We start from the raw sequence: 53,228 nt of genomic DNA, 5'->3' as shown, positions 1-53,228 counted from the left end.
CAATGCGCCAAACCGACCCGGACTTTCGGGCTGAGGGCGGGTATTACCACGGAAATAAAACTGCCTTGGCGCCTTTCCATCATCCCCTCCGCGGCCTTCGTTCCGCTCCATTCGCAAACCCATGCCTTCCAGATGTTCCAGGTTTCCGGCTCCTTGCGTTGGGAATATTGAAACGGGAAACGATTTCGCTGAAAAAAGACGCGTAATCGCCGCGGCATTCGTCTAAAATGGGAAGGCCTACCCGCTAGCGCTTTCCGTGCCTATACCCGCCAATCGGCGATAACCAGGAGACCCGATGATCTTCACCAGGACAAACGCATTCTCCCTCGCGGCCATGGCCGCCGCCGCGGCCTTATTCGCGGCTTGCGACAGTTCCCCCACCTCGCCGCAGGCGGGAACTTCCGCCGAAGCCCGCGCGGACTTGCAGGCCATGGCGGCCAAGGTGAAATACTTCGCCCCGCAACAACCGGGTAGCGGCCAGGCGAACGGGGCCGGCAAAGCCGGGGTCGCCAAACGCGGAGCCGGAAAAACCGGCGCGAACAAGACCTTGGTTGACGGTTGCGACCTGGATGCCACCGAATACGAAACCTGGAATACGGATACCACCATCGCCGGCGGCGTAACCGTCCAGTACGACACTACGGTTTCCTACACTTCCGCGGATCAACTTATTTGCAGCTTCGACGACGTGACTGCGTATCAGCTCGCTGCTACCCGCTCCCAGAACGCCATGCTGGAGACGCATATCCATACCCGCACTGATCTACCCGCGGACTTCTTGGCAGGCGAATTCAAGATGACCGGCAGCGGCACGGTCAACTACACCGACGGTTACCTCATCACCATCACCTCGGTGAACATCGTGATCGACTTAGGGCAAGGGATCATGAAAACCTACGTGATGAATTTGGCCCTGGAGAAGGGCTATACCGTGGTCCTGCAAGTGGCGCCAGGGGCAAATCTGATGAGCGACAGCAAGCCCGGCGCGAATGACGTCGAGGTCAGCGGCCCGATCTCCAAAGACGGCGCCGTGGTTGGCTACTTCGAAGTCATGGGGGATGATCGGGTCGTCATCCGCGATGCCGATAAGGCCGTCATCGAATCCCACGGCTGAGCCCGCCACTCTCTTAGGCGCCCGGCTTGATCACGACGTCGGTGGTGATCGAGCCGTAGGTGTCGTAGTTGCGCAGCTTCACCACGCCGTATTCCGGCACGAACCATTCTTCCTTCGTCAGCACCTGGTAACCATCCTCGTTGAGCATTCCCATCTTGACGGCATTCTTGGTTTGCTTTTCGAGCATGGCCTTCTCCTTGATCACCAGGTCGGCAGCCAAGCCTTTCTTATTGGCGTAATCGTGCGCGACGTCGAGGGTGGTATTCGAGGCGCCCTTCGACCAGGATTGCGACTCGATCACGTATGCGGTATAAGGCTTGCCGTTGACCGTGATCGGCTCCGTGCGGCTGACGATGGCTTTCACGTTGTTCAAGGTATGGCTGGAGACGGTAACCGTCTTGCGTACGTTCACATCCCAAATTTCGTAGAAGCTGCCCATGTCGCGCGCCAGGATGTCGGCATTTCGCGCGCCAACGGCCTCGGCACGCTTGCCCGGGCTCGCCTTAAGGAATTTCAGGTCGGCAATCAGCGGGTTGGGATAGGTGAGTACGTCGATGGATATCGTCATGCCGTCGTGGATCTGGAGCTTTTCGTTTTGGCAGAACGCGTTCGCGGCTATAAGAGCAACCGCGAAAGCGGGCAAGGCATGCTTGATCATCTTCCGTATTCCCCGGGTGAAAGGTGGCATGGCGAAGTATTGGCCAGCAGCCTTGGATAAAGGCCCGGCGCTGATTGCTATTATGCCATCCGTAGCCACGCATACATCGGAAAGAGGTCGGCGATGACGGAAAAAACGGTTGGACTGCAAACCATCCTAGGAGCGAATGGAACCATCGGCGCGCCCCTGGCTAAAGAGCTCCGCGCATATACGGATCGCATCCGCCTGGTCAGCCGCAATCCGAAGCGGGTGAATGCGAGCGACGAACTCTTCCCGGCCGACCTTTCCGATCCGGTTCAGGTGGAGAAGGCCATCGCGGGCTCTTCTATCGTCTATCTCATGGTGGGATTCGATTACAACCTCAAGGTTTGGCAGGACCGTTGGCCCAAGCTGATGCGGAGCGCCATCGATGCCTGCATCAAGCATAAGGCCAAGCTGGTCTTCTTCGACAACGTCTACATGTACGATCGGGACGGCTTGTCCCATATGACGGAAGCGACGGCCATCCGGCCGCCGAGCAAGAAGGGGGAGGTCCGCAAGGAAATCGCCGAGATGCTTTTGCAGGCCGCCCGGGCCGGGAAGCTACAAGCCTTGATCGCCCGATCCGCCGACTTTTACGGGCCCGGAAACGAGAAGAGCTTTCTGCTGGAAGTCGTGTATAAGAATCTCAAGAAGGGGAAGAAAGCAAATTGGTTCATCAACGCGGATAAGAAGCATTCTTTCACCTTCACGCCCGACGCAGCCAAGGCTACGGCTCTCCTCGGCAATACCGAAGACGCTTACGGCCAAGTCTGGCATTTGCCCACCGATCCGGAAACGCTGACAGCCAGGGAGATTGTCGATCTATTCGTCCGCGAGATGGGCGGTCCCGCCGGCGTTTCCATCCTGCCTATGTGGCTGCTCAAGCTGCTCGGCATCTTCATGCCCATCATGAGGGAGATGCCCGAGATGATGTATCAGTACGATCGCGATTATGTTTTCGACTCGGGGAAATTCACGTCCCGATTCGGGATGCGCGCCACGCCCTATGCGCAAGGGGTTAAGGTGACGGTTTCGCCTTTGGCGGGGCTTTGATCGCGTAAGCCTTCCTTCCGCGAAGATCATAAATACCCGCCAAATTTCCGGTCCCTGGGTCCAAGGGATTCCCGACAGCGTACCTGCGTTTCCGTGGGGGGGACATCCTGACCTGGGAGACGGGGGCGGAGGGTTTATACAGGTAGACGGAAAGCGGGCTTGTGCCATGATCCACGTAAAGGATCACGCCGTAATCCGAAATGGGGACCTGGAACTGATTGTTCCCGCTTCCATTGCAACTCGTCCCGAATTCGGGTTTGCCCGCCTGCCCGGCGATTTGCGCCCAAGTGTCGGTCATGATATCGAATGTCCACCAGGTGTTATTGGCGAGATTGGTAACGATATAAAGGCCACTAAGCGGATCGCAACTATGCAACGCGCATGCGTTGCCTTCAAGACTGAACGGCGCAGCGGCGAGCCTGGTGAGGGTGAGGTCGGCGGAAAGCCGGTAGGCCCCGCTGCCGTTACCCAACCAAACGACTTTATCCACCGGATTGTACTCGGAAAAATTGTCGTATCCAGTAGTCTGGACCCCGGTGATGGAGGTCCATTGCGAGCCATTATACCAGGCTAATTTACCCTCGTCTCCCATGAACAAAAGCCCGCCCGCGCCCGAATTGAGTTCCGGGAACCAGGTGAGGCTTGGCGTGGTCAGAGCGGAAACAGGGGCGGCCGGCAACAGGGAAAAGGAGGCGCCGTCCCATACGCGGACTTGCGGCTCATCCTTTTGGCCGAAGTAATGCAAACCGGTGGCGGGATTGATGGCATTGCCGTCATAACCATGGCCGGACCCCGTGTATGGCGTGGGAGTGATGGCCCATGTATCCGTTGCCTCGTCGTAGGTAATCATTTTGAAAGTCGGTAAGCTTGAGCAACACGTGCCCGGGCCGCCTATCCAGCGGACCTGCTTTTTCACGGGGTCCCAGACGCCGGAGTTGGTCCAGTACAGGATGCTGCTTTCCAGGTCGAGTGCGTTCAGGCTGGCATTTCCGGTGATTTTCACAAAAGCGTTCTTCGGAAGCGCCATTGCCATATCTCCCAGCTTGGACGCGGTTCCCCTGCTTGTATTGATTAGTAGGATCGAAAATAACATGAGGGTTCTGCGCATAGAAGCCTTCCCTTATTCTGGAAATCCAATCATACTATGAACATGCCTGAGGCTTCGACGCCCCGTACCGTTAAAGGATATCAATCCGCCGGACCTGGCGTTTTATCCAAGCCACGGCCCCACGCTAAAAGTGGGCCTCTCCCTGGTCCGGTTCGCCAAGCGGAGGGAATGAAGATATGTTCTAGCCCCATGCCCCAAGCCTTCCGCCGCCTCATGCCCGATCCCGATCGGACCAACCCCATATGCTGATCGAAACCCTGACGTCCGAAGAAGCCCGCGTGCTCGGCACCCTGATCGAAAAGAGCCTGGCTACGCCCGACTATTACCCCATGACCCTCAACGCCCTGCGCACGGCTTGCAACCAGAAGAGCAGCCGCGAGCCGGTGACGGAGTACGACGAGGACACCGTGGAGTTGGCCCTGGCCGGGCTGAAACGGAAATGCCTGGTGGTGTTCATTCCATATGGGTCGTCGGGCGCCTACAAGTACCGCCATTTCCTGGAGGACGTGCGTTTCAATGCGGACAAGCCGGCCTTGGCCGTAGTGGCGGTTCTGCTCCTGCGCGGGGGGCAAACCCTGAACGAGATCAGGACGCGGGCCTCCAGCTTGCATCCCTTCGCTTCGCCGGAGGCCGCCGAAGCCGTGTTGCAAGGCTTGGCCCGGCGCTCCGAGCCCTGGGCCGAACTCCTGCCGAAACGCCCCGGTTGGAAAGAGGCGCGGTGGCGGGACGTCCTGCAAGCCCATAACGAAGAGGCCTCCGCGCCAGCGGACGAGGCCCATGCGGGCGCCACGACCGTCGCCCCGTCGAAATGGGAAGCCTTCGAAGAACTAAGGCGCGAGGTGGCGGAATTGAAAGAGGCCTATGCGGCGCTCAAGTCCGAGGTCGCCAAGATCCGCTCCGAACTGGGCGGTTGATTCCAGTCGAACCAGACCCCTCCATCCCCTAGGGCGTCTCGGCCCGAAAATAGGATGAAAGCGACTCCATGATGAGCCGCTCTGGCAAATTCATGCGCCTATGGGCATGCCGGAATATTTTGCCTGGCATTCCGGCGCCGGAACCGGTTCGAAATGCTCCGGTACCATCCAAAATAGTGCTTTCGCTCCTATTTTTCCGGAGTTACTTTGAGGCAAGGAACCGATGCAAGTGTCTGGGGGGGCATTGCACTGGTTCCAGTTTTGGTTCAGCTATCCATTTGGCTTTCCTCTTCGTCTTACCTCAGGGTAGTCGGTCCACTTCCGAGAGTATTCAACTGGAGTGAAGGAAATGTCCGCGCCCAGTACCCATCCGAAGGAGAGGTCCATGCCTCCGATAACGACTCAAGATTCTTTGCCCATATCCCAGACAGCGGAGCCCGGGCCGAAATCCGCTCCCCTGGTTCGCCGGATGGGTGGCCATTTTCTCCTGGCTCCCCGGATCGACCTGCGTGTTTCCGATCTCAAGGTTTCCGAATGGACGTCTTTGGGCACCCGCTTGCGCAGCCTGTCCTGGAAACGCCTCCGCCAGGTGGCGAGTTTCATCCCTTGCATTCCGGGATATCTTCGTTTGCGGCGCATCCTCCGGGATACCCGCATGGATCAAGCGGTGCGTATCCAACCGGTGATGGCTTTCAAATTCCTGGGCGGCTATCTCGCCTTGTCCTTCAAAACGGGAGAGCGCCTCCGCATCCTCATCTATCATTACCTCCGGTTGGGCGCGATGATGCCGGGTCTGGCTCATCGGGGGTTTCCCGCGCGCAAGGCGATGCTCTGGTCGCACCGGTGCGAAATGGATTGCCTATCGGTCTCCTTGGCCTTGCCGGGGGCGCACTTCCTGGAGGGCGATCTGTCCTTGGTGGCGTCATGGAACGAACGTAAGCTATACAAGCTTACCTTCAGCTTTATTCCCGGGGAACTGGTCGGCAATGACTTCACGAAAGCCATTCTGATCGGCGGGTCCCAGGGATTTCCGGGAACAGGACCATTATTTCGCCAGGCAGCGAAATCGGCGGGGGAGATCTGCCCTGCCACTTTACTTCTGCTTTCCGTACAGGCCTTGGCCGTTTCCCTAGGCATCCCCTTACTCTTGGCGGTGCCTTCGGCCGAGAATTCGAATGATGCCGTACGGGAGATGCCGGAGCAGGCCCTCGCGCGGTATGATCGATTCTGGGAGACCAACGGCGGCGAGCGGTACGGAAAGTTCTATCGCCTGCCGTTGGACGTAGCCTGGAAACCGATGCACCTGGTGCCGGGGCATCGTTCCCGTACCCGCCGCAAACGGGAATTGAAGCAACGAATCCTCGCTCAGATGCACGCGAACATCGAGGACCTCCTTTTCGTCAGCCGTTGATCCGCACGCGAAGGGCGCCGCATGAATCCGATCCGGGCTCTTCCCTTGGCTCTTTCGGCGGCATTGGCCGCGGCCTATTCCCAGTCCGTCACTTCCGTCACGACGGTCGCCACATTCAATAACATAGGGATCGAAATTGGGCTCTCAGGAGCTTCCGATACCGCCGCCGCGGTTTCCGTCGCCTGGAATCCCGCGGTCTCGCAGCAAGCTCCGCATCCGGGCCATGGCCTTTCCCGCGTGGCAGCCAATCGATTCGCCGGAAGCGTTTTCGGCTTGAGGCCCAACACGGCCTATATGATCCGCCTGCTGGGTAAATCGTTCCCCCTGGATACCCTCTTCCAGGTCACCACCCGCTCCGATTCCTTCCCCGCGCCCAAGGGCGCGACCTACCATGTCGCCGTGAACGGCAGCGATAGCCACGATGGTTCCAGCCTGTCCCAGGCCTTCGCCACCCTGGCGCATGCCGTTTCCTTGGCCAATCCCGGCGCCACCATCCTCTTGCATGTGGGACGCTACTGCGAGTCCGTCACCTTGCCCCGTTCGGGTACGGCGCAGGCGCCGATATGCATCCGCAATGCCCCCGGGGAAGCGGCGGCCTTGGACGGCCGGGACACTTCCTTTCATCCTACCTGGAGTTCCTACGATGCCGGCGCCGGCGTGTACCGCTCCGCTTGCACGGCCCAGCCGGGTCTGGCGTACCGCAACGGCAAGCATCTGTTCGCGCATCCGAGCCTGAAGGATTTGGTGGGCAATACCTGGGGCATGGAGGAAGGGTTTTTCGCCGACGGCGCCTATCTCTACGTCCGCTTTCCGGCGGGGCGCGCGCCCACCGCGGCGGATACCGTGCAAATACCTCGCTTCACCACCGCCCTCACCTTTTCGGGACGGGACTACATCCAAGTGCGCGGATTGGAAATCGCCTACTACGGGCTGGACTCTTATCCGCGCGGAATCTACTGCGACGGCGCGTCCTATAATCTGGTGGACTCCTGCTTCTTCCACCACAGCGTGGTAGGCGTGGCCTTGAAACGGGGTTGCCGCTTCAATACCGTGCAACGTTGCGAATTCACGGAGACGCCCATCGACACCTGGAACTGGAGCGCCGTCAAGGAAGGCACGGACTACTACGAGGCCGGCGGCGTGGTGGTTTACGGCAGCCCGACCGCCAATATCGGGAACGTGATCCGCAACAACCATTTTTCCCATCTCTTCGACGGATCGCATCTGTATTCGGACGATGCTTCGGGCCCGACCAGCAACCTGGATTTCCACGGCAACCTTCTCGAGTTCCTCAACGACGACGGCATCGAAACGGACGGGGCCGGGACCAACGTCCGGATTTACGGCAACGTCTTCCGGAAATTCCTGACGGGCATCTCGGTGGCGCCGGCGCAGGGCGGGCCGACCTATATCATGCGCAACTTGCTGACCGGCTGGGAAACGCATAGCGGCTATGTCGGGTATCCCGTCAAGTTCAACGTGGACGGCTCCATGACCACGGATTGGGTGTACCTCTACCATAATACCTGCCAGACATCGGTGGCCGGCCAGCCGGGCTTTTGGTTCAAGCAATACAGCGCCTGGAACCATATCGTTTCCCGCAATAACGTTTACGCCGGAACCGATTATGCCTTGCAAAGCGGCTCCAGCCAAAACCCGGTGGATTTCGATTCCGATGACTTGTTCACGACGGCAACGGGCAAGGTGGCGCAATGGTCCGGATCCAACTTCGCGAGCCTTTCCGCCTTTTCCAAAGCCACGGGACAGGAAGCGCACGGGTTGAATGCCGATCCGGAATTCGCCGCCGTCGGCACGGATTATCGCCTGGCCGCGGGCAGCCCGCTGATCGATGGCGGAGCCATCATTCCCGGCGTGAATGATGATTTCATCGGAAAAGCGCCCGATATCGGGGCCTATGAATACGATGCCCAAGCGGAGATCCGCCGGGGCCGCAAGACCGCGGCCGGGCCCGAACGGATGCCGGTCATCACCATAACACGCTCGTTACCCGGAGGCGCTACTTTAAGATTCGACTGCGGCGCCCTCGCGGATCCCAAAGCAACCTTGAGTCTGTATGCCTTTTCGGGAAGGAGATTGGGCCTTTACCGATTGCGCGCGGGTATAAACCGGATCCCGGTGCGAATCGGGCCCGGAAACGCTGGTTTGGGATTGGCGGTCTTGGAGCGGGACGGAAAACGCTTCACAAGCCCTATTCTCCCCCTGCCATAATCCATACGCCGGGTTCTATTTAAAACATCAGACACGGGGAGCCCTCTCCCGGGAGGTATCGACGGTACAAACGAAAACCGGGGTAAAGAAAGCCATAGTCGGCATTGCCTTGCAGGCGTGCGTAGCGCTCCTTTCCCGAAGCCCCCTGGCGCAACCGTTGAACGGATGGAAACTCGTCTGGTCGGACGAATTCAACGGCGCCGGCTTGGATGCGAGCAAATGGGCGCTGGAACTCAATGAGGGCGATCCCGGGGCGGCTACCTATACCAATCGCTCCCAGAACCTGTCCGTCTCCGACGGAAACCTGACGCTACAGGCCCAGAAGGAGAATTACGGCGGCAAGCAATTCACCGCCACGCAGATTTCGACGCGGAACAAGGGCGTATGGAAATACTGCCGCATCGACGTCCGCGCCAAGCTGCCGTACGGGCAAGGCATGTGGCCGGCGATTTGGATGATGCCGAATGCGCCCGTGGCGTACGGCAGTTGGCCGCGTAGCGGGGAAATCGATATCATGGAAAACCTGGGGAACAATACGCGCTTGACCTATACGACACTGCACTACGGGGCCGGCAACCAGTCCATCCAGGGAACCTATACCGCCCCCGCCAACCAAACCCTATCGGATACCTTCCACGTCTATACCATGATCTGGGACTCGACATCCTTCAGTTTCACCCTGGACACTACGCATACCTATTACAGCCCCAATAAATGGTCGCCCGATAACCTGGCGTTCCCCAAGCCTTTCGATCAACCGTTTTTCCTGATCCTCGATCTGGCCGTCGGCGGAAGTTGGGCCGGGCCTCCCGACAGCGCCACGGTATTCCCGCAAAAAATGCTGGTCGACTGGGTGCGCGTTTACCAGCGGGACGGCTCGGCATCCGTCCGATCCTCCGGAGCGCAAGCCAAAATCACCGCCAATCCGTCCCTGCCCTACGGACCCGTCTCCCGGCGGACATGGGCTGGGGATGCCGTGGGCCTGCCCGGGTTTTTCGACGGCCTGGGCAGGAAATCATCTTCGGATTTATCCAGCCCTCCCTGAAGCCGCCCCTCCCCGCACCCGCGCCACCACCCCGGCGATGGCCAGGAACAGGATGAAGGCCGCCACGATGGTCGGCCCGGCCGACCAGTCCAGGCGCAGCGAGGCCTCCAGCCCGGCCAGGCAGCCTACTGTTCCGAAACCCCAACCGAACGCCACCCGCTTCCAGGCCCCGACCGCGGCTTTCCCGGGGAACGCCAGCAGCGAGGCCAACGATGGCACGATGAGGAAGGCGAACACCAGTAACACCCCCGCTACCCGTACCGAGAAGGTTACGACCAAGCCGAAGGCGGTATAGAACACGAAGTCCCAGAACCACAGCTTATAGCCGCGGGCCCGGGCCTCCTCGGGGGCCTCGGTGATGGCGAAAAGGGGCTTCCGGGCCAGGAACAGGATCACCCCCACCACCGCGAAGATGGCGGCGGCCAGCCCCAAGGTCCGGGGCGAAACCGTGAGGATGGATCCGACCAGCATTTCCTTCAGCTCTTCCGATCCCGTGGCGGACTTCTCGAGCACGATCAGGGACAGGGCCATGGCCCCCGCGTAGGTCACCCCGATCAGGGCTTCGATGGGCAGCGCCTTGCGCCCGCGGAACCAAGAGAAGAGCCATGCCCCCATGAAGGTGAAGCCCAAGGACAATAGGAAGGTGGCGAGCGGGCGGGTTTCGCCCCAGCCGATCAGGAAGCCCACGCAGGCGCCGAGGGACGCCACCTGGGCCAGGGCCAGATCGACGAAGATGACTCCGCGCCGCACCACGTGGTATCCGAAGAAGCTGAGCACGCCCGTCAGCAGCAGGCAAAGCCCCAGGGCCGAAAGCGCGAATGGATATTGCAGCAGCAGCACGTCAGCCCCCCGCCCCGGCCAGGCCGGCCACGATGACGTCGAAGTGCTTCAGGTAATCGTCCGCCCCGACGCCATCGCAGGAAGGCGTAAAGCGATAGACCTTGATGCCGGTCTGGCGCGCCAGGAAATCCGGATCGGAATCGCCGTAGTACGGCTCCTGGATCAGGATCTTCGCCTTCTCGGATTTGATCTTTTCGATCAACTCTTGCAAGTGCTTGGCCGTAGGCGGGATGCCCGGGAACGGTTCCACGTAACCGGCGATGCGCAGATCGAAGGCCTTGGCGAAATAGACCCAGGAGGAATGGTAGGTGATGATGGCGGTTCCCTTCAGGCCGGCGAGGCGGGCATGCCAATCCTGGTTACGCTTGGCGCATTCCTCGTCGAACTTCTTCTCGTTCGCCGCGTAAAGGTCGGCATGCTTAGGATCGGCCTTGGACAGCGCCGCGCGCACGTGCGAAGCGATGACCGGACCGTTGGCGGGATCGAGCCAGTAGTGCGGATTCCCTTGCGGATGCACGTCGCCCTGGGACGCGTCCACCTTGCCCGTGGGCTTCTCCAGCACTTCGACGCCGCCGGAGCAATCCTCCACGATCAGGTCGGTATTGCGCGAGCCCTCGATGATGGCGTCGGCCCATTGGTCTAGGGCCAAGCCCACCTTCAGGAAGACGGCCACCCGCGAAACCTTGATCATGTAGGAAGGCAGAACCTCCACGAAGTGCGGGTTGGAATTGGCCTTGGCCAGGGAGAAGACTTCCACCTCGCCCCCGCCTACATAGGAAGCGATGGAGGCCAGGTCGGGCACCGAAGCCGCGACCTTGACCTTGGCGGACACCGTCGCCGCAGAGCCGATGAGGGCCAGCGTGGCCAAGAAATATTTCCGGATCGTATTCATTTTTCCCATCCTCCTAGAATTGGTGGGCCTTATGGGGCCCCATGCTGAAGAGTAGCTGTAAAGTTACGGTATCATACGCGTTTCCCCCGTCCGGAAGGAAGCGCTCGTAGGCGAGGCGGAGCAGGGTGCTTTCCTCCAGCACGGCGTAGCCCAGGAAGGCCCGCGCCGCCCGATCGTTCCTGTCGGTATCCCCTTCCCGCTGCCATTGCTCCAGCAAAAATCCCCCGTTCCATCGCGTATGGTAGCGGTAATCCCCGAAGGCGTAGATGCCGGCCCTATCCTCCGCCTGCCCGCCCGCGTGCGAATGCTTAAAGATGCCTTCCGCCTGCAAGGTCAACTGTGACGCGCCTTCCAGGTAGAACTTCGCCTTCACGTCCGCGCCCGCGAGCCAGGTCCGCGAATCCGGACCCAGGCTGTCGACGCCGGTCGCGCCGGAAATCCCCGTCTCCAACGCGCCTTTCTCGCCCAACAGGAAATCGTTGGCCCAGCGTCCCAGACCGCCCAGGCGCGTGCCCGCTTGCCCCTCATGGAAGGACTTCCCTTCGATGACGTCGGCGGTCAGGGTGGAAGCCCAATCGCCGGGCGTGGGCAACAGATCGGAAACCTCCACCGCGGTCTCATTGAAGCCTTCCTCCCCGAAGAGCAGGGATTGGACGCTGCGCGGCGGATCGATGAAGGGCAAGGCATGCGGATGGGTGGGATTGATTTTCCCGAAGGGAAGCCGGTATTTGCCCGCCTTCATGGCCAAACCCCAAGGCATGCCCCGGAAAACCGAGGCGTAAGCCTCTTCGATGCCGATGCCATCGGGCCCGCCCGATAGGGTGAACCACCCTTTGATGTACGGGTTGAGGGCCGCGTCGAGTACGATCTCGGCCTCGCCCAGCTTCAAGGTGGGATCCTCCTTATCGGGTGAGGCGGGATCGTTCGTCCAGCCGCCCAGGACTTGGCCTAAGGCGGAAAGATCGGGATTGGTGACGCCGGCCATGGCGGGCCGGAACAGGCAGGCGGCGCACAGGGCGGCGCCCGCGTAAAGCCAAGATCGCATAGGACCTCCGGAATTGGATTTTTACCTGAATGGCAGAGGGATAAGGGTAACACTAGCGTTACCATGCGCAACGTGTTCGTCCGCATAGTGCGGAGACGAAGGCGCTCAGAACCGGAGTGGAATCAGGCGGAGGGCGGGGCCCGGGAGGCGAAGGGCGGGTGGCGGGAGGCGAGGATGGGCGCCCATACGGCCTCGATGAGGGCGATATGGAGGTCCATATGCGCGAGGCAAACGGAGGCCTCGGGCGCCAGGTAGGCTTGGTGGCTGACCTGGCAGAGCTGGCAGGAGGAATGCGATTCCGCCTCCCGGCTCCCGTCCGCATGGCGATGGGAGGTACTCAGATAGCCGAGTACGCCGAAGAGATACAGCAGGAAGGCGCCCAAGAGGGCTCTCCGCGTGTTCCTGGAAATCGGCAAGGCCCGGCGCATACCTGGCCGAGAATATAAACCTAACTTTGCTCCTTGACCATGCCACGGAAACCCAAAGGTCCCTCCATATTCTCCGGTAAGACGGGGGGAAAAGGGGGGAGCGGCAAGGGGAAACGCCCGTGGTACCTGGTTCCCCTGCGCTGGCTGCGGTATAGCGTACTCCTTTTCGCGGCGGCTTCGGTCGCCAGCGTCCTTTTGTTCCGTTTCGTTCCCGTTCCCTTCACGCCCTTGATGTTGATCCGCCTCGCCGAGCAGAAGTCCGAAGGCAAACCCATGCGTCTGGAGAAATCCTGGCGCTCTCTCGATAAGATGTCGCCGCGGCTGCCGGAAGCGGTGGTGGCCTCCGAGGACCAACGCTTTTTCCTGCACCGCGGGTTCGATTGGGACGCCATCGGATCGGCCTTCACCGCCAACGGCCGCGGCCGGCGTAAGCTGGGAGCCAGCACCATCAGCCAGCAGACGGCCAAGAACGTGTTTCTATGGCCCGATCGCACCTGGCTGCGCAAAGGACTGGAGGCGTATTTCACCGTCCTTATCGAAACCCTGTGGCCCAAGCGGCGCATCCTCGAGGTCTACCTGAACGTCATCGAAACGGGCGATGGCGTTTACGGGGCCGAAGCCGCCGCGCGCCGCTACTTCCAGGCTCCCGCCTCCGACTTGAACGGCCCCCAAGCGGCCCTCATCGCCGCGGCGCTTCCCAATCCCCGGGTCTGGTCCCCGGCGCGCCCTTCCGGATACCTGTTGCGCCGCCGCTCTTGGATCCTTAGGCAAGTGGATCACCTGCCTCCCCTTCCCTGGGCCGCTGGCGCCCCGCGCCCCGTTCCCCAAGCGTCTTCCCGGCCCCGGGGTAGCGCGCGCGATACCTCCGGCCCGCAGGGGATCCCGGCCCGGCCGCCGAATGCGCCCGCGCCTGGTGCGCCCGCACCGGGTGCGCCCGCGACCGATTCGCCGGCCTCCCAGGAAACGCCCGCGGAATCGACGGGAGGTCCCGCGCTTTACGATCCCGAGCCTTTGCCGGATGACCCGGAACCGGGAGCGCCGGTTCCGCCCGACGCGAATCCGCATTAAGAATGCCGCGAAAACCCAAAATCCCGACCTGCCTGCAAACGATCCCGGCCCGGTCCGACACTAAGCGGGAGTACAGCGAATCAGGAGTCAAAATGGGGTATGGTAGGGGGTGTCGCTCTTTCCGGGCGACGTTGATTCGAACGGGCATCTTTTGCGTCGGGCTGGCGGGCGCGTCCGCGCACCGAACGGCGGCGGCCTCCATGCCGGTTTCCCCGGATATCCGCGTCAATCAAATCGGTTTCCATCCCCAAGATCCCAAGAAGGGAGTGGTCGTCAACGCGGGCGCCGCGACGCGTTTCTTCGTGGCCACGCCCAATCTTTCCGACACCGTTTTCCAGGGCGATCTCGGCCCGGAGAAGACTTGGGCGCCATCGGCGGAGGCCGTGCGCTTGGCCGACTTTTCCGCCGTGTCCAAACCGGGAGAATACGTTCTGGGCGTGAACGGGAAGGGCGTCTCTTACCCTTTCGTTATCGATCCCCATGCCCACGTCGAGACCGTCCGCGGAGCCATCCGCGGCTTCTATTACCAACGCGCCTCCTGCACGCTGGCTTCCGCCAACGCGGGGAAATGGGCCCGCAATCCGGGCCATCCCGACAACCGCGTCGCCGTACATGGCTCGGCGGCCAGCGACGCCAGGCCGGAAGGAACCATCATCTCGGCGGGCAAAGGCTGGTACGATGCCGGGGACTATAACAAGTACGTCGTGAACAGCGGCATCTCCACCTATACCCTATTGGCGCTGTACGCGCACTATCCCGCCTTCTTCGATACCCTGAAATTGAACATCCCCGAAAGCGGCAACGCCATTCCCGATTTGCTCGACGAAGCCTTGTGGAACCTGCGCTTCATGCTGGCCATGCAGGATCCCAACGATGGCGGCGTTTATCACAAGCTGACTACGGCCGAATTCTCCGCCTTCATCATGCCGGAAAACGACGTCGCCAAGCGCTTCGTGGTGAAGAAATCGGTGACCGCGACCCTGGATTTGGCCGCGACGGCCGCCTATGCCTCGCGCCTGTTCCGCAAGTTCGACGGGCCCCTGCCCGGTTTCGCCGACAGCGCCCTGGCGATAGCGCGTAAAGCCTGGGATTGGGCCCGCCTCCATCCCGGCCAATACTATCGCCAATCCGATATCAACAAGAACTTCACGCCAGCCATCAACACCGGGGAATACGGCGACAACAGCGCGGTGGATGAATTCTTCTGGGCCGGCGCGGAACTCTATCTCGCCACCCGCGAGGATTCGTTCTACGTGGCCGCGGCCCCGGGCGCGCTTCCCGCCACCTTTTCCGCCCCCAGCTGGTCCAACGTGTTGGCGCTCGGGATCTATAGCCTGGCGGACGCCAAGGATGATGGCTACGCCAAGATCAACGCCGACACGCTTAAGAAGATGCTCGCGACCGCCGCCGGGCCCATGCGCGCGCGCGCGGATACCAACGCATACGCCGTCCCCATGGGCAGTAACGATTTCTATTGGGGCAGCAATTCCGGGGACGCTAACCAAGGCATGCTTTTGCTGCAAGCCTTCCGGCATACGGGCGATTCCACCTACCTATGGGCCGCGGTCAGCGCGCTGGATTACCTGTTGGGACGCAATGCGACCGGCTATTCCTTCGTGACCGGCTACGGGTCCAATACCCCCATGTTCCCCCATCACCGGCCTTCCGCCGCCGACGGCGTCCGCGAACCGGTACCAGGACTTTTGGTCGGCGGATCCAATCCGGGCCAGGAAGACAAAACCCCCGGTTATCCATCCATCATCCCCGCCCTCTCCTACCTGGACGACCAGAATGCCTACGCTTCCAATGAGATCGCCATCAACTGGAACGCGCCTTACGCATACCTTTCGGGGGCCTTGGAAGCCATCCTGGGCTCGGGCGTAACGGCCATCGGCATCCATCCCCATTCCTCTCCGGCCCGGGCCGAAGCCTTTTTGCACTGGGAGAACGGCCGCCTCGCCCTGGAGTTGCCCGTGGGCTGGACCGGTAAGGTGGACTTGTTCGATCTCCGGGGCGCCAAGGCCAATCCCAAGGCGGCGGACACGGCGGGTGGATTGCGGCTGTACCGCCTGATAGCCCGCGATCGCGCGGGGCGAATGGTCCAGCGGAGCGGGACGATTTCCCTTTTCTCGACCGCGCGGGTGGCGCTGGCGCGCTAGCGTCCGCCTTCGGCACGGGTCCAGGTACGGGCCTGGACCGTAACGACGCTTCCCGGGAATTTTGGGGCGATGGGACGTCCGGGCCCTCCCTATCGCGCGGCGCGTCATGCGCGCGCGGGGATTCCGCCTTAAACTAGGGTCCGTGGCCCATCCGAAGCGGAAACCCTCCTTATGAAATTCATGGAAGCGATCAGGAACTCCCTGATGGCGATGGCGGCCTGCGCCGGCCTCTCCCTTGCCGCCGCCCTCCCCTATTCGGTTTTCCCCGCCGACGGCTCCACCGTACCCGCGGATGCCCCCATCCGCATTACCTTCCCTTCCGCCTCGCATGCGGGTACCGCGGGAGTCTTCCGGTTGCGAGCCGCCGATAGCCATATCGTTTACTCCCTGGACATCGGCCGCACCGCGTCCGGCACCCTGAAGGCCAAGGTGGGAGGGGATTCCCTGGATATCCACCCGGTAATCGTGTCCGGCACGGAAGCCTATCTCTTCGTAGCCGCCGGCAGCCTCGCTTATGGAACGACCTACACGGCGGAAATGGACGCGGGGGCCTTCAGCGGGGCGAACGGGGCCTACCCCGCCGCGTCCTGGACCTTTACCACCGCGGCCCGCCCCGCTTCGGGCCGTTCCGCTTATACCGTAGCCGCCGACGGCAGCGGGGACTTCTGCACGGTCCAAGGGGCCCTGGATTTCCTGGCCCAGGGTACCGCGCAAGTTACGGTAACCATCAAACCCGGCACCTACCGGGAAATCCTCCGCTCGGTGGGCCGCAACTCGCTTTCCCTGGCCGGGACCAATCGGGATAGCTGCGTCATCCGCGCCGTCAACAACGACAAGCAAAACGCGGGGACCTCGGCCCGGGCCCTAGTGCGCCTGTTCGGGGACGATTTGTCCTTGCGCGATCTCACCTTCCTCAACGACACCCCCGACGGCGGCTCCCAGGCCGAAACCCTGTTCTTGCGGGGCCAGCGTTGCGCCATCCGCAATTGCGTGTTCCACAGCTTCCAGGACACCATGCAGTTGGAAGGCCGCGTCTACCTGGCCGATTGCCGCATCGAAGGCGCGGTGGACTACATCTGGGGCAGGGGCATCGCCTTCTTCCGGAATTGCGCGCTGTACTCCAACGCCGACGGGTACATCGTCCAGTCGCGCAATGCCAAGGGCCAGCGCGGATACGTATTCGTGGGATGCGCCTTGACCGCGGCTTCGGGCGTGAAATCGAGCTATCTGGCCCGCGATGGCAACGGGGACTACCCGGACGGCGACGTGCGCTACATCGATTGCACCATGGGGACGCACGTGCCCAAGGCCGGCTGGCTGGTGCAGACCGTGGCGGGCGCGACGCCCAACTTCGCCGAATACGGGAGCAAGGACGCGCAGGGGAAAGCCCTCGACATGTCCGGACGCGCGGCCTATTCGCGGGTGATGACCGCCTCCGAGGCCGACGGCCTGCGCAAGGCGGTGAACGTGGTGGGCGGAACCGATGGCTGGGATCCGGAAAAGGCGACGGGGCTGGTCCCGCCGCGACCGCGCGAGGCGGCCGCAGGGCTCCGCGGCGGGCTCCGCTTCGGGCCGGAAACCGGTTTCGACGCCCGGGGCCGGCATCTGCCGCGACGGGGATTGGCCTCCCCGCATCCGTTCGGGATCTAAAAGGCAATCAACGGTAAAACCTCGGGGCCAGGTTTTGACCCTGGTCCTCATCCCCGCTAAGTTATTATTCCGGATGGCCGTCCGCGAAGGATGGCCCCACCATTTGAATGTCGGCCCAACTATTCTTCAGCAATTCCCCCGCGCTCCTGCTCGCGCGCCTCTCCGATAACCTGGATTTTTCGGATCCCTTCCGATCCCCCCGCATCGCCACGCCCACCCCGGCCATGAAGCGCTGGGTGCAATTGCGCCTGGCCGAAAAGCGCGGCATCCTGGCCAACGTGGAATTCCTGCAATTGGAACGCATGCTCTGGAAGCGCCTGGAAGAGCTCGATCTGGAGCATGTGGCGGAAGGGCGCAAGCCCGCGCGCCTGTTGGATGAGCAAGGGATCCAGCTTTTGATCCTGGCCTTGCTCCGCGCCGATCCGCCCGCCGAGGCGCGGTCGTACCTGGACGCGGACGTCCGGGCGGACCTGCGGGCCCGGGGCGAGACGGATTTATACATCCAGCGTTTGTGCCAATTGTCGCGCAAGTTGGCGGGTTACTTCCGCGAGTACGAATATGGCCGCGTGCGGGAGCATGGCCACGAAGGCTTGGCGGCGCTGTGGATGCAAGGGAAGGATTGCTTCCAGGGCTACCTGGGGGCGGGCGTTCCCGCCGCCGAACGCGCGCGGGTAACCGCGATGGAACGCTGGCAAAAGCGCATCTACTTCGATCTATTCCGCCCGGGAGGCCTGCGGGACCGGCTCGGGGAAAGCACGGGCCAATACCGCTACACCTTGCCCCAGTACGCCGAAATGGTACTGTCGCAGGCGCGCCAGGCCGCCGAGCCGGGGCGCATCGCGCCGGCCTACCATCTTTTCGGGTTGTCCCAGATCTCCCCCTTCCACCGTTCCCTGATCCAGCGCCTGGCAGATGAAGAATCCTTGGGGGGCCGCCACGCGCGCTTCCACATCTACTCCCTCAACCCCTGCGCCGAATACTGGGAGGACGTGCTGACCCCGGGCGAGCGCATGCGCCAGCAGGGGAACCTTTTCCATCGCAAGAAGTTCGTGGGTTGGCGCGATCTGGAAGAAGCCGAAAAGGCCAAGCTGCGCCTGCCGGAAAAAGCCATCCAGGCCGAAGAGCTCCATCTCGAGGAAAACGAAAACCCCCTCCTTTCCCGCTGGGGCAAGCCGGGCCGCGAGAATATCCAGTTGTGGTGCCAGGTCACCCAATACGCCTTTTCGGAATGCTTCCGGGAATCCGGCGCGCCGACCATGCTGGGCGCCGTACAGGACGCGGTCCTGAATCGGCGCGGGCGCCTGCCCGACGAGGAACGCGTATCCCAGGACGATTCCATCCAGATCCTCGCTTGCCCCGAAATCCATCGCGAAGCGGAGACGGTGCAACAGGGCATCCTGGAGGCCTTGCGGCGGGATCCCGATCTCCGCCCCGACGACATCGCCGTGCTTGTCCCGGACATGGAGAAATACCGTTACGTCCTTTCCGCCGTCTTCGGCCGCACCGCCGAGGGCGATCCCGGCCACGTGCCCTTCAACCTGGCGGACACTTCGGCGGCCTCGGAGAGCGACTATGCCCGCGCCGTCCGGCAAATGTTCGACCTGGCCCTGGGCCGCTTCAGCCGCAAGGAAATGTTCGCCCTGGCGGCCAATCCCTGCTTCAAGGATGGCCCGGGTTCGGACGCGGCTGCCTTGCAGGCCTGGAGCGCATGGACTTCGCGCCTCAACATCTTCCATGCCTACGACGGGGAGGACAAACGCCAGCGCGGCTACTCCTCGGATCCGCTGCATACGTGGGCCCATGGCCTCGATCGCCTCGTGCTGGGCACCATCATGGAGTCGCCCGCCGAAGACGATCCCCGCCACTTCGAATCCATCGTCCCCTTCGCCGACGGCAATAGCCCCGACCGCGAATTGCTGTCCCGTTTCCTGGCCATGGTGCAAGGCTTGCACCGCGACCTCTCCCCCTTCCGCGATCCCGCCCAGCGCCCCTGGTCCATCTGGATCGATCTCTGCGAAAGCGTGTTCGACCGCTACCTGCAAGCGCCGGAGGACGAACCGCTGGAAGCCTACGTGCGTACCGAACTGCGGCGGACCTTGACCGAATTGCGCGCCTTCGACCAGGCGGATGCGCTGGCGGCGGACGCCCCGGAAGGGCCGGGGGTCGCCTTCCAGGCTCCCCGGGAATTGATCCTCGCGCGCCTGGAAGGGCTCAAGGCCGGGCGCGAACCGCATCTGGCCGGAGGGGTGAACGTCGCCGCGCTCGGATCATTGCGTTCGCTACCATTTAAATTGGTCTACGTGTTGGGGCTGGGCGAAGGCGAATTCCCCGATGAAGAGGGTTCCTCGACCTTGGACTTGCGCCGCTCGCGGCGCGTCATCGGGGACGTAGATCCCGCGGGCCGTAACCGCTATCTCTTTCTGGAGACCTTGCTCTGCGCCATGGGCAGGCTGCGCCTCTGCTACGTTTGCCGGGACGCGCAGCAAGGCCGGACCTATCAGATGTGTTCCGTCTTGCACGAGTTGGCCGATTACCTGGAAGAGTGCGTGCTCGCCGGGGAACCGGATGGATCCGCGGCCCGCTTCCGCCCGGTCCAGGTTCCCTTGCTCTCGCGCGAACCGTCCTTGTTCGCCGAGGGCGCGCGCGCGCCTTGGGATCCTCCCCCCAATCCTTTCCGCGAGGACAGGGTGCTGGCTTGGCTGGAGCGTCGCCGCGAAGAAATACCGGATCTGCCGCGCTGGTTCGCCTCCGCCCAGGGCGCGCCGGCCCGCGATCTGCGGCCCGCGCCACCGCCTCCCCCCCGGGAATCGGATCCGGGCCCGGCCGCGCTGCCTCTCGATGATTTCCGCCTCTTCCTGGAAAACCCCGCGCGTTACGCCTTGCGCCGCCGCCTTCTGATCCGCGACGACAGCGACGAGGATCCCATGGAGCAAGAAGACGAGCCGTTCTTCTGCCCGCCGCCGGCGGATACCGACCTGATCCGGCGCGTGGCCTACCGCCGCCTGATCTCGCCGGACGGCTCGCGTGCGGCTTGCCGTGCCTGGTTCCTCCAGGCCTATGCCAACCTGGGGCTGCGCGGCCTGATGCCCGCCGGGCCTTACCGTGAGTTGGATCAGGAGCGCCTTTGGCAAGCGGCGGAAACGGCCCTGGACGGCATCGACGCCTTCTTCGCCGAACTGGAAAAGGACGGGAAAATCCTCCAGCGCCTGCCCAACCTGGTTTTGGGGGACGGCTCCGCGCGCGGCATCCTGCATCGCATGCGGGACGTGCCGATGCAGCGCCTCCCGCCCGCGCGCCTGCGGGCGGCGGGCTTGGACCTGGAACTGCACGGGGAATTGCCCGGCTTCTACCGTAACGAGTCGGATGGGGCCTGTTCCGCCTTGGTGTTCTTGCCCTGGGACTTTAAGCCAAGGCATTTGCTGCCGGCCGCGCTGGGCTATGCCGCCGCGCTCCTGACCGATAGCGAAGCCGCCGGTTGGTTGGCCGCCGCGCCTTTCACCATCCGCTATATCTTCAAAGACAAGAAGCGCTATGGCTGGGGCAATTGGGCCCCCTTCCGCATGGATCGGGAACAGGCGGAAGCCTGGCTGGGCGGATTGGCCGAAGCCATGCTGACCGGCGCCGGTTTCGACTCGCTCCACTTCGACGCGGTTAAAAAGGTACTGGCTCCCCAGAACCGCTTGCTGGACGGGATCGATTACGCCGCCGCCTTGCGGGAGGAGTTGGAAGACGAGGACGAGCCCGAGTGGGGCGCGTCGGTCCCGCCCGATAGCGAGGTCCTATTGGCTCCGCAGGTGCCGGACGACGCGGAAGCCAAGGTCCGCGCGCGCCTAGGTCCTTTCTTCAACTTCAAGCCCGCCCCTGGCGGGCCGCACGCCACAGGCGGGCCGCACGCCACAGGCGGGCCGCAAACCACAAGCGGGCCGCACGCCGAAGGCGGACCGCCCGCGGGGAGCGCCGATGCCTGAAGCGCATCTCCCGCCCACCGTGGCCGCAGCCGGTTGTCCCGAAGTGATCTCCGCTCTCGATCTCTCTAAACCGGGATTGCTGGAGGCTTCCGCGGGGACGGGCAAGACCTACGCCATCGAACATCTCGTCTTGCGCCTGCTGTTGGAGACGCCGGATTTAGAATTACCATCTATCCTGGTCCTAACCTTCACGGAGAAGGCCGCCGGCGAGCTGAAGGACAAGATCCGCGCCCGCCTGGCCGCGCGCTTGGCCCAAGGCGGCCTACCGCCCGGGGCCCGGGAACGCCTGCGCCGCGCCCACCTGGAATTCGATCGCGCGTCCATCCATACCATCCACGGGTTCTGCCAGCGGGTCCTCCGCAAGTACGCCTTCGAGACGCGCGGCTTGTTCCGGCAGGAATTGCTCAAGAACGTGCCCCAGGCCCTGGAGCTCGTGCTTTTCGAAGAGATGCGCTCGACCTGGCTGGCGGGATGGGGCGACGATGGCATGGATGCCTTCCGCCGCAAAGCCGAGGCCTTGGGGCTGGGCGGGCGCGGGCCTTGGGTGGCGCGCATCACCGGCATCGCGAAGGAATTCAATCCGGAACGGGGAGACGTCATTTTGCCGGAGTATTCGCCGGAACGGATCGCCAGTCTACGGGCCGAGATGGGCGAGGCCTTGGCGGAAGCGGCCCGCGAGGTATCCGAATTGCGGCCCGGGAGCGAAGAAGGGCATCCTTTCCTCGCGCGCTTCGCCGCCATCCGCTTCCGCAGCGATACCACCCGCAAGAAAGGCGCGCGCATCCTGCTGGCGGCATTGCGGGCGGCGGCCCGGGCGGACGGGATGGTCGGGACGGCCGGGACCGGAGGCGTTACGCGCCAGGCATTGGCGGAAGGGTTGCTGGCCGAAGTCGAGGAAATAGGCTTGACGGGGATAAAGAAGGAAGGCTTCCGCTTCCTGGCGCCGACTTCCGAAGTAGCGCCCGAGCCTTGGCCCGAGTTGACCGCGTTCCTGGCCTGCCTCGATCGGATCCGCGCCTCCGCCGCCAAGGCGCTCGCGGAAGAAGGCGCGCTGGCCTTCGCGCCCCGGCGCGAGGTGATCCTGGATCTGCGCGCCAGGCTCCGCGCTTGGCTCCAGGAGAACGGCAGCATCACCTACGACAGCATGATCGAGAACGTATGCCTGGCCTTACGCGAAGGGCCGGAGCGGGTGGCCTTGCTGCGGCGCGAATACCGCTATTGCCTAGTCGACGAATTCCAGGATACCGATCCGCTGCAATGGGAGATTTTCCGCCGCGCCTTCCTCGATAGCGGCGGCGCCAATCCCCTTTACCTCATCGGGGATCCCAAGCAAGCCATCTACCGTTTCCGCGGCGGCGACGTTTACACTTATATGGAGGCCCGCAAGGCCATGTTCGCCTTGAGCCGGAAGGGCATGGCCCAGGGCCGCGGGCTGGACACCAATTTCCGGTCCAGCGCCGCCATGGTGGCGGCCTGCAACGCTACCTTCCTGCATGCGGGCTGGTTCCAGGCGCATTCGGTCGATCCCGCCGACGCCGCCTGGCGCCTGGCCTCCGAGCCCGATCCCCTCGGATACCTCCCGGTCCGCAGCGGGAATTTGGCCGTGCAACGGGCCGAGGACGGTCTGCATGAAGGCAAGCCGATCATCCTCAAGGACTTCTCCGTGGACGCCCCGGGCCGGAGCGAAATCCGCCGGCGCCTGGGGCAATGGATCGCCTCCGAGATCCTGGAGATGATGGCCGATCCGGATCGACTGCGCATCCCTGACAAGGCTACCGGCGTTCTACGCCCGGTGGGCTGGGGCGATATCTGCGTGCTGGTACGGAAGGCGCGCGAAAAGGAATATCTGGAGCGGACGCTGGCGGCGGCGGGCATCCCCGCGCAATCCGCGCGGCGCGCGGGCCTCTACCAGAGCGATGCGGCGCTGCAATACCTGGCGGTGCTGGAATCCCTGGAAGACCCGAGCGATGCGGGCAAGCATGCGCGCGCCCTCTTGACCCGCTTCCTCCGCGCCGAAGGCGATCCGCCCCCCGCGCGTCCGCCGGCGTCCCCCCATCCGCTGTTCGAAGAATGGCAACGCTTGGCCGCGCGCCGGCGTTGGCAACGGCTTTTCCATTCCCTGCTGTACAAGAGCGGCATCCTCTATCGCGAATGCTTCCGGGCGGACGCCGATCGCGGCATCATGGACTTGACCCATATCGGGCAGAACCTGGTGCAGGAAGCCATCCGCGAGAACCTGGGGCTGCCCGGCCTGGTCCAGCGCCTGAGGGATCTGCGCGCGGCGCCGGCGGGGGCCGAAGAAGAGGCGGACATGCGGCGGGAGTCCTCGGAGGGTGGGAAGGTCACCTTGATGACCATGCACGTGAGCAAGGGACTGGAATTCCCCGTGGTGTTCCTCGCCTCCTGGTCGGGCAATCCCCCGCCCACCTTTCTGAAATACCGATCGGGGCTGAACACCGTCTACCATCTCGACAAGGATGATCCCGAGGCGCGCAAGGCCTGGAAAGAGGAATCCGAAGGCGAGGACCGGCGCTTGTTTTACGTGGCCCTGACGCGGGCCCGGTATAAGTTGTTCGCCCCCCTGTTGCCCGCGGGCACGGGACGTTCCGATGCCGGCCCCCTGGGCGGATTCGTCGCGGCGGCCCTGCGGACCGCCGCGGTGGCGCGCCCCGAGCTGTTCCACCGGCTCCCGGACGAGGATTATTCCCGGCCTCCGCTCGCCCGGCCCGTGGTCGCCCGACCCTCGGTCGCCCGGCCCGTCGCCGCCGGCCGCCAGGGTAACATAGATGTTACCCAAGATCCCGCCGGCCTTTTCCCCGGATACCCATCGGAAGATCCCCTGGCCCGGGAGGATTTCGCGCGCCGCCGCCGGCGTCTCGCGTCCTACTCCCTCCTGATCCGCAATAGCCATGGCTTCGCGGCCGAAAACGTCGAAGGCCGCTTCGATAAGGACGAAGCCCCGGCGGGCCTGGAAGACACCGGCCCCGAGGAGGCGGCAGCTTCGACGGCCGCGGCGGAGATGCCCGGGGAAGTTCTCCCCCGCGGCAAGGAAATCGGCAACTTGCTGCATGAAATCCTGGAAGCGATCGATTTCGCGGCCGTAGGCGCGGCGCCTTCCGCATCCGCCCTGCTTGCTCCCGGCGCCGTTCGGGATCTTTTCGAAGAGCGTATGCTGGAGCATCGCCTGGATCCGCGCTGGCTTCCCGAGGTCGCCGCCTTGATCTGGAACGCCTTGAACGCGCGCCTGCCGGATCCGGCCGGAGGCGAGGCTTTCCGCCTGGCCGACGTCGGCGAGCGGCGGCCCGAAATGGAATTCCTCTTCCCCTATCCCGCCCGATCCGGATCGGCCGGGCCCGACGGATACCTGTGGGGATTCATCGATCTGGTCTTCCGCCACCGCGGGAGGTACTACGTTTTGGATTGGAAATCCAACTACCTGGCCGGCTACGGCCAACCGGAACTCTCCCGCAGCATGTCCGAAGCCCGCTACGACGTGCAGTATAAGCTCTACGCGCTCGCCGTGGATCGATGGCTCTCCGGCCTGGTCCCCGGATATGCCTTCGAGACGCACTTCGGCGGCGTCTTCTATCTCTACTTGCGCGGCATGGGTCCGGAGGCCCCCGGCCAAGGCGTCTTCGGCCTGCGGCCGGCCGCAACCGAGACGCGCGTCGAGTACCCCCGGGTATTGGCCGGACTCCTATCGGAGATAGGCCGTGGCGGACGCATCGACGCCGCCGCGCTTTTCCCGGAGCCCGCATGAACGGCGGATCGTGGCAAAAGCTGCAGGCCTACGCCCTGGAGCACGGGGCCTTGGATGAAATCGATCGCATCCTGATCGGCACCCTGGCGGCCAAGGCCCGCCGCGAGGAGGATTTCGCCTTCCACATCGTGCTGGCGTGCCTGGTCGCGGCGGTGCGTTCGGGAGGCCTGCGCATCCCCATCTCCGGCCGCGGTTTGGAACTGCGCCTGGATGAATGGCTACGCGCGCTGTATTCGGCCGCCGCGCGGGCGGAAGGCGCCGCTCCCGATCCCGCATCCTTCCCGGAACCCCGCGGGCTGGCCCTGCGCATGGCGGAAGACTTCACCGCCTCGCGCCTGGAAGGAAGGTACGATGCCGTGCTGGGCCGCATCGATCCGGCCACCGGGCGCGCGCCGCCCTTCCTGCCCTTGATCCATTCGGGGGATGGCTTGTATTTCCAACGGCATCATGCCGCCGAAGCGCTGGCCGGAGCGCGCCTGAGACGCCTTCTGGACGCGCCCGATCTTCCCTTCACCCCCGCCGAAACGGAACGGACCTTGGAGACGGTGCTGGAGCGGCGGCCCTTACGATCGGGGCCTGCGGCCGATGCGGCGCCCATGGCTTTCGTGGGCGCTCAGCGCGCCGCCATGGTTATGGCCTTGCATAAGCGCTTCACCGTGATCTCGGGCGGACCCGGAACCGGCAAGACTTCGCTGGCCGCCAATCTGCTGCGGGCCTGGGTCCGGCTTTGGGACGTACGCACTCCGCGGCCCCCGCGCATCCGACTCGCCGCTCCCACCGGCCGCGCCGCCCAGCGCCTGTCCGAATCGATCAAGCGGAGCCTCGGCACCCTTCTAGGGCCGGCGGAGGGACCGGAGGCGGAGGCCGACGATTTCGTCGGGCGGCTTCCTTGCTCGACCCTGCATGCCTTGCTGCGATATCAACCGGCCACGGGCGATTACTTCCATCATGCCCATCGTCCCTTGCCCGCGGATCTGGTGCTGGTGGACGAAGTTTCCATGGTGGATATCTTCCTGCTGGCGCGGCTGTTGGATGCCCTCGAAGAGGGCGCCTGCCTGGTCCTGATGGGGGATATGGATCAATTGCCCTCGGTGGAAGCCGGATCGGTCCTCGCCGATCTGGCGCCCGCCGGCGCGGCCGGGAATCCGCTGCGGGATCACCTGGCCATCCTGGACCGCAGTCATCGCTCCGATGCGAGCATCCTGGCGGCTGCCCGGGGAATCAACGCCATGGATGCGGAGGCCGCATTGGCTACGATGCCCCCGCCGCTCCCGATCCCGAACTCGCCATCGTCCTCGCCCTCCTCTGCGTCTTCGTCGTCGCCTTGGCCGGTCGCATTCCGCGAAGCGGGGAAAACCCTTTGCCAAGGGGGAGGTTGCCGATTCGTGATCCCTCCGGCCCCCTTACGCGGGGGCAACGACCCCTGGCGCGGAGGCCTGGATGCTCTTCTTGAATCCTGGATCGGATTCCATTACCTCGCGCACCCCCTTTGATCCGGCGCGCCATCCCGGGCGGGAATTGGCAACCCCGCGCCGCGCCGCCTACGCCGATGCCATCGCCTCGCTCTGCGCGCTTCCCGATGTCGCGGACGCCCGCTTGCAGCCACTATTGGGGGAGGCCTTCGCCTACGTGGATCAGGCGCGTATCCTCACTTTCACCCGCGTCGGATGGCATGGTTCCGTCGCGCTCAACCGGAAAATCGGGGAGATGTTACGGCGCCGATGGGAAGAACTGGGAGACGGCCCGCCTAGGGGCGGTGGCCCGCCGGGTGGCGCGAGCCCTAAATCCGGCGGCGCTCCGGGCCGCGGAAGCTCGTCCAGTAGCCCTAGCGCTCCCGGCGAAACGTTCCCGGGCGCGCCATTGCTGATCACCGAGAATGATCCGGCACGCGGACTATTCAATGGCGATGTGGGTCTGCATTTGCGCATGGCAGGTCGCGATTTGGCCTGGTTCCGCCGCGGCGAGGGATTCCAATTCCATCCCGTCGCCTTCCTGCCGCGGCACGAGCTCGCATTCGCCATGACCATCCATAAATCCCAGGGTTCGGAATACGATCAGATCCTATTGGTGCTACCGGAAAGCGGCAACCGCCTTCTTTTCAAGGAAACCCTTTATACCGCGATAACCCGCGCGCGCCATTTCGCGGGGATATACGGGCCCGTCGAGGTTTTCCGCGAAGCCATCGCACGCAAGGTCATCCGCGAATCCGGACTGGCCGAATACCTCGTCCCCGCGCCACGACCCAGCTAATTGTTATTTTTGCGGGTCTAGCGGTCCAACGAAGGCGGAGGCGCCCGTATCCGGGATACTCCCCTTGTCCTGACCGGGCCCTCATGGTTTAATAGGAGTCGGAAAGGCTGGCCGAAGTACCGATGCCCTACATCGAGATCATCAGCAGTCCCGCCAACCTCGCAAGCAATCGCTTTCTTCTGAAAGAGGGCAGCAACGTCTTGGGCCGCGAGAAAGGTTGCGATATCGAGATCGCCGACCCGCGCATATCCTCCAAGCACGCGATCATCCTGGTGCAGGGCCAGGAGGCGGAAATCATCGATCAGAACTCCACCAACGGCATCTACCTGGACGACCAGCGGGTGCGCAAGGCCAAGTGGCGGGACGGCGCGACCCTATTCATTGGTAACACCGAATTGCGCCTGAAGGCCGGCGCCGCGGTGGACAATACCATGAAGACGGGCACTTCGCTTTGGGGCGTGCAGGAGACCGCTCCCGGCGCGCGCCCCCTGGAAGGGCGGCCCAAGTCCCTCAACAATTCCAGCTTCGACTTCAACATCGTGGAGGAAAAGAAAATCGGCGGGACCGCGGCCGATCCCTCCCAGGACAGCTTCGCAAAGCGCATGGCGGTCATCAACAAGATGATCAAATCCCTCGGGTTGGTTCACAGCGTAGCCGACCTTTTGGATCGCACCATGACTTTGCTCTTCGAGGCAGTGAATTGCGATACCGGCTACATACTGGTGACCGATCCGGCCAACCACGACGCCATCAGCGAGCACTTGGCGTACGAGCGGGGCGTGCGCAAGCAGAACCTGGAGGAGAAGCTATACAGCCGCACCCTGGTCTCCACGGTGATCCAGAAGAAGTCGGGCTTCATCTTCGACAGCGACGAGAGCGGCGAGCAGGATCAGAGTCTCTCCATATTCCAGTTGCGCATCAAGACGGCCTTATGCTGCCCCATCCATTCCGAAGGGCAGGTGTATGGCGTCCTGTACCTCGACAACAAGAAGCGCGGCGCCAAGTTCAACGGCGACGACCTCGATCTGGCCATGAACATCGCCGGCATCTCGGGCGTGGCCATCGAAAACCTGCAGCTCTCGAAGAAGCTGGAAACGGAATCGCTGATCCGCGATCACTTGAAGCGCTTCTGTTCGCCCAACATCGCCGATAAAATCATCGCCGAGCGCGGCAGCAGCGATTTCCACCTGCAATCGCAAAAGACCACGGTCACCGTGCTCTTCGCCGACATCCGCGGCTTCACCCCGCTCTCCGAATCCCTGGCGCCGCTCGAAGTCGCGCAATTGCTCAACAACTACTTCTCCGAAATGTGCGGCATCGTATTCGCGAACGGCGGCACGCTGGACAAGTTCATCGGCGATTGCATGATGGTGCTCTTCAACGCCCCCGTGCCGGTGGCCGACCACGAGTATTTCGCGGTGAAGACGGCCCTGCAAATGCGCAACCGCCTGCAGCAGAAGCTGCCCGAATGGAAAGCCGCGGGCATTCCCGAATTCCAGGTCGGCATCGGCGTGAACACCGGGGATGTGGTGGTGGGCAGCATCGGCACCAGCACCCGCATGGAATACACCGCCATCGGCGACACCGTGAACATCTCCTCGCGCGTATGCGGCATCGCCCGGCCCAACCAGGTCCTCATCACCGACAGCATGCTGGAGAAGGTGAAAGGCCGCTTCCGTACCGTAAGCCTGGGGGCCGTCCAGCTCAAAGGCAAATCGCGCCAGGTTTTCGTCCACGAAGTGGTGGACGATCTGGTGATGCCCAAGCGTTAACGCGGTTCCGTCTCCGGCATAGGCTTCAACTTCGCCAGCATTGCCAATCCCTTCGGGGGATGCGCCATGCGGCCGCACTTCTCCTTCGCCATCCGGATCAGATCGTTGCGGCAGCGGATGTGCCTTCGCACCAGGGTCGATTTCCGCAATATTTCGGAGGCTATCGACCCGGATCTGCAGTGGATCCTTCCTTCTCGCCAGCAAAACTGGTGCTTCGAATGGGGCCGGCAACGGCGCTCCGATTCTTTCGCGTTCTTGCATTGCACGGAAACCGTGGTCTGGTCAACCAGCCCGCGCATGCCGAAGCCGATTTGCTGGACGCCAACTTCGAACAGGGAGACCGCCGGCAACGGGGATGCCAGCGTGACCGTATCCACGGCCTCATCCCCCACGACCACGCGGTAGGCATCCTTGGAAACCAGCAGGTCGAGGGTGAAAGTGACACTGGGGGCGGAGCCGAGGGAACTTTCCTCGAACTGGTCGAAATCCAGCCCGCCGCTGGAGCCGAAGATCTCCACGAAGATTTTCCCGGGCTGGCCCGTAAAACCCATGTTCAGGAAGGCATAGTTGGCGAAGCTCTCGTCCGCATCGGCGTTGATCAGGAAGAGCGCCCCGCTTTCCGTGAAATCATTGGCGACCGGATCCAGTAATCGCATCCGATTGGAAAAGCGGATGACCGTATTGGTGTCCAGGGCCAAAGGGCACTTGGGGATCCAGTCCGCCGCCGCCGACCCCGATCCATCGCGGGCTTGGAATAAGCCATCCTCCGCGACCGCATCTTCATCCGCCCGCCATAGGGCGGTATCGATGGCGTTCCAGGGTTCGTTCAAGAGCGTGCGTTGGACCACGCACGCGGGCCTTTCGGCATCGCGCGGTTCTTGGGCGGATACGGTCGGCGGCGCCTCGTCGAACATCGACAAGGGATCGGCGCAGACCGCTTCCGCATCCAACACGCGAACCCGCACCTGCGGCAATTCCCCGCCGGAGCGGCGCGCCTTGTCGTCGACGGAAAGGATCAGGAAGGCGGCTTTACCCAGATAGTCCCCGCGGAGATCCCCGAGCGGCGGCGCGTAGGACATACGTACATCCCCATCAAGCACCAAGGCGCAGACCGATCGGCCCTCCAACCGCGCCAGACCGGTGGCGCGCAAGGGGACCAGGCCCGATACCCTATCAAGCAAGGTTTCCTTCTTTCCGGACTTGTCGGGGGAGCCCAAGCCCGCCCCGGCATCCAGGTAATTGCGCAATCCGTCCTCGTGATCCGGGCCGGCCGACTTCCAAGCGATCCGCACGGAGGAAAAGGCGAACCACCCTTCGTTACCGACCTCTCCGGCAGTAAGCGTCACCTCCTGGCCGATATTGCGGCTAAACCAATCGATGGTCGCCCGGTTGCCCACGCGTTTCCTGGAACAGCTGAGATCGGCTTCGGAAAAGCGGTTGCGCCCCGGGGACAACGCGTCCCGGTCCAGAACCATGAGCAAAGTCTGGTCGATGCAATCGGGACGGCTAGGCGGAGCAGAACCAACGCGCGCCGTTTGGATGGGGGCGGAAGAGTTGTTTGGGTTCGTGTCCAGGCATCCAAAGACGGTTAAGCAGAGCAGGCTGGTTGCCAGGTTCCTGCAAAATGACATGACGGATCCATTCGTTCGACCTATCCCGCATGCGGGTACGGAACAGGCCGAGCCAACTATGACGCGGAATGCCGATGAATTCAATACCCGAAAAACGACCGTTTCCGGGGTTTCCTCCAAACTCCTAAAGCCTGGGCGATGCGAATCGGCGATCGGGCCCTTGTTCGCTGATGCCCGGTTAGCGATTCTCGGGGAATCCGCTGCTTTAAAAGATGCAGGCCGGTCCCGCCTGTTCGTACAATGGCAAAGGTTGGCTCGGGATCGAAAGTCAAGGATGTGTTAGGTACGATGGTCAAGGATGTATCAGATAACCCTATGACGATTAAAGCGAATAGCCTGTTTCCTGGTTCCGCGGGATATACCGTCATGCAAGTGGTCATGACGGTATGCGTCATCCTGATCCTAAGCGCCATTACCGCCAAGCCGCTAAGCGGTCTCGTTCGCCGCATTCGCGTCCAGAATGCCGCCGACGGCATGAAGCACTTTTTATTGAACGCCCGCATGCGCGCCGTCGCTAGCCCTGATCGCCATTGCGGGGTCGTTTTTAAATTCCATGCCGCCGGAAGCCTTCTCGACGATAGCGTTTTCGCCTACCTGGATGCCAACCCCCCGGATAACCATTTCGTAGCGGGAACGGACCAGCTTTACCTTTCCGCCTTCGTGATTCCGCGCAAGCAGAGCATCACCATCGCGGTTCCCGCGGGATTACCCACCGAGGTGGTGTTTAGAGGCGATGGATCGGCAACCGTTAGCGCCAAGGTGACGCTGACGTTAAAGGGATTCAAGGATACCCTGGACGTCCTGGCCAGCACGGGCCGGGTGAAAGTGACCAAACATTGAGCGCGCAAACGGAATCACGTAGATCGCAACGCCAAGGCGGATGGACCTTGATCGAGGTCCTGGCGGCCGTCGTAGTCGTGGGCATCGGGCTGCTGTTCTTTTCCCGCGTGCAGCATTCCTCTAGCCGCGGCAGCGGCGAGAACTCCCGCATCCTGGTCGCAGGCAAGATGCTGGAGAAATTCCTGGAGGACACCCGCATCACCATCGCCCGGGACACCACCCACAATTGGCCTCCCGTCACCCGTACCGTGGCGGCCGTGGCTCCCGATTACATCACCATCCGCAGCACGGTCTCCCCCGCCTATTCGCCCGTGGACAACGCCGTGGTCAACAACGTCATGAAGATGGACCTGGTCGCGGCCTGGACCCGGCCCTATCCCGACTCCCTAACGGTCACCACCTATGTATCGAAACGGTTCTGAAACCGCCCGGGAACGGGCGCGCTGCGGGGATCCGGTCCGGGGGGCGCCCGGATTCACCCTCATCGAAACGCTGATCGCGATGGTGGCCAGCGTGATCATCGGCATGGGCATCGTGCGATTCTATCGCGACTCATATCACGCGTACAGCATGCAGGATCAAATGCAGGAACGCGATCAGAACGCCCATTTCGTGGTGACCCGCTTTACCGAGATCCTGCAGCAATCGGGATCGGGGCTTCCCGATACCGGGTGGACGGTGATTAGCCAGACAGCCGGCATAACCACGGTGGCCGTGAATCCGCGCAACGCGATCCAGTTCGTCGGGACGGATTCCCCGAATTCCCAATCTATCCCTATCAGCGACGCCACCCAATGGCAGAGCACCGGGAACGTCCTGCTCAACGTCGCCAACGTCCTGATCGACTTCGCCGATCCCGCCAAAACCATCGTCAAACGGGTCATCGATACGGGCTATAACGCTAACGGATACGTGAAAGGGATCAAGGACATGCCGGCCGGCATGGATACCCTCCGGATCACGGCCACGGTGGATCTTTCCGTAGGGGATCGCGTATACGGATACCGGGAGGACCAATACCTGCTCGGCGGCGCTTCGGGAACCGATTTGATCTTGCGTCCGGACGGCAATACGGGGGCGCAAATGGTGTTGGCCGAGAGCATCGATTCCCTCGCCTTCGTCTTCAAGGACGCGGCCGGCGCCACGACGACCTTCTGGAAGTCCATGCGCTCCGCCCAGATTACCGTGCGGGCGCGTACCGCCATGTCCGACCCCAGGCTGGCAGGCGGCTATCGCAGGATTACCCTGCCCATGAACGTAATCCTCAGGAACCGCTTATGAAGGGACCGCGCGGAAACGGTTTCGTATTGCCCCTGACCATCCTTCTCGTGCTGGGGGTCACCGCCATTTCCGTAGGCATCCTTTTCAACGGGCGCATGGGGCGGATGTCGACCATCAATTACAAGAACAAGATCCGTACCTTCATGGCCGTCGATGGCATGGTAACCTTGCTGGCCCAGGAGCTCATCAACGGGAACTCCTATAAATACGTGGACTCCACGCGCACCGGCCGCATCCAGGGCCATATCTGGTCGGGGATGGGCGGGAACAGCGTGGCGAATTTCATGGCCGCGATCCCCTCCACCCCGTTCACCGACACCCTTTCCTCCCCCTATCTCGGATCGAATCTGAATCAGTCGAATTACGGCTTGAAATGGACCGGATGGCTCATGCCTCCGATTACGGGCGCCTACACCTTCATCACCCGCTCGGACGACGAGTCCCGCTTCTACCTCAGCACCGACGCGGAACAGGGCCATCTTTCCGCCAGCCCTATTTGCAGCATCGAACCGGGCTGGGTGGTCAGCTGGCCCACAACCGGGCAAGCGGTTTCCGGCCCCATCGGATTGGTCGCTGGGACTCGGTATTATTTCGAATACTACCACAAGCAAGGCGGCGGCTGGGACGTGGGCCAGTTGGGCTGGAGCGGCCCGGAATATTTCGCCGAGCGCCCCATATCCGGGCAATACCTCAGCCAATACAAGACCGATCCCGAGTACAATGGTTTGGTCCAATTGGGCGGGGTTCCCGTGCGCTTCCGGGTGGGGCCCATGGGATTGGACGCCTTCCGCATCTCCGCCGAGGCGGTGCTGACGCGCCCCGGGAATGCCAGCGATACGGCCTACCGCCTTCCCTTGGAGCAAATGCTATCCCTCAAGGGCCCGCCCATCCCGGCCCCGCCGCATCTGTTCCTCCGCGTCATCCATCACGATTTCCTATCCAAGATCCATCCCGAATTCGATATGCCGGGCGCCTTCAGCCTCGGAGTCTTTACGGGGATGGTGCAGCCGACCTTGAGCGACTCCACCGCCACGGACGCGGCCTATTTCGGGCGCGCGCATATCCCCAAACCCCTCCATGCCGCGAATACCCCGAACTATGGCTGCGGCGTGAACAAATGGTTCAAGGACTGGACCCTCGATCAGTGGGACTACGCGTATACGAATCCCTCGGATTGCAATAAAACCAAGTTCAACGCGGCAGGAACTACTTATCAGAACGTGAAAATCTACGATTCGCTGCAATTCGATCTGGACGAAAGCCAAGGACCGTACACCTACGTGTACAGCCGCCAAGGCAATATTAACACCGGCGATCCGCATACGGCCTTTAAAGGCGAGGCCGAGTATTTCCCCCTCGACTGGCGGGGCCAAGATCCGGCGGGCTCAGGGCATAACTTCTCTTTTTGTACCGAGTTGCATACCACCTTTTTGCATCAATCGGGCCTCAAATTCGAATTCACCGGCGATGACGACGTATGGGCCTACGTCGATAACAAACTGATCATCGATTTGGGAGGCGTCCACGCATCTTCCAACGCCATCGTGAGCCTGGATGATTTGACGGGACTCACCTATGGGAAAACCTATGCCTTCGATTTCTTCCAATGCGAAAGGCATGAATTCAATTCGACGAGCCGGATCGTGACCAATATCAAGATGGGCCGGCCCCAGGGCGCGCCGGTGACCAACTGGCATCGCGATTACGGTTCGATGAATTGACCGCGTGAACGGATAGATGGAGACGGGGATTCAAGCCATGCGGAAATTCCGTGAGAACGGTTTCGTTCTTCCTATGACGATCTTCCTGATTTTGGGGGTGACGGCCATCTCCATCGGAATGTTATTCAACGGGAAAATGGGCCGCATGTCGGCCATCAACTACAAGAACAAGATCCGGACCTTCATGGCCTCCGACGGCATGGTGACACTTCTGGCCCAGGAACTGATCAACGGGAAGGCCTACAAATACGTGGACTCCACCCGCACCGGCCGTATCCGCGGGGAGATCTGGACCGGGATCGCGGGAGGCAGCGTGTCCAACTTCGAGAAATTGACGAAGACGACGCCTTACAGCGATACCCTCTCTTCGCCTTATCTGGGCTCCAGCCTGGAACAATTCAATTTCGGGCTGAAATGGACGGGGTGGGTCATACCCCCTCTCTCCGGGTCCTATACCTTCATTACCCGTTCGGATGACGAATCCCACTTCTACTTGAGCTCCGACGATGATCCGAAGCATCTGGGCGTCAAACCGATTTGCAGGATAGAACCCGGTTGGGTGACGGCTTGGCCATCCTCCGGCTCGGGGGTTTCAGCGCCCGTCTCGCTGGAGGCCGGCAAGCGGTACTACTTCGAATATTACCATAAGCAAGGCGGAGGCTGGACCGTAGGGCAGGTGGGATGGAACGGGCCCGAATTCTTCGCCGAACGGCCCATTACCGGGCAATACCTGAGCGAATACAGGACCGATCCGGTTTACAACTCGAGCACCTTGGTGGGGACCGTGCCGGTGCGTTACCGCGTGGCCCCGATTGGGATGGATGCCTACCGCATCACCTCGGAAGCCATCCTCATGCGGCCCGGGCACCCGACCGATACCGCTTACCGCCAGAACCTGGTGCAGTCCCTATCCTTGCAAGGCGTAGCCGTACAGCCGCCCAAGCAATCGAACCTGCCCGTCATCTACCACGATTTCCCCTCCGTCGGGCATCCCGAATTCGACATGCCGGTATATGCTTATGGCGTTAAGAAGGACATGGTGCAATCCACCCTCTCCGATTCCACCGTCGCGGACGCGGGCTATTTCGGCAGGACGCATATCCCCAAACCCGTGCGCAATATCCCCTCCGCCAATTACGGTTGCGGCGTGAACAAGTGGTTCAAGGACTGGACCTTCGATCCATTGGATTACCAATACTCGACGGCGACGGATTGCAATAAGACCAAGGCGAACCCCGCCGGGGATACCTACAAGAATGTGAAGATCTACGATTCCTTGCAATTTGATCTTGATGCGTCCCAAGGGCCTTACACCTATGTCTTCAGCCGCATGGGCAACTTGCCTACCGGCGATCCCCTCACATCCTTCCGCGGCGAACAGGAATTCTTCCCTCTCGACTCGCACTGGCATGACCCCATAGCCTCTCCTCACAATTACTCCTTCTGCATGGAGATGCATACCACCTTCCTGTACCAGTCGGGCCTGATATTCGAGTTCACCGGCGACGATGACGTTTGGACCTTCATCAACAATAAACTCGTCATCGATCTGGGAGGCATTCACAGCTCCACCAACTCCATCCTGAATCTCGATGATCTGAACTGGCTCTCGTATGGGCAAACCTATGCCTTCGATTTCTTCCAATGCGAGCGGCATGAATTCAGTTCTACGTCCCGCATCGTCACCAATCTCAAGATGGGGCGTCCGCACGGCGCGCCGGTTTCCAACTGGCACCGCGACTACGGAATGTTGAATTGAAGGGTCCGCCTTGGGGGCGGATCAGCGTTCGATGCTGACCTTGTAGCGATACGGCGACTTGTCGGTCCCCAACACCAAGACTCCCCCGTCGCCTTTGAAGAAGACGGGGCCGGGCGATTCGCTCTTCCCTCCGATGCGTTCATCGTCCACCGAGGCCCCCAGGTGGCTCCCCCGATCCAGCACCCCAACCTTGTCGCCCTCCTGGACGATGCTGACGTGGTGCCGGGAGATCTGGAGCGGATCGCGATCGGCGATTTCCAAATGATTGTGGACCATGGGATCGTTGGTCTTGCGACCGACCTTGATGGGCAAGGCCGCGAAGGTGGATTGGCTTCCCGTTAAGGACTCGACGGCGCGGGGCGTAAGGCCTTCGATGCGCACCGATTTCACGCTTCCCGGCTGGGCGCGGGCGAACTCGGATTTTCCGGCCCCTCGGTGGAATAGGAACTGGGCGGTTTCCGGTATCGCCGCCTCGGAGATGGCCGGCTTCTCGCCCCCTGCGGCCTTGATTTCCTCCTTCAAGCGGGCGATGGTGGTATTGGCGATACGGAGGCGCTCGAAGATCCCCTTCAGCAGCTTGATCATGGTCTCGGGATTGCTGGTCAGGTTTTCGTAGAGGTTGTCCCGATGGACTTCCCGCACCATGGTCTCCTCGACGGCTGTAACCGTCGCGCTACGGGGCAGATCGTCCACCATGCTCATTTCCCCGAAGGTCATGCCCGCGTCCAGGAAGGCGATATGGGCCGACTTGCCTTCCTTTTCCCGCGTAATCTCCACGCGGCCTTTCTCGATGATATAAGCACACTCCCCGATCTCTTTCTCGCGGATAATGGCTTCCCCAGGGGCGTATTGGCGCAGGGTGATCATGTGTTTCTCCTAGCCTGGATTGTATCGCCCATCGGCGGAACGGGGCAACCGGGAATATCCCTACGGGGAACGCGAATGCGAATCCGGAGGAAACGACCAGGAAAACGTTACGACGGACGGGTGGTTTCAAAAACCGATGGCGACGAGCAGGTACTTGGGCTTGGAACAGGACGCGTAGGCGGCATAGCCGGCGGCATCATCGTAAGCGAACCCATAGGCCTTCTTCTGGAAGCTCCGCTCATGGAAAAACTTCGCGTAGTAATTCGCGGGAGCCTGCTTGTAAAAGTTCTCCGCCTTCAGCCATTCCGCCTTGGGAAGGTGCGCGACATGGCGGTTCACCGCCCCGGCTAACTGCGCGTCCGAACCGAAGGGCGTGCCTTCGCAGGCGAAGACCTGGTTGGTCGTCGCTCCGGTGATGCCGAGCTCCTTCAGGTAGCCATCGTAATAAGCGGCGTATTTCTGCCCGACGTTGAAGCCGCCGTCGCCCTTGCCGGGGGCGATGATGCGGTAAGGCGCGCCGGTTTCCGCCGTGGGATAGAACTCGGCGGGCACCGCGTTCTTATAGGCCTTGAAGAAGGCGTCGCGGCCCTTATAGAAGACATCGTACTTCTCGCCCAGCATCTGGTCGGTGCCGTCACCGCAGATGAGTCGGATGGCGATCGGGATCCCGAACCCGTCCACGCGCGTGGTGTTCCCGTTCCACACCGTGGGGCTGATGGTATGTTCGATGAAGTCCGCATATTTGCCGGTGGCGGTTTCCAGGTGGAAGTTCACGCGGCCGGAGGAGTTGGCGGGCATGTCGATGAAGGGTTGCTCCGCGACGGAATGCGTCTGGTTCCCGAAGCTCCAGAAAACCTGGTCATCCGTATACTTGCCGTTGGTACGGTTGAGGAAGACATAGGTCATGACGTTCGTGGCCGCCGGGTAGGCGGCGGGATCGCCCCAGAAGATTTCGGGCCGAACGAGCAGGAAGTCGTGGGTGCCGGTCAAGGAGTCTAGGGTCAGGTCGTCCGAGGACCACCCCGGCTTGCTCACCGACAAGGTATCAGTGGCGGGATCCGCGGCCGGCTTGCGCAGGGAAGCGGAGGCGGGCGGATCCACGCGATGCGGAACGCCGGCGGGAACGGAGCGGTCACCGGTCCCGAACATCTTCATGCTATTGGATTCGGCTCCGATTTTCACGCTGAGGATGGCGAGGCGCGATTCCAGATCGGCCACGAAAGGATTGATCCGGTAGCTTCCCTTCGCGAGCCTGGAATCCAAGACCGATGCGATCGATCTGCCCGTGAGATCATGGATGGCGATGCGCACCTCGTCGTAGTCGTCGGGCACGGTGAACTCGAGCATGCGATCGTTGAAAGCGAGCACCGGCGTTCCCTGCTTGGCGGGACGGATGGCGTTAGACGAGGAACCATCCAGATGGTAGGCGCCATCCGCGGCCGTGTTGGCGGACGCCTTGTTGATCTTGAGCGTTACGGTTACCCCAGCGAGACCCTTGCCGGTCTGATCGGTGACCTTGCCGCTGATGTCAATGCGCGTCTGGGCCAATGGGGATATGCAGAAAAGGCACAGGACATAGCCAACCGATTTGCTTACTTTTCCCGTACCCATTTTACGCATCCTTTATCGGGCCTCGCGACGGTTTCCTTCATCGGGGCTTAGCGGATGATCCGTTCGCAAAACTAGATAACGCGGAATGAAGTTACGTCCCGCCGGCATCCGACCCCGCCGGGGCGGTAAGTATTCTTTGGATACGGACCCGGATTCCGGCCCTGCCTTTGCTACTTTGGCTCGCGGTCCAGCCAAGGAATTCGATGCCCAACGGTGCCCCTCCCTCCCGGATCAAATGGCTTAAAGAAGCGGTCTTCGGCCGCGCCCTCGATCCGACCAGCCGGACCGCATTCCACAGCATCGCCCTGGCGGCTTTCTTCGCCTGGGTCGGGCTCGGTTCCGATGGGCTATCCTCTTCGGCCTATGGCCCCGAGGAAGCCTTCCTGGCCCTCAACGGCCATGACCATCTCGCCATCCTGATCGCCATCGCATCCGCGTTCACCGTCATGGTGATCAGCGCCAGTTATTCCCAACTCATCGAGGTCTTCCCCAGCGGCGGCGGCGGCTATCTGGTCGCCAGCAAGCTGATCTCCCCGGCCGCGGGCATGATCTCCGGTTGCGCGCTCATCATCGATTACATCCTCACCATCACCATCTCCATTGCCAGCGCCGCCGATGCGGTGTTCAGTTTCCTGCCGCCGGAATGGGCCGCGTACAAACTGCAGTTCGCCATCGTCGTGCTCGTCGGCCTCACCATCCTGAACATGCGGGGCGCCAAGGAAACGGTAACGCCCCTGGTGCCCGTGTTCCTCGTCTTCGTGATCTCCCATGCCTTCGCCATCGCCTATGCGCTCATCACGCACGCCTTCGACTTCCCGGCGGTGGCCGCCGAGACCGCCCAACAGGCGGCCCGCTCGCGGTCCGAGCTCGGATCATTCGGCCTGATATACCTGCTCTTGAAAGCCTTCAGCATGGGCGCGGGCACCTACACCGGCATCGAGGCCGTCAGTAACGGCCTGAACATCTTGCGCGAGCCCCGGGTGAAAACGGGGAAGCGCACCATGCTTTACATGGCCGTCTCCCTTGCCTTCACGGTTTTCGGGCTCACCCTCTCCTACCTGCTCTTCCACGTACAACACGTTCCCGGGAAAACCCTGAACGCCGTTCTCTTCGAAGCCATGTCGGGCGCTTGGCCGGGCTCCACGGGGAAGTGGTTCACGACCGTCTGCCTGCTCTCGGAAGCCTTGATCCTGTTCGCGGCGGCCCAGGCGGGGTTCATGGGCGGGCCCCGCGTGTTGGCCAACATGGCCCTCGACAAATGGTTCCCCACGCGTTTCAGCCTGCTGAGCGATCGCCTGGTAAGCCAGAACGGGATTTTCCTGATGGGCGTCGCGGCGGTGGTCACCCTGGTGCTCACCCGCGGCGAGGTGAAATACCTGGTGGTGCTTTACAGCATTACCGTATTCGTGACCTTCGTGCTCTCGCAATGGGGCATGGTGCGGCATTGGCTCAACAACCGCACGACTCTGGCCCATTGGCGGCGCAAGCTTGCCGTGAACGCCCTCGGCCTCGCCCTCTGCTCCTTCATCCTGGTCGCCGTCACCCTGCTCAAGTTCAAGCAAGGCGGTTGGATTACCCTCGTCATCACCGGCCTCCTCATCGCATTGGCCGCAGCCATCAAGGGCCATTACAACTTCGTGCAACGGGTCCTCTCCAAAATGGACAACCTGGTCGCCATCGCCCGCGCCAAGGAAGCCCCGGGCATGCCGGTGGCGGGCAACGTGGTGGAGATCGGCGCGGACGATAAGGAACTCCCCCAAGCCAAGGCTTCCGTGCTCTCCCCCGCCGCGTCGGCATTGCCTCCGCTGGGCGCCCCCGCTTTCGATCCCAAGGCCAAGACGGCGGTACTGCTGGTGAACGGCTTCAACGGCCTGGGCCTCCACTCGCTGCTGGCCATCATCCGCATGTTCGGCGGCATCTTCAAGAATTTCGTCTTCCTCGAGGTGGGCGTAATCGACGCCGGCAGCTTCAAGGGCGTGGAGGAAGTGGAGAATCTCCGCAACCACGTGCAGGAAGGATTGAACGAATACGTCGAGTTCGTGCGCCGCAACGGGCTGCACGGCGAAGGCGCCATGACCCTGTCGCCGGACGTGGTGGAAGGCAGCGGGGAGCTATCCGGCAAGATCGCGGAACGCTACCCGCAGGCGGTGTTCTTCATGGGGCAGCTGGTGTTCCCGGAAGAGACATTGTTCTCGCGGTTGCTGCACAACAATACCGTGTTCGCGGTGCAACGGCGGCTCTACCATCAGGGCCTCCCGTTCATCATCCTGCCCATCCGGATCAATCTCAAGAAGCGCTGAGGCGGCCCGGGGAGATATGTCTCTGCGTGGCATCTTCCTGGTTTCATTATGCCTGCCTTCCCTCCCGGCGGCTTCAAAGGCTACCGATACGCCTCCAGATAGCGGGATGATCTCGGCCTCGCAGCGGTATGCGGAAACCTTAGCCCTGCTGGCCCCCGGAAACACGACGGCCCTTCTGGCGCAGGCGCCCAACGGGGCGGAAGGGGCTCTCTTCATGCAGGCGGAAGCTTTTTTCCTGTACAGGCCGGATATCCGGGGGGCAAGCGCCCTGTCCTTGGCCGGAACCGCCTTGGCCGCCGTAACCGACTTCGCTCCCCTGGGAGAATGGAGCGCCTCCGCCGACGAGGACGGATTGCGGCTTCTGGCTTATGACGGCGCGGTCCGGCTTTTCGAACGCTTCCTGGTTCGCTACCCGAAAAGCCTTTTGGCGCCTTACGCCCTGTACCGTTTGGCCTGGGCCTATCGCGGTGTCAGCGCCCCCCTCTTCGCGAGGAATCCGGACAGCTGTGAGCGCGAATTGGAGTCGCGATTCCCCGGTTCCCCGTTCGCGGCGTGGGCCGGAGACGCCCTGAAGGTCCCGTACAAGCTCCAAGGGACGGCGGCGGCCTGGTCCATTCTGCCGGGAGCGGGGCAAATTTACGTGGGGAAAACGGGATCGGGGTTGGCCCGCCTCGGAGTGGCCGCAGCCTGTACGGCGGCGGCCCTGCTCCCGCCCTTGTACATGTACCGTGATCGGCGGATTAGCTGGCCAGGCTTGGCGATATCGGCCGCCGGTTTCATCGGCCTCCAGATCAGCTATACCCTGGCCTTCCAGGACGCCCAGCGTGGGGCCCTTTTGTTCAACGAAGGAAAGGAAACCCGGTTCCGGGCTTCCCATCCCAACGCGCCCTGAGCCGGCTAGGCCGCTACTACTAGTCCGTGCTGCCTTGCCCCACGCGCTCGGCGACCTTGATATCGTCGGTCACGTGGGTGAGGCCGGCCACCTTGCGGGCCTGCGAGGCGATCGCCTTCTTCGCGTCTTCCGAGGCCACCGTCCCCTTCAGGCGCACATGGCCGTCCCGCGTCTCCAGGGTCACGTCGCCGGCGTCGCGGGTCCCCTCCCGTTTCAGCGCCGCGCGGATGCGATCATTCAGCTTCTTGTCCGCGGCGGTCTTGCCCTGATCCATCCCCAAGGCCTCATGCACGTCGCGGTTGGTCTGACGCGCCTCGGTTTTGGTATCGCGGTTGGTCTGGCGAGCTTCGGCCTTGGCGTCGTTCTTCGCCTGGCGGGCATCGTCCCGCGAATCCGTGCGGACCGTCTTACCGTCCTTATCCGTCGAGTTGCGGACCGCATCGCTGCCTTTGCTGGCCTCGTTGGCGATCTTCTCCCGCGCGTCGGCGGCATTTTCCTTGATCTCGCCTACGGCCTGCTTCGCGTCCTTCTCGACTTTGTCGGCCGCTTTCTGCGCGTTATCCTTAACCTCTTGCATGGCCTTGTCGGCATCCTGGCGCACATCCGCCGATTTCTCCGAGGCCTTCTCCCGCGACGACTTGTTGCATCCGGTGAACCCGATCAGGGTCGCGGATAACGCGAACAACAGCGCTCTTTGCATAGGAACTCCTTGGTTAGGGTGGGGCGACATGCCCCACATGGGCACGAGCGGAAGATACGGTTTTCGCGGAGGGTGGGGAAAAATATCTTGAAACCGCCGGGCCTCGGATACGGGCGGATATTCCCGCAGCCAGTCGCGCCCGGCGCGTATATGATATCGCCTATGGTCTTCGCCGGTCCGGCCCTCGAATGGGCAGGCAGTTTCGCATTGTTCCTGGCCGCCGCCAAGGCCCATGGCCGGCAATTGCGCCTGGAACGGGAACGCGCGGGCTATTTCGAAGTGGTTTTCGGGGGCAAGAACCCAGCCTTCGTGGAAGGGCTTTGGAAGCAGGAACGGCTCCTGTTCTGGAGCCTGGCGGGCGCATTGTGCGCTTTCGCGTTGGCCTATGCAGTCGCGGCCCAGCGGTTCGCCTGGAACTCCCCCTTCCGCCCTTCCGACGGCAGCGTTCCGCCTTTCTGGTTGCTTCCCCTATGGGGAGGGGTTTGGCCCATGTGCGCCGCTTTCATCTTCACCGGCGCATTGAGCGTATGGCGCCTGCGCATGGCGCTCGTCTCCGGACCGTCCGCCGATCGGCATTGGTTGGCGGCCGCCCGGCTGGGATCGCTGGGATGGTGGAGCCTGGTCCTGTTGCTGACCTGCATGGTCGCCGCTGCATCGCCTTACGGCAAAGCCTTCTGACCTTCTCGCTATCTTTCCTGCCATGCCGAAATCCAAACCCGTCCTCCGCTGCCCCTGGGTCGACCTCGATAAGCCCGATTACCTCGCCTACCATGACGAGGAATGGGGCGTTCCCGTCCGTGATGATCGTCGCATATTCGAATTCCTGACCTTGGAGGCCGCCCAGGCCGGGCTCTCCTGGTATACCGTGCTGCGCAAGCGGGAGAACTATCGCAAGGCCTTCGCCGGCTTCGATCCGGTGAAGGTGGCCCGTTTCACTCCCGCCAAAATCGAGAAGATGCTGCTCGATCCCGGCCTCATCCGCAACCGGGCCAAAATCGAAGCGGCCGTGCATAATGCCCGCCTCTTCCTGCAAGTGCAGAAGGAATTCGGGACCTTCAGCGAATATATCTGGGGATTCGTGGGCGGTAAGCCCAAGGTGAACAAGCTCAAGGGAAAGGGCGATTTCGTCGCCACCAGCCCCGAGTCGGACGCGCTCAGCGCGGATTTGCGCAAACGCGGGTTCAAGTTCGTGGGATCGACCATCGTGTACGCGCATATGCAGGCCACCGGCATGGTAAACGATCATATCGTGGGTTGCTTCCGGCACAAGCAGGTATAATAGGGCGTGGCCTCCCTCGCGCATCGCTTCGTCGCAGCCCTCTTCGCCTTCGGCCTGGGCGCCTGCCAGCATGCCGGGACGGAGCCCACCGTGGACGTTCCCAATCCCCTCTCCCATCCCGAGTCCGGCCCGCCGGCCGGAAATCCCGACGGCCATTGCGCGGTGCCCGTCGATGCGGGCCCGGCGGACGTCTCCCGGCCCGACCACGTGGTCGGCGACGGCACGGCGGCCGGTTGCACGGCGGCGGCCTTTTCCGCGGCCGTGGCCCGGGGCGGGAAAATCGCCTTCGCTTGCGGCCCGGACCCCGTAACCATCGTGTTACCCAAGCCGGCTGTCATTTACAACGATTCCGGTCCCGAGATCGCCATCGACGGCGGCGGCAAGGTGACCTTGAGCGGCGGCGGGGCCGCGCGCATCCTGTACATGAACACTTGCGATCAGGCCCTGCATTGGACCACCAGCCATTGCCAGGATCAGGATCATCCCCGTTTGACGGTGCAAAACCTCACCTTCATCGACGGGAACGCCGGGAGCGACGAGGGGGAATCGGGGGGCGGCGGCGCCATTTGGACGCGCGGCGGCCGCTTCAAGGCCGTCAATTGCCGCTTCTTCGGGAACGCTTGCGCCCGCACCGGCGCCGACGTGGCCGGCGGCGCCATCCGCGCCTTCAGCCAATCCCAGGGCTTACCCGTTTATCTGGTGAATTGCGCTTTCGGAGGGGCGGCCGGATTCGGCAACAGCGGATCGAACGGCGGCGCCGTCGGCAGCATCGGGGTTTCCTGGTCCATCTACAATTCCGTTCTCTCCTACAATCACGCGGTAGGCGAAGGCGGGAATCCCGCGGAGGCCGGGACGCCGGGCGGCGGCAGCGGAGGAGCCGTCTACAACGACGGGAACACCATGACGCTCAGCCTATGCGGCACCCTCATCGAGCATAACGATGTCGTGGCCTACGGCTCCGCGATCTTTTTCGTAAGCAACGACCATACGGGGAACATCGACATCCGCCAATCGGTCATCCGGCTCAACACGGGCGGCTCGTGGTATGCCCGACCCGGCATCTCCATGCACGAGGATACGCCGATTTCCATCGTCGCATCCACGCTCGAATAAAACGACGCTAAGCGAAGCGGCGCTAAGCGCGCCCCGTCCGCTTTCCCTCGGGGAACAGGATGGGCCAATTCCCCTCCCGCACCGACTCCTCGTCCAATCGGCCCAGGCGCGCCGCCAACAGGGCGGAACGGCCCACATACCCGATCACCCGGGTCGGCGCGACCCGTTCCACCACAAGCAGCCGTCCCACGCCGCGCGCGAGCATGCGGGCCGAAGCCTCTTCCAGGGTTTCATCGATGAAGGCGGTGACGGGCGCGCGGCTGCCCGCCTCCAGGGACGTCAAGGCGCTTCCTCCGGGGCGCCCCAAGGCGCGCACCAGATCGCCGCGCGTCAAGATGCCCGCCAGCCCGCCACGCGCATCCACGATAGGCCAAGCATGATGATGCCCGAAGGCGGCATCACCTATGGCCAACCGGGAGGAAAGGGCGTCGAGGGTCAGATCGGCCGGGATCGAAACCGGATGCGGATCCATGATTTCGCCGACGCGGGAGAGTTGGAACGGATCGACCGCGTATTCGCGCGACAAGTGCAGGCCGCGCCGCGCCAGCTTTTCGGTGAGGATGGAACGGCGCAGAAAGAGCACGGTGACGGCATGGGCCGCCGCGCAGCCGGCTAGTAGCGCCGGGAGAGCCGCGACATCGTGGGTCAGTTCGATCCCGAAAGCGATGGCGGTCAGGGGAGAGCGCATGGTCCCGCCCATGATGGCGGCCATCCCCACCAAAGCCCATAAGCACGGATCGCCCGCGGGCAGCCAGGGGGAGGCCAAGGCGCCGAGGCATCCGCCCAAGGTCAGCAAGGGCGCCAGAACGCCGCCGGAGGTTCCCGAACCCAAGGCGACCGCCCAGATCACCGCCTTCACCGCGGCCAGGCGCGCCAGGTTACCGCCGGGAACGTTTCCCAGCAACAAGCCGTGGATGGTCCCGTAGCCCACGCCTAAGGCGCGCGCGTCTAAGAGTCCTCCAGCCCCTACGGCCAATCCGCCCAGCGCCGGCCACCACATCCAATGCAAGCGCAGCTTTCCGAAGACGTCTTCGCAGGCGTATACCAATGCGGTGAGCGCCATGGCAGCCAAGCCCGCGGCCAGCCCCAGGGCGAAGGCGGAACCGATTTCCATCCCGCCCAGGTGGGCATGCGGGGTTACCGGGAAGATCGGGCCGGGGCCCAGTAACCAACCACGCGCCACGTTCGCCGCCGTCGCCGCCACCGCGACGGGAATGAAGGATCGCGGCCGCCATTCGAAGAGCAAGAGCTCGATGGCCAGCAGCACGGCGGCCATGGGAGTGCCGAACACCGCCGCCATGCCTCCCGCCGCGCCCGCCACCAGCAAGGTCTTCCGCTCCGCCGCCGTCAGATGGAACAGCTGGGCGATCAAGGAACCCGCCGCCCCGCCCGTCATGATGATCGGCCCTTCGGCCCCGAAGGGCCCTCCCGTCCCGATGGAAATGGCCGACGACAAGGGCTTGAGGACGGCCACCTTGGGGCTCATGCGGCTGCGCCCGATCAAGATGGCTTCCAGGGCCTCGGGGATGCCGTGCCCGCGGATCTTCTCCGACCCGAAGCGCGCCATCAATCCGATGATGATGCCTCCGGCGGCGGGCACCAGCAGGGCCCAAGCGCCCCAGCGGGACCCGGCGGGAAGCGCGTCCTGGAAGGAGAAGCGCCCGTGGAACGCGACCTGGGTGGCGAGATTGATGAGCCGTAGCAGGCCCCAGCCCGAACCGGCGGCCACCAGTCCGATTAAGGCGGCGAGCAGGGATAAGGGGACGATGCGGTTGTCGCGGGTGAAATCGGCAAGGCGGGCTTCGGGATCCGGTTTTGAACGTGAAAATGCGATCATGGTTCTCCTCGCCCCGGAATATATATCGCATTACGATATATTCCAATCGTTCCCCCGCTCCCGCCCCCCGATCCGAAACGGAGGGCCGATCTATATTGGGAAGGGTATGCGTAAACGACTCCGCAAAACCGATTTCGAAAAGCTGGCCGCCTTCCGCTACGCCCTCAGGCGCTTCGCGCACTTCAGCGAAGAAGCCGTGCGGCCATTGGGCCTGGAGCCCCAGCAGCATCAGGCCTTGCTGGCCGTGGAAGGTTTCCCGGGAAGGAACTGGGCCACCCTGGGGGAACTGGCCGAGCAAATGCAGATCCGTCCCCATAGCGCGGTGGGCTTGGTGGATCGCCTGGAGAAATCGGGGTTCATGATCCGCGAGTCCGCGCCGGAAGACGGGCGGCGCGTGCATGTCCGCCTTACCCCGAAAGGGCGGGAGACGCTGGAACGACTGAGCGCCGTCCATCGGGAAGAGTTGCGGCGCATCGGTCCTTCCCTGCAGGGACTGCTGGCGGCGCTTGGATAAAGGAGATTCCGATTGCGCGATCAGCGAGGGGGGGCGAAGATCCCACCCTCGCTTTAAATCAACAGTTTAAATGTCCGCGGCCAAATAGCCGCGGAGTACCAAATGTTGCAACCCGGACGGCGGGCCCATCGGTCCCGGAATGACGTCGGGGCAAATTTGCGCTTTGGAATTGACCGGGAAGCCGGTCGTCAAGCTTTCCGAAATCCCTCCCTCGCCTTTGGCGCTTAGGGTGACGGTGGATTCAAAGGCGCGGTTTCCCGGCGCAAAAGTGTCCGCGATGTTTTTCACCATTAATCTCAAGGTCATGATATTGCCCGCCCCCGCAGCTCCATCGGGGTGAACGTATTGCCAGTCCACGCCGGTTACGATTAACACCTTCTTGGCGGGAACGCGGAAAGTTCCCGAGGGGGAGGTTCCCGGTTTCGGTTTTCCATCCGGCCCCAATTGCACGAAATCCAACCTCGCGGGACCTTCGCATCCCGATCCGGATCCCCCGATCACCTCCAGCACCACGATTTGGCTGGGATTGATCTGCGCCTGGGCGAATTTCGCCGTCGATAACACCGGTATCGCCATCATCGCCAGTAAAGGAAACAGTCCGGGCCTTGGATGAGTCATGTTAACCTCCTGCGGAACATTTTATTAGTAACGAGTAAAAGGGTTTTCGGGCTGCGCGGGCGTGCCGGAAGAAAACCTGGCTTGAATATAATCCGGGTTCCGCATTTTCCGATGATGGTTCCGATAACTAAATTCCCCTTTCGCGCGGGACCGCATCGCCTTCCGCGCGGATGGAGGCTGCTTGCTGGAACTCGAACCCGTTGACGGCCTTTATGCGCTCGAGTCCGGCGTCCATGGCCTGGGCGTCTTCGCCAGCCGGGCCTTCGCCAAAGGCGATTACGTAATCCGCTGCCAAGGCATCCTGCGTCCCAAAGAGGAGGTCATCGAAGGCATGCGCGCCCTCCAGATCGGTCCGGAAACCTATCTTGCGGAGGAGCCCGGACATCCCCGTCTGGACGATTTCGTGAACCACAGTTGCGATCCCAACGTAGGTTTCACCGACGGCTCGCCGACCCTGTATGCCCTGCGCGACATCGCATCGGGGGAAGAGTTGTTCTGGGACTACCGCACCAGCATCAACGAGCCCGGGTGGCAAGTCCCATGCACCTGCGGCACCGCGCTCTGCCGTGGCAAGATCCAGAGCTATTGCGATTTGCCCGAAGCGGAGAAGGCCCGCCTGCGGCCCATCGTCCTGGCCTATTTGCGTTGAATGCCGGGCTGAACCCGGATCTCTACTGAATCCGAAACCGACCTGAATCCGAAGCCTCGCTTGGGTTTTTGGCGGCGGGACCGCTCCTTGCCTCCCTCCCGCGCCATCCCGTAGGATAGGCTTCAGGGTCCCGTTCGATTACGGACGGGTGGGTAGAATATCATGCGGGCGACCGTCCTCTTTCTGGGTTTGGCATTGCAGGCCGCGCAGGCCGGAGGTAACGGGATTTCCCCGCCGGACTCTTCCGCACGCCGGGAGCCGGGCTCGGAATTGGACTTCCTGATCAATGACGACGCAAAGCCGCAGGTACCCGCTCCCAAACCCCAACCAGGCAGGGCCTGGATTTATTGGGCCGCCGCGGGCGCGGCGGCTTGCGGCGGAATAGGGTGGTATTGGTACGAGTCCAATGCCAAACCGGCCGTGTCCCGTAACGACCAACTCTTCACCGATGCGCAGTAAAGCGGATCCGAAAGGCGGAGAGCCCTTCTCCTTCGCCCGCAGCCTGGTTTGGGCCGCCGCGGCCATCTGCCTTGGCGTCCAATGCCGACTGGCGCCGGAACCGGATCCCCGCCAGGAAAATTACCTCACCGTGAACCTGAACGACTCCCTAAGCCGCTTCGATAAGGTGGTCGTGCAAATCCTCGCCGATGGAGATACCGCGCAAGTGGTGGGAACCCTTTGGTCAGGCAGGCTTACGGAGCCCGGCGCCATTCCCGCATACCGGTTGGGCGACGACGAGACCAGGAGCTTGTCCGTCCGCGTGCGGGCCTGGGACGCGAGCGGCAGGCTGACCCTGGATGAAACCATCGTCAAGCAGGACGGCAAGTCGATCGTGACCGCCATACCCATTCTCAGGCCCTCGCCGCGCTTGGCTAGCCTCGCGCTTTCGGCCGGGAGCCTCTCTCCCGTCTTCGCCCCCGGCTCTTCGGAGTACTCGGCTTCCGTCCCGAATTCCCAGGGTAGCATCCAGGTTACCGCCTCGCCGGAATACGCGGAAGCCCAGATCTACGTGGGCATACGCCCGGTGGCTTCCGGGAAGCCTTCCGATCCGGTGCCCCTGGATACCGGGGCTAATCGCATAACCGTTCTGGTCCTCGCGGCCGATACCTCGGCCCAGTACGTGGTTACGGTCCAGCGGGCAAAGCCTCCCGTGGATACCTCCAAAACTCCTCCGGTCGATACTACCAAGACGCCTCCTGTCGATACCACCAAGACGCCCCCGGTCGATACCACCAAGACGCCTCCGGTCGATACTGCGAAGCCGGCCAACCCGCTTCCCGATTGGAAATACCACGGCGCCGTGGTCCTGCGCCTGCCCACGGCGGGAAGCGCATCCCCCCATGCCATCGCCGCCGATTTCCCGTTACTGCTTCGGCTCACCTCGGCCAATTTCAACTTCACCCAGGCCGCGGACTCGGGCCGCGATCTGCGTTTCCTCGACGTGAACGGGAAGAACTTGGAGTATGCCATCGCACGCTGGGATGCCGGGACCCAGAAGGCGGAAATTTACCTGCGCTGCGATACCCTTGCCCCCGACCGCGCCGCGCCGGTGTACTCGATGTACTGGGGCAACGCCAAGGCCGCCGCAGCCTCAAATCCCGCCGCGGTCTTTCCGCGCTCGGTCGGATGGACCGGAGTCTGGCATCTGGACGAAAGCGGTGCCGGGCATACCGGGGAATACCATGACGCGACCGGCTCCTTCCCGGGGAAGGCAGGCGGGGCGTTTCCGAAGCAGGTGGATGGCGTGGTGGGAACCGCGCAGGATTTCGACGGCAATGGGACCCAGGGTTTCATCTCCCTGCCGTCCGAGTTCGACCCTGGACTCAAACATTACACCATGCACATGTGGATCTACAACGAGGGGCGGAACGCGGGCTACCTGTTCATCAAATCGGGAACGGGCGCGGAAGACCAGCGATTCGAAGCGGATCTGGCCCAGGGTACGAGCGAAGTAGGCTTCGGCCGCACCGGAACGGGAGGCCTCCATTATGAAACCCATTTCGGCGCCCCATCGGTCGCCTGGTTCATGCTCGGGATCGTATGCGATGGCGACTCGGTCCACCTCTACGATAACGGCGTCGAGATGGAATCGCATCCGTTCACCCAGGGCGGAAACCCGGCCGCCAACGTCGTACTCGGCGCCCGCAATCCCAACGGCGACCTCGGTTTCCCGGGGCGGATGGACGAATTCTGGAGCTTCGACGGGGCGCGCGATGCCTGGTACATGCGCCTCATCTATGAGAACCAGAAGGCCGGTTCGACCATGGCAACCCTGACCATTTATTAAGAACCCCAGGCCTCCGGTTCGACAGCTGCTGAAAGGGTTCCGCTTCCGCGGGTGCGCGACCCCGCTTCCAATGGGAAGAGGCCCCGCTTCCGATGGGAAGCGGCCCCTCACCCGTTTCGGAGCTTGTAGGCCTCGTACCCGAATTCGCGCACCACGCGCAACCGGCCGTCCTCGGTCCAAATGCAGAGCGACGGCAATGGAATACCATTGAAAGTGGTGTTTTTGACGATGGTGTAGTGGATCATGTCCTCGAACACCAGCTTATCGCCTATCTGCAAGGGCTTGGCGAAGCTGTAATCCCCGATCACGTCCCCGGCCAGGCAGGTGAGGCCGCCCAGCCTATAGGTATGCGCTAGTTTGCCGGGCTCGTCGGCCCCGCGGATCTCGGGCCGGTACGGCATTTCCAGGGTGTCGGGCATATGCGCCGTCGCGGAAGTGTCGAGAATGGCGATGTCCATGCCGTTACGGACGATGTCCACCACCGAGCTCACCAACGGCCCGGTGCGCCAGCCCACCGCTTCGCCGGGCTCCACGTAGACCTCGGTCCCATGCTTGGCCTTGAATTCGCGGATCACCCGGATGAGGCGCTCCACGTCGTAACCCTGCTTGGTGATATGATGGCCGCCGCCGAAATTGATCCATTTCATGCGCGGCAGGAATTCGCCGTACAACTTCTCGAAAGAGGCCACCACCCGTTCCAAGGTGTCCGAGTTATTGCCGCAATGGGCATGGAAATGCAAGCCGTCGATACCGTCCAACTCATCGGGCCTGAATTCGGTTCGCGTCACGCCCAGGCGCGAGTTCGCGTAACACGGATCATAAAGCGGGGTCTTGACCTCGGAATGGCCGGGATTGACGCGGATGCCGCAGGAGACGTTCCGGCCCTCTGCGCGCGCGGCCATGACCTGGGGCTTGAAGCGCCGCCATTGGCTGAAGGAATTGAAGACGATATGATCGGCCAGGGAAAGGACCTCGGGGAATTCCTTGTCCGTGAAGGCCACCGAATAGACGTGGACCTCGCGCCGCATTTCCTCCTTGGCGAGGCGGGCCTCATGCAGGGAACTGGCGGTCGCGCCGTGCAAAACCTCGCGGACCCAAGGGAACGCGCTCCAGAAGGCGAAGCCCTTGAGGGCCAGGATGATCTTGCCGCCGGATTCCTTTTGGACCCTGTCGAGCAAGGCGAGGTTGCGCTTAAGGGCCGCTTCTTCGAGGACGTAGGCCGGAGTGGGGACGATGGAGATGTCTAACGGTTTCACTCTACGTGGCCTTTTCTTCAATTGGGAAAAAGGGGGAAGGGTATAGGGTAAAGGGTTAAGGGTACCGGCGGCGCTTCGCGCCGGTGGGTCGATCTGGAATCGGTCCAGCCGATCCCTTACCCTGTACCCTTAACCCCGTACCCTTCTTCACGTCTCATACTCCACGTCCTCCACCCAGGGCAAACCCTTGACGAGCAGCTCGGCCATGAAGGGATCGGGATCCAGCTCCTCCACGTTGAACACGCCTTGGCCGCGCCACTTGCCTTGCAGCATCAGCTTGGCGCCGATGTAGGCGGGCACGCCGGTGGTATAGGAAATGGCCTGATTATCGGTTTCCTTATAAGCCGCTTCGTGATCGCAAACGTTGTAGACGTAGAGCTTCTTCGGCTTGCCGTCCTTGACGCCATCGATCACGCAGCCGATGTTGGTCTTCCCCTTGGTGCGGGGGCCCAGGCTGGCGGGATCGGGAAGCAAGGCTTTCAGGAATTGCAGGGGTACGATTTTCTGGCCCTGGAAATCGATGGGATCGATGCGCGTCATGCCCACGTTCTCGAGCACGCGCAGATGGGTCAGGTAGTTCTGGGAAAAGCTCATCCAGAAACGGATGCGCTTGAGGCCCTTCAGGTTTTTCGACAGCGATTCCAGTTCCTCATGGTACATCAGGTAGATTTCCATCGGGCCCAATTCC

General features: G+C 62.6%; 42 protein-coding genes. 28 read left to right on the top strand and 14 right to left on the bottom strand.

The annotated features are described in order from the left end of the window. The first annotated feature begins 295 nt into the window (after positions 1–295). A complete protein-coding gene (locus tag JF616_15245; protein MBW8889108.1) occupies positions 296–1,114 on the top strand; it encodes a hypothetical protein in 819 nt (272 codons plus the stop codon). A 13-nt stretch (positions 1,115–1,127) separates the two neighbouring features. On the opposite strand, the gene JF616_15240 is transcribed toward JF616_15245, so the two are convergent. Next, on the bottom strand, positions 1,128–1,772 hold the full coding sequence (locus tag JF616_15240) for a hypothetical protein (GenBank protein ID MBW8889107.1): 645 nt from the start codon (positions 1,770–1,772) through the stop codon (positions 1,128–1,130). A gap of 144 nt (positions 1,773–1,916) precedes the next feature. On the opposite strand from JF616_15240, the gene JF616_15235 reads away from it, so the two are divergent. Then, a complete protein-coding gene (locus JF616_15235; protein MBW8889106.1) occupies positions 1,917–2,846 on the top strand; it encodes an NAD-dependent epimerase/dehydratase family protein in 930 nt (309 codons plus the stop codon). Here JF616_15235 and JF616_15230 read toward each other — a convergent pair. Continuing rightward, on the bottom strand, positions 2,812–3,849 hold the full coding sequence (locus JF616_15230) for a hypothetical protein (protein ID MBW8889105.1): 1,038 nt from the start codon (positions 3,847–3,849) through the stop codon (positions 2,812–2,814). The two genes, JF616_15235 and JF616_15230, sit on opposite strands and share 35 nt — an antisense overlap. Before the next feature lie 347 nt (positions 3,850–4,196). Here JF616_15230 and JF616_15225 point away from each other — a divergent pair, with 347 nt between their 5' ends. The 4 genes from JF616_15225 to JF616_15210 all read left to right on the top strand — a co-directional run bounded on the left by JF616_15225 (position 4,197) and on the right by JF616_15210 (position 9,553). Next, positions 4,197–4,868, top strand: coding sequence for a DUF480 domain-containing protein (locus JF616_15225; GenBank protein ID MBW8889104.1), 672 nt, complete (start codon positions 4,197–4,199; stop codon positions 4,866–4,868). A 469-nt stretch (positions 4,869–5,337) separates the two neighbouring features. Next, positions 5,338–6,279 (top strand): DUF535 family protein, encoded by a 942-nt coding sequence (locus tag JF616_15220; GenBank protein ID MBW8889103.1) that lies wholly within the window; start codon positions 5,338–5,340, stop codon positions 6,277–6,279. A 21-nt stretch (positions 6,280–6,300) separates the two neighbouring features. After that, positions 6,301–8,508, top strand: coding sequence for a right-handed parallel beta-helix repeat-containing protein (locus JF616_15215; protein ID MBW8889102.1), 2,208 nt, complete (start codon positions 6,301–6,303; stop codon positions 8,506–8,508). A 157-nt stretch (positions 8,509–8,665) separates the two neighbouring features. Further along, positions 8,666–9,553, top strand: a complete 888-nt coding sequence (locus JF616_15210) for a glycoside hydrolase family 16 protein (GenBank protein MBW8889101.1) — start codon at positions 8,666–8,668, stop codon at positions 9,551–9,553. On the opposite strand, the gene JF616_15205 is transcribed toward JF616_15210, so the two are convergent. From JF616_15205 to JF616_15190, 4 genes are all read right to left on the bottom strand, one after another. Beyond that, a complete protein-coding gene (locus tag JF616_15205) occupies positions 9,536–10,393 on the bottom strand; it encodes a metal ABC transporter permease (protein ID MBW8889100.1) in 858 nt (285 codons plus the stop codon). The two genes, JF616_15210 and JF616_15205, sit on opposite strands and share 18 nt — an antisense overlap. A gap of 1 nt (position 10,394) precedes the next feature. Next, positions 10,395–11,285 (bottom strand): zinc ABC transporter substrate-binding protein, encoded by an 891-nt coding sequence (locus tag JF616_15200; protein ID MBW8889099.1) that lies wholly within the window; start codon positions 11,283–11,285, stop codon positions 10,395–10,397. A 13-nt stretch (positions 11,286–11,298) separates the two neighbouring features. After that, positions 11,299–12,330, bottom strand: a complete 1,032-nt coding sequence (locus tag JF616_15195) for a hypothetical protein (protein ID MBW8889098.1) — start codon at positions 12,328–12,330, stop codon at positions 11,299–11,301. A 122-nt stretch (positions 12,331–12,452) separates the two neighbouring features. Then, positions 12,453–12,713, bottom strand: a complete 261-nt coding sequence (locus tag JF616_15190; protein ID MBW8889097.1) for a hypothetical protein — start codon at positions 12,711–12,713, stop codon at positions 12,453–12,455. Positions 12,714–12,797: 84 nt separating this feature from the next. Between JF616_15190 and mtgA the strand changes: the two genes are divergently transcribed. The 8 genes from mtgA (at position 12,798) to JF616_15150 (ending at position 29,385) form a co-directional block, all read left to right on the top strand. Next, positions 12,798–13,826, top strand: a complete 1,029-nt coding sequence (mtgA, locus tag JF616_15185) for a monofunctional biosynthetic peptidoglycan transglycosylase (GenBank protein ID MBW8889096.1) — start codon at positions 12,798–12,800, stop codon at positions 13,824–13,826. 200 nt (positions 13,827–14,026) lie between these two features. After that, the gene (locus tag JF616_15180) at positions 14,027–15,985 is read left to right on the top strand and encodes a glycoside hydrolase family 9 protein (GenBank protein ID MBW8889095.1); all 1,959 of its coding nucleotides are present in this window, start codon (positions 14,027–14,029) and stop codon (positions 15,983–15,985) included. Between the two features lie 171 nt (positions 15,986–16,156). Beyond that, positions 16,157–17,635 (top strand): Ig-like domain-containing protein, encoded by a 1,479-nt coding sequence (locus tag JF616_15175; protein ID MBW8889094.1) that lies wholly within the window; start codon positions 16,157–16,159, stop codon positions 17,633–17,635. 107 nt (positions 17,636–17,742) lie between these two features. Beyond that, on the top strand, positions 17,743–21,603 hold the full coding sequence (locus tag JF616_15170; GenBank protein ID MBW8889093.1) for an exodeoxyribonuclease V subunit gamma: 3,861 nt from the start codon (positions 17,743–17,745) through the stop codon (positions 21,601–21,603). Further along, positions 21,596–25,363: a UvrD-helicase domain-containing protein gene (locus JF616_15165; protein ID MBW8889092.1), complete on the top strand. Its 3,768-nt coding sequence runs from the start codon at positions 21,596–21,598 to the stop codon at positions 25,361–25,363. The genes JF616_15170 and JF616_15165 overlap by 8 nt, the downstream gene beginning before the upstream one ends. After that, positions 25,360–26,856, top strand: coding sequence for an AAA family ATPase (locus tag JF616_15160; GenBank protein MBW8889091.1), 1,497 nt, complete (start codon positions 25,360–25,362; stop codon positions 26,854–26,856). The genes JF616_15165 and JF616_15160 overlap by 4 nt, the downstream gene beginning before the upstream one ends. Then, on the top strand, positions 26,804–27,613 hold the full coding sequence (locus JF616_15155) for an ATP-binding domain-containing protein (protein ID MBW8889090.1): 810 nt from the start codon (positions 26,804–26,806) through the stop codon (positions 27,611–27,613). Before JF616_15160 ends, JF616_15155 begins: the two co-directional genes overlap by 53 nt. A gap of 122 nt (positions 27,614–27,735) precedes the next feature. Continuing rightward, positions 27,736–29,385, top strand: a complete 1,650-nt coding sequence (locus JF616_15150; GenBank protein ID MBW8889089.1) for an FHA domain-containing protein — start codon at positions 27,736–27,738, stop codon at positions 29,383–29,385. Here the strand turns inward: JF616_15150 and JF616_15145 are convergent. Further along, complete coding sequence (locus JF616_15145; protein ID MBW8889088.1) at positions 29,382–31,016, bottom strand: hypothetical protein; 1,635 nt, start codon at positions 31,014–31,016, stop codon at positions 29,382–29,384. The two genes, JF616_15150 and JF616_15145, sit on opposite strands and share 4 nt — an antisense overlap. Positions 31,017–31,331: 315 nt before the next feature. Here JF616_15145 and JF616_15140 point away from each other — a divergent pair, with 315 nt between their 5' ends. Genes JF616_15140 through JF616_15120 form a run of 5 tightly spaced genes read left to right on the top strand, consistent with a single transcriptional unit; the run spans position 31,332 to position 36,617 of the window. After that, the gene (locus JF616_15140) at positions 31,332–31,856 is read left to right on the top strand and encodes a hypothetical protein (protein ID MBW8889087.1); all 525 of its coding nucleotides are present in this window, start codon (positions 31,332–31,334) and stop codon (positions 31,854–31,856) included. A 47-nt stretch (positions 31,857–31,903) separates the two neighbouring features. Beyond that, complete coding sequence (locus JF616_15135; GenBank protein ID MBW8889086.1) at positions 31,904–32,278, top strand: hypothetical protein; 375 nt, start codon at positions 31,904–31,906, stop codon at positions 32,276–32,278. Continuing rightward, positions 32,259–33,137 carry a hypothetical protein gene (locus JF616_15130; protein MBW8889085.1) on the top strand — a complete coding sequence of 293 codons (879 nt, stop codon included), beginning with the start codon at positions 32,259–32,261 and terminating at the stop codon, positions 33,135–33,137. Before JF616_15135 ends, JF616_15130 begins: the two co-directional genes overlap by 20 nt. Then, positions 33,134–34,858, top strand: coding sequence for a fibro-slime domain-containing protein (locus tag JF616_15125; GenBank protein MBW8889084.1), 1,725 nt, complete (start codon positions 33,134–33,136; stop codon positions 34,856–34,858). Before JF616_15130 ends, JF616_15125 begins: the two co-directional genes overlap by 4 nt. 37 nt (positions 34,859–34,895) lie before the next feature. Continuing rightward, positions 34,896–36,617, top strand: coding sequence for a fibro-slime domain-containing protein (locus JF616_15120; protein ID MBW8889083.1), 1,722 nt, complete (start codon positions 34,896–34,898; stop codon positions 36,615–36,617). A 21-nt stretch (positions 36,618–36,638) separates the two neighbouring features. Here JF616_15120 and JF616_15115 read toward each other — a convergent pair whose 3' ends face one another. Together JF616_15115 and JF616_15110 are read right to left on the bottom strand one after the other, a co-directional pair. Then, entirely contained in the window at positions 36,639–37,484 is an 846-nt protein-coding gene (locus tag JF616_15115) for a cyclic nucleotide-binding domain-containing protein (GenBank protein MBW8889082.1), read from the bottom strand. A gap of 126 nt (positions 37,485–37,610) precedes the next feature. Beyond that, positions 37,611–39,095, bottom strand: a complete 1,485-nt coding sequence (locus tag JF616_15110; protein MBW8889081.1) for a hypothetical protein — start codon at positions 39,093–39,095, stop codon at positions 37,611–37,613. A gap of 203 nt (positions 39,096–39,298) precedes the next feature. On the opposite strand from JF616_15110, the gene JF616_15105 reads away from it, so the two are divergent. Both JF616_15105 and JF616_15100 read left to right on the top strand, forming a co-directional pair. After that, positions 39,299–41,395, top strand: coding sequence for an APC family permease (locus JF616_15105; protein ID MBW8889080.1), 2,097 nt, complete (start codon positions 39,299–39,301; stop codon positions 41,393–41,395). 16 nt (positions 41,396–41,411) lie between these two features. Beyond that, on the top strand, positions 41,412–42,287 hold the full coding sequence (locus tag JF616_15100) for a hypothetical protein (protein ID MBW8889079.1): 876 nt from the start codon (positions 41,412–41,414) through the stop codon (positions 42,285–42,287). Positions 42,288–42,306: 19 nt separating this feature from the next. On the opposite strand, the gene JF616_15095 is transcribed toward JF616_15100, so the two are convergent. Continuing rightward, a complete protein-coding gene (locus tag JF616_15095; protein MBW8889078.1) occupies positions 42,307–42,987 on the bottom strand; it encodes a BON domain-containing protein in 681 nt (226 codons plus the stop codon). A gap of 150 nt (positions 42,988–43,137) precedes the next feature. Here JF616_15095 and JF616_15090 point away from each other — a divergent pair, with 150 nt between their 5' ends. The 3 genes from JF616_15090 to JF616_15080 are packed head-to-tail and all read left to right on the top strand — an operon-like array spanning position 43,138 to position 45,379. Further along, the gene (locus JF616_15090; GenBank protein ID MBW8889077.1) at positions 43,138–43,665 is read left to right on the top strand and encodes a hypothetical protein; all 528 of its coding nucleotides are present in this window, start codon (positions 43,138–43,140) and stop codon (positions 43,663–43,665) included. 22 nt (positions 43,666–43,687) lie between these two features. Then, a complete protein-coding gene (locus JF616_15085; protein ID MBW8889076.1) occupies positions 43,688–44,266 on the top strand; it encodes a DNA-3-methyladenine glycosylase I in 579 nt (192 codons plus the stop codon). A 6-nt stretch (positions 44,267–44,272) separates the two neighbouring features. Next, positions 44,273–45,379 carry a hypothetical protein gene (locus JF616_15080; GenBank protein ID MBW8889075.1) on the top strand — a complete coding sequence of 369 codons (1,107 nt, stop codon included), beginning with the start codon at positions 44,273–44,275 and terminating at the stop codon, positions 45,377–45,379. A gap of 22 nt (positions 45,380–45,401) precedes the next feature. Here JF616_15080 and JF616_15075 read toward each other — a convergent pair whose 3' ends face one another. Next, positions 45,402–47,216: a chloride channel protein gene (locus JF616_15075; GenBank protein ID MBW8889074.1), complete on the bottom strand. Its 1,815-nt coding sequence runs from the start codon at positions 47,214–47,216 to the stop codon at positions 45,402–45,404. Between the two features lie 106 nt (positions 47,217–47,322). On the opposite strand from JF616_15075, the gene JF616_15070 reads away from it, so the two are divergent. Then, positions 47,323–47,730: a MarR family transcriptional regulator gene (locus tag JF616_15070; GenBank protein MBW8889073.1), complete on the top strand. Its 408-nt coding sequence runs from the start codon at positions 47,323–47,325 to the stop codon at positions 47,728–47,730. A 66-nt stretch (positions 47,731–47,796) separates the two neighbouring features. On the opposite strand, the gene JF616_15065 is transcribed toward JF616_15070, so the two are convergent. Beyond that, complete coding sequence (locus JF616_15065) at positions 47,797–48,348, bottom strand: hypothetical protein (GenBank protein ID MBW8889072.1); 552 nt, start codon at positions 48,346–48,348, stop codon at positions 47,797–47,799. A 181-nt stretch (positions 48,349–48,529) separates the two neighbouring features. Between JF616_15065 and JF616_15060 the strand changes: the two genes are divergently transcribed. From JF616_15060 to JF616_15050, 3 genes are all read left to right on the top strand, one after another. After that, on the top strand, positions 48,530–48,997 hold the full coding sequence (locus tag JF616_15060) for an SET domain-containing protein-lysine N-methyltransferase (GenBank protein ID MBW8889071.1): 468 nt from the start codon (positions 48,530–48,532) through the stop codon (positions 48,995–48,997). A 162-nt stretch (positions 48,998–49,159) separates the two neighbouring features. After that, entirely contained in the window at positions 49,160–49,456 is a 297-nt protein-coding gene (locus tag JF616_15055) for a hypothetical protein (GenBank protein ID MBW8889070.1), read from the top strand. Further along, positions 49,446–51,284 carry a DUF2341 domain-containing protein gene (locus JF616_15050; GenBank protein MBW8889069.1) on the top strand — a complete coding sequence of 613 codons (1,839 nt, stop codon included), beginning with the start codon at positions 49,446–49,448 and terminating at the stop codon, positions 51,282–51,284. Before JF616_15055 ends, JF616_15050 begins: the two co-directional genes overlap by 11 nt. 107 nt (positions 51,285–51,391) lie before the next feature. On the opposite strand, the gene nspC is transcribed toward JF616_15050, so the two are convergent. Together nspC and JF616_15040 are read right to left on the bottom strand one after the other, a co-directional pair. Then, positions 51,392–52,540 carry a carboxynorspermidine decarboxylase gene (gene nspC / locus JF616_15045; GenBank protein ID MBW8889068.1) on the bottom strand — a complete coding sequence of 383 codons (1,149 nt, stop codon included), beginning with the start codon at positions 52,538–52,540 and terminating at the stop codon, positions 51,392–51,394. A gap of 147 nt (positions 52,541–52,687) precedes the next feature. Then, positions 52,688–53,228, bottom strand: a 541-nt coding sequence (locus tag JF616_15040; GenBank protein ID MBW8889067.1) for a saccharopine dehydrogenase family protein, incomplete at its 5' end; no start/stop codon positions are given.

It is taken from the genome of Fibrobacterota bacterium, from assembly GCA_019509785.1.
Lineage (GTDB): Bacteria > Fibrobacterota > Fibrobacteria > UBA11236 > UBA11236 > Chersky-265.
This window is presented reverse-complemented; position numbering and strand designations above follow the sequence as displayed.

What these genes read in the sequence shown, in the direction of transcription:
- JF616_15160 (MBW8889091.1), top strand. Translation starts at nt 25,360, where the DNA reads ATGAACGGCGGATCGTGGCAAAAGCTGCAGGCCTACGCCCTGGAGCAC.
- JF616_15175 (MBW8889094.1), top strand. Translation starts at nt 16,157, where the DNA reads ATGAAATTCATGGAAGCGATCAGGAACTCCCTGATGGCGATGGCGGCC.
- JF616_15155 (MBW8889090.1), top strand. Translation starts at nt 26,804, where the DNA reads ATGCTCTTCTTGAATCCTGGATCGGATTCCATTACCTCGCGCACCCCC.
- JF616_15220 (MBW8889103.1), top strand. Translation starts at nt 5,338, where the DNA reads ATGGGTGGCCATTTTCTCCTGGCTCCCCGGATCGACCTGCGTGTTTCC.
- JF616_15100 (MBW8889079.1), top strand. Translation starts at nt 41,412, where the DNA reads ATGTCTCTGCGTGGCATCTTCCTGGTTTCATTATGCCTGCCTTCCCTC.
- JF616_15125 (MBW8889084.1), top strand. Translation starts at nt 33,134, where the DNA reads ATGAAGGGACCGCGCGGAAACGGTTTCGTATTGCCCCTGACCATCCTT.
- JF616_15110 (MBW8889081.1), bottom strand. Translation starts at nt 39,095, where the DNA reads ATGGGTACGGGAAAAGTAAGCAAATCGGTTGGCTATGTCCTGTGCCTT.
- JF616_15090 (MBW8889077.1), top strand. Translation starts at nt 43,138, where the DNA reads ATGATATCGCCTATGGTCTTCGCCGGTCCGGCCCTCGAATGGGCAGGC.
- mtgA (MBW8889096.1), top strand. Translation starts at nt 12,798, where the DNA reads ATGCCACGGAAACCCAAAGGTCCCTCCATATTCTCCGGTAAGACGGGG.
- JF616_15140 (MBW8889087.1), top strand. Translation starts at nt 31,332, where the DNA reads ATGACGATTAAAGCGAATAGCCTGTTTCCTGGTTCCGCGGGATATACC.
- JF616_15200 (MBW8889099.1), bottom strand. Translation starts at nt 11,285, where the DNA reads ATGAATACGATCCGGAAATATTTCTTGGCCACGCTGGCCCTCATCGGC.
- JF616_15065 (MBW8889072.1), bottom strand. Translation starts at nt 48,348, where the DNA reads ATGACTCATCCAAGGCCCGGACTGTTTCCTTTACTGGCGATGATGGCG.
- JF616_15195 (MBW8889098.1), bottom strand. Translation starts at nt 12,330, where the DNA reads ATGCGATCTTGGCTTTACGCGGGCGCCGCCCTGTGCGCCGCCTGCCTG.
- JF616_15095 (MBW8889078.1), bottom strand. Translation starts at nt 42,987, where the DNA reads ATGCAAAGAGCGCTGTTGTTCGCGTTATCCGCGACCCTGATCGGGTTC.
- JF616_15170 (MBW8889093.1), top strand. Translation starts at nt 17,743, where the DNA reads ATGTCGGCCCAACTATTCTTCAGCAATTCCCCCGCGCTCCTGCTCGCG.
- JF616_15245 (MBW8889108.1), top strand. Translation starts at nt 296, where the DNA reads ATGATCTTCACCAGGACAAACGCATTCTCCCTCGCGGCCATGGCCGCC.
- JF616_15150 (MBW8889089.1), top strand. Translation starts at nt 27,736, where the DNA reads ATGCCCTACATCGAGATCATCAGCAGTCCCGCCAACCTCGCAAGCAAT.
- JF616_15055 (MBW8889070.1), top strand. Translation starts at nt 49,160, where the DNA reads ATGCGGGCGACCGTCCTCTTTCTGGGTTTGGCATTGCAGGCCGCGCAG.
- JF616_15165 (MBW8889092.1), top strand. Translation starts at nt 21,596, where the DNA reads ATGCCTGAAGCGCATCTCCCGCCCACCGTGGCCGCAGCCGGTTGTCCC.
- JF616_15225 (MBW8889104.1), top strand. Translation starts at nt 4,197, where the DNA reads ATGCTGATCGAAACCCTGACGTCCGAAGAAGCCCGCGTGCTCGGCACC.
- JF616_15120 (MBW8889083.1), top strand. Translation starts at nt 34,896, where the DNA reads ATGCGGAAATTCCGTGAGAACGGTTTCGTTCTTCCTATGACGATCTTC.
- JF616_15145 (MBW8889088.1), bottom strand. Translation starts at nt 31,016, where the DNA reads ATGTCATTTTGCAGGAACCTGGCAACCAGCCTGCTCTGCTTAACCGTC.
- JF616_15240 (MBW8889107.1), bottom strand. Translation starts at nt 1,772, where the DNA reads ATGATCAAGCATGCCTTGCCCGCTTTCGCGGTTGCTCTTATAGCCGCG.
- JF616_15180 (MBW8889095.1), top strand. Translation starts at nt 14,027, where the DNA reads ATGCCGGTTTCCCCGGATATCCGCGTCAATCAAATCGGTTTCCATCCC.
- JF616_15070 (MBW8889073.1), top strand. Translation starts at nt 47,323, where the DNA reads ATGCGTAAACGACTCCGCAAAACCGATTTCGAAAAGCTGGCCGCCTTC.
- JF616_15075 (MBW8889074.1), bottom strand. Translation starts at nt 47,216, where the DNA reads ATGATCGCATTTTCACGTTCAAAACCGGATCCCGAAGCCCGCCTTGCC.
- JF616_15050 (MBW8889069.1), top strand. Translation starts at nt 49,446, where the DNA reads ATGCGCAGTAAAGCGGATCCGAAAGGCGGAGAGCCCTTCTCCTTCGCC.
- JF616_15105 (MBW8889080.1), top strand. Translation starts at nt 39,299, where the DNA reads ATGCCCAACGGTGCCCCTCCCTCCCGGATCAAATGGCTTAAAGAAGCG.
- JF616_15085 (MBW8889076.1), top strand. Translation starts at nt 43,688, where the DNA reads ATGCCGAAATCCAAACCCGTCCTCCGCTGCCCCTGGGTCGACCTCGAT.
- JF616_15130 (MBW8889085.1), top strand. Translation starts at nt 32,259, where the DNA reads ATGTATCGAAACGGTTCTGAAACCGCCCGGGAACGGGCGCGCTGCGGG.
- JF616_15115 (MBW8889082.1), bottom strand. Translation starts at nt 37,484, where the DNA reads ATGATCACCCTGCGCCAATACGCCCCTGGGGAAGCCATTATCCGCGAG.
- JF616_15215 (MBW8889102.1), top strand. Translation starts at nt 6,301, where the DNA reads ATGAATCCGATCCGGGCTCTTCCCTTGGCTCTTTCGGCGGCATTGGCC.